Source organism: Kocuria sp. CPCC 205258, from assembly GCF_040981005.1.
Classification (GTDB): Bacteria; Actinomycetota; Actinomycetes; order Actinomycetales; family Micrococcaceae; genus Kocuria; species Kocuria rosea.
Genome location: NZ_JAVKPS010000014.1, coordinates 1 through 55,987, shown reverse-complemented (window position 1 = coordinate 55,987; position 55,987 = coordinate 1). Strand labels below are relative to the sequence as shown.

Below are 55,987 nucleotides of genomic sequence, written 5' to 3'. Positions count from 1 at the left end.
GTCGACCGGCAGCACCTGCTCGACCGGCTCCGTGCCGTCGGGCCCCGGCGCGGTGAGGTGCAGCCCGTCGTCGTCGATCCGCCGGTACACGACCCCGCTCAGGGTGCGGACGCCGCCGGCCCGGAGCGAGGTCCGGTGGATCCAGCCGGTCGTGCGGCCCAGGCCGGCCCCGAGCTTGCCGGGGGAGCGCTGCAGCAGCGTCACCTCGCGCGCCGGGCGCCCGGGCCGGGGCGGGACCAGCCCGCCCCGGGCGGACAGCGTCGTGTCGACGCCCCACGCGCGGTAGAAGTCCGTGCCGGCGGAGTGCAGGAGGAACTCGGCGACGTCGAAGCCGATGCCCCCGGCGCCGAGGACCGCGACCCGGCGGCCCACGGGCGCCCCGTGCTGCAGAACGTCCCGGTAGCCCACGACCGAGGGGTGCTCCACCCCCTCGATCGCGGGCACGCGCGGTTCCACACCGGTGGCGAGCACGAGCCGGTCGAAGCCGCGCAGGTGCCCGGGCCCGGCCTCCGTCCCGAGCCGCACGTCCACCCCCAGTTCGGCGAGCCGCACGCCGTAGTAGCGCAGCGTCTCCGCGTACTCCTCCTTGCCGGGGATGCGCAGCGCCATCAGGAACTGCCCGCCGATCCGGTCCGCCGCCTCGAAGAGGGTGACGGCGTGCCCGGCCTCCGCGGCGCCGACGGCGAAGGCCAGCCCCGCGGGGCCCGCGCCGACCACGCCGATCCGCTCGGCCCGGCGGGTGGGGCCGAGGCGCAGCAGGGTCTCGTGCCCGGCCCGCGGGTTGACCAGGCAGGACGCGGTGCGGCCCGCGAAGGTGTGGTCCAGGCACGCCTGATTGCACGCGATGCACGTGTTGATGGTGTCCGCCCGGCCGCGCGCGGCCTTGACCACGAAGTCCGGGTCCGCGAGCAGGGGCCGGGCCAGGGACACCATGTCGGCGTCCCCGTCCGCCAGGATCCGTTCCGCCGTCTCCGGGGTGTTGATCCGGTTCACGGCGACCAGCGGGATCCCGACCTCGCCCTTGAGCCGGCGCGTCACCCAGGAGAAGCCGCCGCGGGGGACGACCGTGGCGATCGTGGGGATGCGCGCCTCGTGCCAGCCGATGCCGGTGTTGAGCAGGGTGGCGCCGGCGGCCTCGACCGCCCGGGCCAGCGCCACGACCTCCTCGAGCGTGGAGCCGCCCGGGACCAGGTCCAGCATGGAGAGGCGGTAGATGAGGACGAAGTCCGGGCCGGTGCGCTCGCGGACGCGGCGGACGATCTCCACGGGCAGGCGCATCCGGTTCGGGTAGCACCCTCCCCACTCGTCGGTGCGGTGGTTGGTCTCGGCGGCGACGAACTCGTTGATGAGGTAGCCCTCGGAGCCCATGATCTCCACGCCGTCGTAGCCGGCCTCCCGGGCGAGCGCGGCGGTGCGGGCGAAGTCCTCGATGGTCCGCTCGATCTCCTCCGCGGTGAGCTCGTGCGGCACCACGGAGCTGATGGGGGCACGCAGGGGGCTGGGGGCCACGGCGGCCGGGGCCTTGGCGTAGCGCCCGGAGTGCAGGATCTGCAGGGCGATCCTGCCGCCCTCGGCGTGCACGGCGCCGGTCACCACGCGGTGTCGGGCCACCTCCTCGGGCGTGCGCAGGAGGGCGCCCCCGGCCCGGGTGGCGCCCTCGGGGCTCGGCCCCACGCCGCCCGTGACGATGAGCCCCACCCCGCCCCGCACGCGCTCCGCGTAGAACTCCGCGAGCCGCTCGAACCCTCCGGGCAGCTCCTCGAGACCGGTGTGCATCGATCCCATGAGCACCCGGTTGGGCAGGGTGGTGAAGCCCAGGTCCAGGGGTGCGAGCAGGCGCGGATAGGGCACGGTCATGTGATACTCCTCGTCTCAGGTACTTGGTCACCGTAGGCGAGGAGTGAGCCGCCTCACAAGCGCGGCGCGGGCTCAGAGCGCGGCCAGCAGGTCCTTCCAGGCCGCGCGCCACCGCAGGACGTCCTCCGCGGAGGCCAGTCCGGTGTGCGCGAGGGCCACCGTGGCGCGGCCGCCCGCCCTGGCGCCGATGTTCGCGGAGACCCTGGTCCCGTCGGCGAGGCGGACGCGCCAGTAGCGCCACTTCTCGGTGGCGGCGGTGGTGGGCGGCTGCTGGAACGGGACGCCGCCGACCTCCGTGCGGCCGGCCATGAGCGCCGTCCACCGGGCGAGCGCCTCGTCCGGGGTGCCGGCCACCGTGCGGCTCGCGCTCGCCCCGAAGGTGCCGTCCCCGGCCTGCCCGGGCCGGCGGGCTCCCGTGTGCTGCTCGTAGGCCACCGCGACGGACTGCGCCCACCACTCGTGGTTCTCGACGACGCCTTCGAGCCGCTCCGCCACCCGGCGGGCGAGCTCGGCGTGGCCCATCGTCCGGGCGCCGAGCTCGTCGAGCCGGGCCGTCCAGGTCTCCCACGGGACGCCGGTGGCCCGCGCGATCCCGGCGGTGCTGGTGCTGCGGGTGCTCATGGGACCCAGGGCAGCGGCGGCGCGCCGGGTCAGTCCCCGGCCGTGGGGCCGGGACCGTCCGCGTCCGCGCCGAAGTCCGGGTCGGCGGGGTCCGCGGCGTCCCCCGCGCTCGGCACGCGCTGGCCGGCGTTGGTCTGGCCCAGGGGGTCCGGGGCCGTCTCGAGGTCGCGCGCCGGGGTGTCGGGGATGCCGACGTCGTCGGCCAGGTGCGGATCGTCGGGGAGCTGGTCGCCGGAGGCGGGAGTCGTGTCCATGGGACCAGCCAATCAGTGGCTCCCCGTCCTGGCAAGGACCCGATCAGGCGTCCGGCGGCGGGCGCGCACCGCCCGGATATCGCGGACAGCGAAGCGAATGGACAGGGTGCTGACAGTGGGTGGGGGGCGTGCCATAGTGGGGGCAGAGGCCCGTCCCGCGGGCCGCCCGCAGTTGTCGAGCCAGGCCGCCGCCCCGCGGCGGCCGGAAACACGGAGACGAACTCATGGCCACCCCGAACCAGCGCACCGCCCCCTACACCGTGCCCGGCCTGTCCACCGAGAACGGTCACGAGGTCGCCCAGACGCTCCAGCAGCGCCTGCACGCCCTCAACGACCTCCAGCTCACGCTCAAGCACGCCCACTGGAACGTGGTGGGCCCCAACTTCATCTCGGTCCACGAGATGCTGGACCCGCAGATCGAGCTCGTGCGCGGCTTCGTCGACGAGCTCGCCGAGCGCATGGCCACCCTGGGCGTGGGCCCCTCCGGTCTGCCGGGCGATCTCGTCCAGGCCCGCACCTGGGACGACTACTCGGTCCACCGCGCCACCGGCGTGGAGCACCTCGCCGCCCTCGACATCGTCTACAACGGCGTGATCGAGGACCACCGCGACGCGATCCAGAAGGTCGGCGAGCTCGACCCCGTCACCGAGGACATGCTCATCGGCCAGGTCAAGGAGCTCGAGCTCTTCCAGTGGTTCATGCGCGCCCACCTCGAGAACAGCGGCGGCGACCTCCAGCACGGCGGTGCCCGCACGGAGCAGGGCGCGGCGGAGTCCGCCGCCCAGTAGTCCGTCCCGCGACCGTGGCAGCCCACGCCCGCCCCGGCCCCGCCGACCCCCGTGGTCCGCGGGGCCGGGGCGCGTTCACGGCCATGTCCTTCAACGTCCGGCGTCCCCTGCCGAAGTACGGCCGGACGGCGCCGGACGCGTGGTTCACCCGGGCCCCCGCCGTGCAGGCCGTGCTCCGGGCCCACCGGCCGGAGCTGACCGCCCTCCAGGAGGTCCTCCCGGAGCAGCTGCACCACGTCCGGCAGGCCCTGGGCCCGGACCACGTCCTCCTGGGCGGGGGCCGGGACGCCGACGGCGGCGGCGAGCGGTGCCTGCTGGCCGTGGACACCGCCCGCTTCCGGATCGAGGGCTGGCAGCAGCGGTGGCTGTCCGCGCTGCCGGAGGTCCCGGGGTCGAAGGTGCCGGGGGACCTCTTCCCCCGCACCCTGGTGCTGGCCGACCTCACGGACCGGCGCACGGGAGTGTCCTGGCGGGTGGGCGCCACCCACCTCGACCCGTGGCCGGAGCGGGCGCGGCTGCGCCAGCTGGCCGCGCTCCAGGGCCTCCTCCTCGGGTGGGACGGTCCCCTGGTGCTCCTCGGGGACATGAACGCGGCCGCCGGCCGCTCCCGCACCTGGGACGCCGCGCTCGCCGGCGGGCTGCGGGACACTCTGCCCCCGGACGCCGCGGGGACCTTCCCCCGCTACCGGGAGCCCGGGGCCAGGACGCCGCGCCTGGACTGGATCCTGTACGGCGGCCCGGTCCGCGTGCTCGACGCCCGGGTCCTGGCCGAGCGCCCGCGCGGGGTGTGGGCCTCGGACCACTTCCCGGTGCTGGCCGAGCTCGAGCACGACGGCGGCCCCGCCTCCTGAGGCCGGGGCCGCCGTGCGCCCGCCCGGTGGGGCGGGCCGGTCAGTACACGATGCTGAACACCCAGACGCCCAGCGTCATGGTCACGAGGGTGATCAGGACGATCCCGATGAGGTTCAGCCACAGCCCGCCCTTGATCATCTGCCCGATGGTCACGTAGCCGGAGCCGAACGCGATGGCGTTGGGCGGGGTGGCCACCGGCAGCATGAACGCGCACGTGGCCGCGAGGGCCACCGGGATGGCCAGCAGCACGGGGTCCAGTCCCAGGCCGAGGGCCACGCCCCCGGAGACGGGCAGGAACGTGGCCGCCGTGGCGGTGTTGCTCGTCAGCTCCGTGAGGAAGAGGATGCCGGCGGCGAAGATCGCCACGACCAGGACGACCGGCACCGCGCCCAGCGCCGCGGCGGCCTGCCCGATCCAGTCGGTCAGGCCGGAGGAGGTGAACTGCGCGGACAGGGCCAGCCCCCCGCCGAAGAGCAGCAGCACGCCCCACGGCAGCTTCACCGCGGACTCCCAGTCCAGCAGCCGCACTCCCCGCCGGGCCCCGGCGGGGAGCAGGAACAGCAGCAGCCCCACGACCATGGCGATGCCGGCGTCGCTGATGGGCGGGGAGTCGAAGACGATGGGGACGAACACCCAGCTGAGCGCGGCCAGCGCGAAGATCGCGAGCACCAGCTTCTCGCCGGTGGACATGGGGCCGAGCTTCTCCAGCTCCTGGCTGATGAGCTTCCGGCCGCCGGGGATCTCGTCGATCTCCGGTCTGAACAGCACCTTGGTGAGCAGGAACCAGGCGACGACGAGCATGACGGCGGACAGCGGCACGCCCACGAGCATCCACTGGCCGAAGCCGACGTCGATGCCGTGCGCCTCCTGGAGGTAGCCCACCATCAGGGTGTTCGGCGGGGTGCCGATGATCGTGCTGAGGGACCCGATCGAGGCGGCGTAGGCGATGCCCAGCATCAGCGCGGTGCCGAAGTTGGAGGCGATGACCGCCTCCTTCACCTCGTCGCTCTGCGGGTCGGCGCCCTCCAGGTCCGCGTCCTCCAGGGCGCCGCCGTCCGTGCCGCCGGCCGACGCACCGGAGTCCTCGAGCAGCTTGGGCAGCAGGAGCAGCACGGACACCCCTATGGGCAGCATCATCACGGCGGTGGCCGTGTTGGAGACCCACATGCTGAGGAACGCGGTGGCCAGCATGAACCCGGCCACCATCTGGGCCGGCTTGGTGCCCATCACGCGCACGGTCCGCAGGGCGATCCGGCGGTGCAGGTTCCAGCGCTGCATCGCCAGCGCCAGCAGGAACCCGCCCATGAACAGGAAGATGATGTTGCTGCCGTAGGAGGCGCCGACGTCGTCCACGGCGACGTCCTCCCCGAGCACGGGGAAGACGATCAGCGGGAGCAGGGCCGTGGCCGGGATCGGGATCGCCTCCGTCATCCACCACACGCCCATCAGCACCGCGGTGGCGGCGGTGAGCTTGGCAGGGTGGGCCAGGTCGGCGGGCATGACGGCGTAGACCAGCAGGGCCAGGACCAGGCCGGCCACGAGCCCCGCCCACCTGATCCGGTGTGTCTTGGCGTGCACCGCGGGCGCCTCCTCCCCGGGGGAGCGGTGCTCGGCGTCCTCCCCGCCGCTCGGCCGGGGACTGCTGCGCTGCGTCGACGGGGCTTCGGGGACGGACGGTGTGCTGGCCATGTCTGCTCCACGTCCTCTCGTGGTGGCGGGTCGGGATGCCCCCAGTCTAGGGGCGCCGGCGAGCCCGGTGTGATCCGGGACACCGCGCCGGGATGCCCGGCCGGACGGCTCGGCGAGGCCCGGCAGGCCCCGGATCCGGCTGGTAGGGTCGGGATCGACCCTCCGTCCCGAGGAGCACGATGCGCTACGACGCCCGTCGCCGATCCGGGAACGGAGCCGCCCACGGCAGGCCGTCCGTCCGGTCACCGGTCGTCCGCGCCGCCCGTCCGCGAGGCGCCCCGCCATGATCGGGCCGGTCCTCGACGGGGTCGCCGTGGTGCTCGGCGCCAATCTCCTGCTCTGCCTGGTCCGGGTCCTGCGCGGCCCGACCGGCCGCGACCGCCTCCTGGGCGTCCTCCTCTCGGGCACCACGGGGGCCGGGCTCCTCGCCGTGCTGTCCGTGCGCACGGGCGTGCCTGCCCTGCGCGACGCCGCCCTGGTCATGATGGCGCTGGCCGCGGTGGTGGCGGTGTCCCGGCTGCGCGCGGAGGCGGAGGAGCCGTGACCGCGGACCTGGCCCTGGACCTGCTCTCGACCGTCCTCGTCGTGGCCGGCACGGCCTTCTTCACCATCGGCACCCTCGGTCTGCTGCGGCTGCCGGACCTGCGCACCCGGCTGCACGCGCTCACGAAGGCCGACAACCTGGGCCTGGGCCTGGTGATCGCCGGGCTGGCCGTCCAGGCGGGCTCGGTGGGCGCCGCCGCCAAGCTGCTCGTGATCTGGTCACTGGCCATGCTCGCCTCTCCGGTGATCGCCTCGTTGCTGGCCCGGCGCGAGGGGCTGCGCCCGGCGGGGGAGGCCGCGGGCGGACCGGCGGAGGAGGCCGTCGATGAATGACGAGCCGCTCCGGGCCCTGGACGTCCTGCTCGGCCTGGCCGTGCTGGCGGGGGCGGTCGCGGCGGTGACGCCGCGGCGCCGGATGGGCGCCACCGTGTCCTTCCTGGTCCTCGGGGTGCTCCTGGTCGTGCTGTGGACCCGCCTCGGCGCCCCGGACGTCGCCCTGGCGGAGGCCGCGATCGGCACGGGGGTGACCGGAGCGCTGTTCGTGGACACGGTGACCCGCGGGCGCGGCGCCCCGGACGGGGACCGCCCGGTCTCCCGGCGGCCGGCGGCGACGGCCGTGCTCGGGGTGACGGCCGGTGCGCTCCTCGGCGCCGGTCTGGCGGTGGCGCTCGTGCGGGCCGTCAGAAGCGGGCGCACGGGGCTCACCGAGCAGGTGCTCGGGCGGACGGGCGAGTCGGGGGTCGACCACCCCGTGACGGCCGTGCTGCTGAACTTCCGCTCCTACGACACGCTCCTGGAGATCGCCGTGCTGTTCGTCGCGGTCCTGGCCGTCGCCGTGACCCTGGGGGCCGGGTCCGGCCGGCCGGCCGCCGGGGCGCGCCGGACCCGTCCCGTCGCCGCGGCCGGGCGGCCGGAGACCCTCGTCTGGTTCTGCCGGGTGATCTCCCCGGCGCTGCTCCTGATCGCGGCCTGGGTGCTGTTCGCGGGCTCGGACCGGCCCGGCGGGGCCTTCCAGGCGGGCGCGGTGCTGGCCGGCGCCCTGATCCTCATGGACACGGCCGGGCTGGGCCCGTCGCCGCGGCACGGCGGGCTGCTGCGCGCGGCCCTGGTGGCCGGTCTCCTGGTCTTCCTCGCCGTGGCGGCCTGGGGACCGGCGACGGGCGGCGCGTGGCTGGCCCTGGACCCGGCGTGGGCCGGATGGGCGATCGTGGCCGTGGAGACGACGCTGGCCCTGAGCATCGGCACGGCGCTGACCGTGGTCTTCCTGGCGCTGGGCCGGGAGCGGGTGGACCCCCCGTGAGCGTCCTCGAGTGGTACCTGTGCGTCGCCGCGGCCCTGACCGTCCTGGGGTGCGTGCGGCTGCTGCTGGCGCGCGACCCGCTCGTGCGCCTCATCTGCCTCAACGTGGCCGGCAGCGGGGCCCTGCTGTCCCTGGTGGTCCTGGCGGCGCGCTCGGACCCGCCGGACCCGGTGCCGCACGCCCTGGTGCTCACGGGCATCGTGATCACCGTGGCGTTCACCGGGGTGGGTCTGGTCCTGCTGCGGCGCACCGAGGAGGCACCGGCGGACCCTGGTGAGGCTCCGCCGGACCCCTGGGGGCCGGCCGGGGAGGAGGGCGGCCGATGAGCGACCCCTCCGCGCTGCTCGGCCTGGTGGTCCTCGCCCCGCTGGCCCTCGCGGTGCTCACGGCCGTCCTGCCGGGCCGGTGGCTGCCCCCGGTGGGCCTGCTGGGCGCGGCCTCCGTGGCCGCGGCGGCACTGGCGCTCGTGGCGCACGTGGCCGGCTCCGGCGCGGCGGTGCACGACCTCGCCGGGTGGGGCTCGCCCCTGGGCATCGTCCTGCACGCCGACGGGCTCAGCGCGGTCTTCCTCCTGCTGACCGCGCTCGTGGGCGCGGGCGTGACCGTGTACGCGGCCTCCGACCGCGCGGCCACCGGGGACGACGCCCGCTTCTGGCCCCTCTGGTTCGCCACCTGGGCGGGCCTCGACGCGGTCTACGTGGCGGGGGACCTCTTCAACACGTACGTGGCCCTCGAGGTCGTGGGGATCGCCGCCGTGGGGCTCGTGGCCCTGGGCGGGCGGCAGGCGTGGGGCCCGGCCCTGCGCTACCTGCTGGTCGCGGTGCTGGGCTCGACGCTGCTCCTGGTGGTGGTCGCCCTCGTGTACGCGCAGGCCGGGACCCTGGACCTCCTCGTGGCCGGCGACCGGCTGGCGGGCGCCGGGTGGGACAACCGCTGGGCCGCGGTGCTGCTGGTCGCCGGGCTGGGCCTCAAGGCCGCCCTCGTGCCGATGCACGCGTGGCTGCCGCCGGCGCACGGGTCCGCGCCGACCGCCGTGAGCGCGATCCTCTCCGGGCTGGTGGTCAAGGCGGCGTTCTTCGTGCTGGTCCGGATGTGGTTCTGGGTCCTGGGGCCCGAGCCCGCGGTGGCGGTGCTGCTCGGTCTGCTCGGCTCCCTCGCCGTGCTCTGGGGCGGCACGATGGCCCTGGCCCAGCAGCGGCTCAAGCAGGTCGTGGCCTACTCCACCGTGGTGCAGATGGGCTACCTGTTCCTGCTCTTCCCGCTCTCCACGGCCTCGGCGCAGGATCCCGAGGCCCTGCGGGCGCTGTGGGGCGGGACGGCGGCCCTGGCCGTGGGCCACGGCTTCGCGAAGGCCTCGCTGTTCCTCTCGGCCGGGACGCTCAAGAGCGTCTACGGCACCGACTCGTTGCCGGCCCTGGCGCGCGTCGCGCGGCCCCTTCCCTCCTTGGTCATGGCGATGGGGGTCGCCTCGGTGACGCTGTCCGGCCTGCCGCCCAGCCTCGGCTTCGCGGGCAAGTGGCAGCTCGTCCTGACATCCGTGGGCAGCGGGCAGTGGGGGTGGGCCGCGGTGGTGGTCGGCGGCGGGCTGCTCTCGGCCGCGTACCTGCTCAAGCCCCTGACGGTGATGCTGCGGGAGCCGCAGGCCGGGGCGCTGCCGCTGCCGGCGTCCCGCTCGGCGTCCCTGCCGGTCCGCTGGGTTCCGCTCGCGCTGGCGCTCGTCCCACTGCTCGCCGGCCTCGGCGGCCCGGTCCTCACCGAGCTCGTGGGCCCGGCGGTCCCACCGGGGGGTGGCCCATGAGCACCGGCGGCTTCGCCTCCACCGGGCCCAGCGTGGTCCCGCTGGTCATGGTGCTGATCTCCCTGGTCCCCGGGACCGTCATCTTCTTCCTCCGCGAGGACCAGGTCCGGTCGCGCTCGGCGCTCAACCTCGCCGCCGCCGTGGCCAAGCTCGGGCTGGTGGCCGCGCTCGTACCGGTCGTGGTCGCCGGGGCCCGGCCGGAGTGGCGCACGCCCCTGTTCCCCGGGACCGACCTCGTCCTCCGGGCGGAGCCGCTCTCCCTGCTGTTCGCGGGCCTCTCCGCGGTGCTGTGGCTGCTGACCACCGTGTACGCCATCGGCTACCTCGAGCAGTACTCCCACCGGAGCCGGTTCTTCGGCTTCTTCAGCCTGTGCGTGGCCGCCACGGTGGGCATCTCCTTCTCGGGCAACCTCGTGACCTTCCTGGTCTTCTTCGAGCTGCTCACCATCACCACCTATCCGCTCGTGGCCCACTGGGGGACCGCCGGGGCGGTCCGTGCCGCGCGGCTGTACCTGTACTACACGCTGTCCGGCGGGCTCAGCCTGCTGGCCGGGGTGGCGCTGCTGAGCGTCCGCGCCGGGCCGGTGGACTTCACGGCGGGCGGGGCCGCCGCGGTCCGGGTGTTCGCCGCGGAGGACCCGGCCGGCGCCGCGCTCGCCTTCGCGCTCATGGTGGCCGGGCTCGGGGTCAAGGCCGCCCTGTTCCCGCTGCACGGCTGGCTGCCCCGGGCCATGGTGGCGCCGGCCCCGGTCAGCGCCCTGCTGCACGCCGTGGCCGTGGTCAAGGCCGGGGTCTTCGGGATCGTCCGGGTGGTCGACGACGTCTACGGCGTGGAGCTGGCCCACGCGCTCGGGCTCCTCGGCCCGCTGCTGGCCCTGGCCGCCTTCACGGTGGTCTTCGGCTCCGTCCTCGCCCTGCGCCAGCAGGACCTCAAACGACGCCTGGCCTACTCGACCGTCAGCCAGGTGTCCTACGTGACCATGGGCATCGCCGTGTTCAGCGAGGCCGCGACCGCGGGGGGCCTGGTCCACCTGGTCCACCAGGGGCTGATGAAGATCACCCTGTTCTTCTGCGCCGGGATCTTCGCGGAGGTCCTGGGCGTGAAGACCGTGGCCGGGCTGGCCGGGGTGGGGCGCCGGATGCCGCTGACCGCGGCCGCCTTCACGGTGGGCGCGTTCGGGATGATCGGCCTCCCGCCGGTCGCGGGCTTCGTCTCCAAGTGGCAGCTCGGGCGCGGCGCCCTGGACGCGGGGCACCCCGAGATCGTCGGGGTGCTGCTGCTCAGCGCCCTGCTCAACGCCGCCTACTTCCTGCCGGCCGTCTACGCCCTGTGGTTCCGGGAGCCGCCGGACGGGGGGAGCGGCGGGGCCGGGCCCCCGGCGCACGGCCGCGGCGGTCCCCTGCGGGAGGCGCCGGGCGCCCTGCTCGTCCCCGTCCTGACGACGGCGGCCCTGTCGCTCGCCGCCGGCGTGCTCGCGGGCGTCCCGTACTCGCCCCTGTGGCTGTCCCTGCTGATCGCGGAAGGAGCGTACCCGGGTTGACCGTCGCGCTGTGGTCCCTCGCCCTGCTCTATCCGCTCGTGCTCACCGCGGCCCTGGCCGTGAGCGGGCTCGCGGCCCCGGAGCGCGCCGCCCGCACCCGGCGGCGCCTGATCCGCTGCGCCCCGCCGGCGGTGGTCCCGTTCGTGCTCCTGACGCTGCTGCCGCAGGACGGGCCCGCCGGGCGCCCGGTGCTCGAGGTGCCCTGGATGCTGTTCGGGGTGTCCTGGGAGCTGGACCCGGTGGCACGGCCCCTGGTGCTCACGGGCGCGCTGCTCTACGGGGCGGCGCTCGCGGCGACCACGTGGCTGCGGCCCGCACCGGCGGAGGGGATCGGCTCCGCCGGGCTGACGGGCTTCCTGCTCGTCAGTCTGGTCGGGAACATGGGGGTCTACGCGGCCGCGGACGCCGTGTCCTTCTACCTGTGCTTCGTGCTCATGAGCTTCGCGGCCTACGGGCTCGTGGTGCACCACCGCACCCGGGAGGCGCGGCGCGCGGGACGCGTCTACCTCGTGCTGACCGTGCTGAGCGAGTCCGCGATCCTCGGCGCCCTGCTGCTCGTCGTGTCCGCGGGCGGGATGCGCCTCGCGGACGCCCCCGCGGCCGCGGCCGGCTCCGAGCACCTGCACTGGATCGTGGGGCTGCTGCTGGTGGGCTTCGGCGTGAAGGCCGGCGCCCTCCCGCTGCACGTGTGGCTGCCCCTCGCCCACCCGGCCGCCCCGCCGGCGGCCAGCGCGGTGCTCTCGGGCGCCATGGTCAAGGCCGGCCTGGTGGGCTGGCTCCGGTTCCTGCCCCTCGGCGAGGTCGCCCTCGAGCGCTGGGGCACGGCCCTGGTGCTGCTCGCCCTGCTCGGCGCGTTCCTCGCCGTGCCCGCGGGGGACCTGCAGGCGGACCCGAAGGTCGTGCTCGCGTACTCCACGATCAGCCAGATGGGGTTCCTCACCGCCCTGGTCGGGGTGGCCCTGGCCGTCCCGGAGCTGGCCGAGGCGTGCATCGGGGCCGCGGTGGTGTACAGCGTGCACCACGGCCTCGCCAAGGGCGCGCTGTTCCTGGGGGTGCCGGTGTGGAAGCACTTCGGGGCCGCCCGCACCGCCCCGCTGGCCGTGCTGGGGCTGTGCGGGGCCGCGCTCGCCGTGGCCGGGGCGCCGTTCAGCTCCGGGGCGGTGGGCAAGTACGCCGCCAAGAACGCCGTCGAGGGCGTCACCGTCGCGGGCCTGGACCTCACGCAGCTCCTGCCGCTCGTGGCCACGGGCTCCACCCTGCTGCTGCTGCGCTTCGGGCTGCTCCTGGTGCGGAGCGAGCGCGGGCCCCGGCACCGGCCGGACGCCGAGCTGTGGGCGTGGCTGCTCATCGTGCTGACCGGGATCACGCTGCCGTGGACCCTCACGCGGCAGTGGGTGCCGATCGCGGCCTACCCGGGGATCGAGCCCGTCACCCTCTGGGGCGCCTCGTGGCCGATCCTGCTCGGCCTGGCGATCGGTGCCGCGTGGTGGCGGCTGTCGGCACGGGACGCGGTCCCCGCGTGGGCGGCGCACCCCGACGGGCGGACCGTGCCCCCCGGGGACCTGCTGGTGCCGGAGGAGCGCGTGCTGCGGCGGATCGGCCGCTCGGCGGTCCGCGCCGAGCAGGGCGCCGCACGGACCCGGGCCGCGGTGCGGGCTGCCGCCGGCCGGCTCCGGCCGGGGCCCCGGAGGATCGCCGCCGTCGGCTCGGCGGTGCGCGCGGTGCACTCCTGGTCCGGCAGCGGGGTGGCGCTGCTCCTGCTGGTGACCGGCACGGCCCTGGCACTGGCGGTGGTCCCGTGAGGTGGGCCCGGGCGGTGGTGGTCCGCGGGGCGCTGCTCGGCCTGCTGTGGTGGGTGCTCACCGAGGGCGACTCGCCCGGCTGGTACTACGGGATGGTGGCCGGCGCGGCGGCGCTCGCGCTCAGCCTGCGGCTCTCCCCGCCGGCGGCACCGCGAGGACGCTGGGTCTCCCGGGCCTGGCCCACGGTCCGGCTGGTCGTCTGGTTCCTCGTCCACTCCGTGCTGGGCGGCATCGACGTCAGCCGCCGCATCCTGGCCCGGCGCGTGGACGTGCTCCCCGAGGTGCAGCGCCACCCCCTCCTCCTGGAGCCGGGGCACCAGCGGCAGGTCGCCCTCGCCATGGTGAGCCTGATGCCCGGAACGCTCATGGTGGGCATGGAGGAGGACACCGCGCTGATCCACGTCCTGGACGCCCGGATCCGGGTCGCCGAGAACTGGGCCGCGCTGCAGCGCGGGATCGCGGCGGCCGCCGGGACATCCCTCCTGGGCGAGGACCCGCCCCAGGAGGACGGGCCTCCGGCACCGCCCGACCAGCCGGGCGTATGACCCGCCGCGGCCACCCGTCCCGGCCGACCGCCGTGTGCCGCACGGGGGCGGGGCGCCCCGCCCGGACGGCGCCCCGGGCGGGACCCGGCTCAGGAACCGGGACCCGCCCAGGGCGCCCGCCGGGACGAGGACGGCGGTGCCGTGATCCCGGGCCCGGCGGGGGTGGCGGAGTCCCCCGGCCGCGGGGTCCCGCGCGTGGAGGCCTGGACCTCCGGCAGCCGGATGCAGGCGGCGAGGTGTGCCCGGCCGGCACGCCGCGGGCCGGTGGGCGGGATCCCCGGGGCGCCCGGCGGCGGGACGGGGGCGGGCACCGTCCGCGCGCACTCGTCGGCCGCCCACGGGCACCTCGTGCGGAACACGCAGCCGGACGGCGGGTCGAGGGGGGAGGGCACCTCGCCCTCGAGCGGGGCGGTCCTGCGGCGGCGCTCCGCCACCGGATCCGCGGACGGGGCCGAGGCGAGCAGCGCCCTGGTGTACGGGTGGGCGGGAGCGTCGAAGACGTCCCGCACGCCGCCGTCCTCCATGAGCCGGCCGAGGTACATCACCAGGACGTGGTCGCTCATGTGCTCCACGACCGCGAGGTCGTGGGCGATGAACAGGTACGTGAGCCCCAGCTCGCCCTGCAGCCGGTTGAGCAGGTTCATGATCTGCGCCTGGACGGAGACGTCCAGGGACGCGGTCGCCTCGTCGAGGACGATGAGGTCCGGCTCGCCCGCGAGCGCCCGGGCGATGGACACGCGCTGGCGCTGCCCGCCCGAGAGCTCGTGCGGGTACCGGTCGAGGAAGCGGCGGGAGAGGCCCACCTGCTCGAACAGCTCCGCCACCCGGCGGCGGCGCCCGTCCCGGTCCCCGCCGAGGCCGTGCACCTCGAGGGGCTCCGCCACGGCGCGGGAGACGTGCTGGCGGGGGTCCAGGGACGCGAAGGGGTCCTGGAAGACCATGGCGATCCGCCGGCGCAGGGCCTTGAGCTCCCGGCCCCGCACCGAGGTGACGTCCCGGCCGTCGAGCAGCACGGTCCCCGCACTGGGCTCCACCAGGTGCATCAGCGCGTTGGCCACCGTGGACTTCCCGGAGCCGGACTCGCCGACCAGGGACACCGTCTGCCCCCGGTGGATGTCGAAGTCGATCCCGGCCACGGCCTGCACCACGCCCTTGCCGCGGTCGGTGCGGACGGGGAAGCGGACCTGGAGGTCCCGCACGCTCAGCAGCGGCCGGTGGTCGCCGGTCATCGGGAGCCTCCTCGCCGGTCGGGGCCGGCCGCGCCCCCGCCGTAGAAGGTGCGGGCGACGTGGTCAGGTCCCACCGCGGTCTCCGGCGGGCGCTCGGTCTCGCAGCGGGGGTCGCCGCGGACGGGGCAGCGGTCCCAGAACAGGCAGCCCGGGGGCAGGTGCTTCGGGTCCGGCGGGCTGCCGGGGATCACGGCGAGCTCGCCCTTGCCGCGGGCCGTCTGCGGGCGGGCGGCCATGAGCCCCCGGGTGTAGGGGTGGCGGGGGTCGGTGAAGAGCTCCTCGAGGGGCGCGGACTCCACGATCTGCCCGCCGTAGAGCACGGCCACCCGGTCCGCGATCCCCGAGACCACGCCGAGGTCGTGGCTGATCCAGATCACGCTCATGCCCCGGGAGGCCTGCAGCTCCTTGACCCGCTCGAGGATCTGGGCCTGCGTCGTGACGTCGAGCGCGGTGGTGGGCTCGTCCGCTACGAGCAGCTCGGGGTCGCAGGCGAGGGCCACGGCGATCATCACGCGCTGCTTCATCCCGCCCGAGAGCTGGTGGGGGTAGGAGGAGAGGCGGGACGGCGGGTCGGGGATGCCGACCGCCTCGAGCAGCTCGAGCGCCCGGCGCCGGGCGTCGCGGCGGGTGAGGCCGAGGTGGAAGCGCGGTGCCTCCGTGAGCTGCTGCTCGACGGTCAGCACCGGGTTCAGGGACGTGGAGGGGTCCTGGAAGATGAAGCCGACCCGTCTGCCGTGGACGCCGCGCAGCCGCCGGGGGCTCATCGTCACGATGTCCTGACCGTCCAGCAGGGACTGCCCGCTGACCCGGGCGGGCGGGGAGTCGATCAGCCCGGTGGCCGCGAGCACCGTCATGGACTTGCCGGACCCGGACTCGCCCACGATGCCCAGGGTCCCGCCCCGGGGGACGGTGAAGGACACGCCGTTGACGATCTCCGCGGGGCCGATCCGGACGGCGAGGTCCCGCACGTCGAGCAGCACGTCCCGGTCGGCGGGCGCCGGGGCGGCGGATCGGTGGGGCTCGGTCGTGCGCATCAGGCGCTCCTCCGGATCTCGTCGGCGGTCCGCTGCCGCGGGTCGAGGACGTCGCGCATGCCGTCGCCCACGAGGTTGAACGCCAGCACGGTGCAGAAGATGGCCAGGCCCGGGAACACGCTCATCCACCAGGCGTCGTAGATGAAGGCCTGGGCGTCGTAGAGCATCCGTCCCCACGAGGGCTCGGGCGGCTGGACGCCGAGCCCCAGGAAGGACAGCGCCGCCTCGGAGAGGATCGCGAAGGCCAGCGAGAGGGAGGTCTGCACGGTGATGGGCCCCATGATGTTCGGCAGCACGTGGCGGCGCAGGATGAGGCCGTCGGACGCGCCGATGGACCGGGAGGCCGTGACGTAGAGCTCCTCCCGCACGGCCAGGGTGGAGGCCCGCGTGATGCGGGCGAAGATGGGGGTGTAGACCACCCCGATCGCGATCATCGCGGTGGTCAGCCCGGGGCCCAGGACGGCCACGATCGCCATGGCCAGCAGCAGGATGGGGAACGCGAAGAGCACGTCCGCGCTGCGCATGACGACGGTGTCGAGCCAGCCGCCGAAGAAGCCGGCCACGAGCCCCAGGGCCACGCCGACCACCAGGGCGATGCCCACGGCCACGAGCCCCACGGTCAGCGAGATCCGGGCGGAGAGCACCACGCGGGAGAACACGTCCCGGCCCAGCTCGTCGGTGCCGAACAGGTGCGCGCCCGAGGGCGGCTGCAGGGCGTTGACCACGTCGATGTCGTTCGCCCCGTAGGGGGCGATCCAGCGTCCGAGCACGGCGAGCAGGAGGACGACGACGAGGATGAGCAGCCCGGCGGCCGTGACCCGGTTCGAGACCAGCATCCGCAGGGTGCCGGTGCGGGCGGCCTCCTCCGGGGTCTCCGCCGGCTCGGCGGGCCGCGGGACGGGCTCGGTGCGGCCGTCGCCGGCGCCCGGGGCGCGGCGGTCGGGCGAGGGCGTCTCGGGGCTGCTCATGACACACGGATCCTCGGGTCGACGACGGCGTACAGGATGTCCACCAGCAGGTTGATCAGCAGGAAGATCAGGGCGATCAGCAGCACGGTGCCCTGGACCACCGGGTAGTCGCGGGCCGCGACGGCGTCGAAGACCAGCCGGCCCAGGCCCGGCCACGCGAAGACCACCTCGATGACGATGAGGCCGCCCAGCATCGTGGCGGCCTGGACGCCGGCCACCGTGAGGATCGGGACGAGCGCGTTGCGCATCACGTGCCGGCCGATGACCGTGCGGCGGGGCAGGCCCTTGGACCGGGCGGTGCGCACGTAGTCGGAGCCGGCGACGTCGAGCACCGCGGCGCGGACGTAGCGGGTCATGATCGACCCGGAGACCACGCCCACGGCGAGACCCGGCAGGATCACCCGCTGGAGCCAGCCCCACGGGTCCTCCGTGAAGGGCACGTACCCGGACGGCGGCAGCAGCCCGAGCATCGTCGAGAAGACGATGATCAGCATCAGGCCCAGCCAGAAGTCGGGGATCGACACGCCGAACTGGCTCACGGCGCGGATCCCGCCGTCCGCCGCGGAGCCGCGGCGCAGGGCGGCCCAGGTGCCGAGCGGGAACGCGATGAGCAGCGCGATCGTGATGCCGGCGAGGCCGAGGGACACCGTGGCCGGCAGCCGGTCCAGCAGGATGAGGGTGACCGGCTCGCCGCTGCGGAAGCTCACGCCGAGGTTCCCGGTGAGGGCGTTGCCGACGTAGGCGAAGAACTGCACGAGCAGGGGCCGGTCCAGGCCGGAGGCCTCGCGCAGGGCGTCGTAGGACTCCTGGGTGAAGCGCGTGCCGAGGGCCACCCGCACGGGGTCACCGGGGACGAGCTGGAGCAGGGCGAAGACCACGACCAGCACGCCGAAGAGCACCACCACGGTGTGCAGCAGGCGCTTGACGAGGAATCTCAGGAGCGGGCTGCTCATTCGGTGTCCTCCTCGAGCCTGACGTCCTTGAACCGGACGGCGCGGTCCGGGCGGGCCTCGTAGCCCTGCAGATCGGGGGTCCACGCCTGGACCACGTCGGGGTTGTACAGGTAGACGTAGCTGGCGTCGTCCACGATCTGCTCCGCCGCCCGGCCGTAGAGCTCCTTGCGGGCGTCCTGGTCGGTCTCGGTGCGCCCCGCGTCCAGGAGCCGGTCGACCTCGGGGTTGCGGTAGCCCTGGGCGTTGTTCGAGCCCTCGGAGTGGTGCTGGTTGTAGTAGTAGTCGTTGACGTCCACGTTGCCGAGCCAGCCCAGCAGGAGCATGTCGAAGTTCCCCTGGGCCTGCTCGTCGAGCCAGGTGGCGAAGTCGAGGGTCCGGATGTCGGTGGCCACCCCGATGTCGGCGAGGTTCGCGGAGATCACCTGGGCGGCCGTGACCGTCTCGGGGTACTCGTTGGTGACCATGAGCTCGACGGTCTCCCCGGTCAGCCCGGAGCTCTCCGCGAGCTCCCTGGCCCGCTCGGGGTCCTGCTCGAAGGGCGCGTACTCGTGGTGCCACACGGACGTCTCGGGGACCGCGGTCTGGTTCAGGGTCGCGTTGCCGTACCAGGTGACCTGGGCGATCGCCTCCCGGTCGATGGCCCGGGCCACGGCCAGGCGCGCGTCGAGGGAGTCGAAGGGCGGTCGGGCCTGGTTCATGGTCACGTACCAGTAGTCGGTCGAGGGGACCCCGGCGACCTCGAGGTCGGGGTTCCGCCGCAGCGCGTTCACCCGCTGCGGCGGGATGGAGTCGGTCCAGTGCACCTCGCCCGCGGTGAGGTCCGCGAGCGCCGTGGTGCCCTCCGAGATGAACCGGTAGACGACCCCCGGGACGTGGGGGCCGTCGCCCCAGTACTCGTCGTTGGCCCGCAGCGTCACGGCCGTGCTCGCGGAGTTGCCCACCACCTCGAACGGGCCGGTGCCCACCGGGTCGAGCTGGACGTCCCCGCTCTCCACGTTCTGCCGCTCGACGACGGCCATGCCCTTGTACCCGCCGATCGCGGCGAGCAGGGCGGGCGTGGGCTGGGACACGTCGATGCGCACGGTGTGCTCGTCGACCGCCACCACGTCCTCGACGGCGGCCAGGCGGTAGGCGTTGGCGAGCTGCTCGTCGATGATCCGGTCGTAGGAGTACACGACGTCCTCGGCGGTGAACGCGGAGCCGTCGTGGAACGTGACGCCCTCCCGCAGGTGGAACGTCCAGGAGAGCTGGTCCTCGCTGACCTCCCAGGACTCGGCGAGGGCGGGCTGCATCTCGAGGTTCTCGTCGGGCTCCACCAGGGTGTCGTAGACGTTCTCGAGGATCTGGAAGGAGAAGTAGGCGCTCGTGTTGTGGGGGTCGAGCTGGTCGGGCTCCCCGGCGATGGCCACCTCGAGGTAGCCGTCGGTGTCGAGGTCCCCCGCCCCGGCCAGGTCCACGCCCTCGCCCGCCGAGCAGGCGCCCAGGGCGAGGCACACGGCGCTCCCCAGGGCGGCGATCCGTGCTCCGCGTGCCATCCGCCGCCTCCCGGTGGTAGGAATGAGCCGTCCGCCCGGGAGCACCCGGCAGGTGCTCCGTGCGGCCGCCCTGCCGGTGCGCACCCGGTCGTGGGTGTCGTCCCACCCTATGCACCCGGGACGGCCCGCCACCAGCACCGCGGGCCCGGCGTGCCGGGGCGGAGGACGTCCCGCCCCGGTCCGCGCGGGGCATCCATCGACAACGAAGCGGCCGGCACGGACGTGCCGGCCAGGAGGTGCTCGTGACCTACACCGTGATCGCCCGGAGCGCGGACTCCCGCCTGCTCGGCGCCGCCACGGCGAGCTGCTCGCTCGCCGTGGGCAACGCCGTGCCGGCCCTCGTGCCCACCGCCGGGGTGGTCGCCTCCCAGGCGTGGACCAACCGGCGGCTGCGCTTCGAGATGCTCCGCACCCTGCACCACGGGGGCACGGCCGAGGAGGCGATCGCGGCCCTGACCGACGCCGACCCGGACCTGGCGCTGCGCCAGGTGGCCGTCCTGCCCGTGGCGGGGCCCGGCGCCCACCTCACCGGCAGCCTGTGCACGCCCTGGGCGGGGGGCGTGGCCGGGGCCGACTTCGTGGTGATCGGCAACTACCTGGCCGGCCCGGAGGTCGTCGAGTCGATGCGTGCCGCGATGGACGAGGCGCTCACGGGGTCCGGTCCGACCAGCACCGAGATGGCCGGCGCGCTCCTGGCCTGCCTGCGCGCGGGCCGGGACGCGGGCGGGGACAGCCGGGGGCAGCAGAGCGCCGCGGTGCTCGTGGCCGACACGCTCGCGGGCTTCCAGTACCCCGTGCTGCTCGACGTCGACCTGCGGGCCGACAACTCGCCCACCCCGCTGGAGGACCTGGAGGAGATGCTCGCGCTGAAGGGCAGGGCCCACCCGGCGCCGGCCGAGGTGGTGCCCAGCACCGGGGTCCCGCACCGGCCCGAGGACGAGGGGCTCTGGTCGACGGTCCTGTCCTGACCTCCCGCGGGTGGGCGGCCCCCGCCGGGGTGGCCTACCCTCGGTCCATGAGCTCTCGTCGTGTCCTCCCGCCGGTGCGCCGCGTCCCCGCGGCGGGCCTGACCGCGGTCCTCCTGGCGGGGGCGACGGTCCTCGCCGGCTGCTCCCCGGAGCCGGCCGGGCCGCCGGCGGGCGCTCCGGGCGGGACCGGGGCACCGTCGTCGGCCCCCGCGGCGCCGGAGCCGGCCCCGGACCGGCTGGAGGTCGTGGTCACCGGCGACGTCCTGCTCCACCCGGGGCTGTGGGCGCAGGCCGAGGCGGACGGGGACGGGGAGCTGGACTTCGGCCCGCTCGTGGAGGGCCTGCGCCCGTTCACGGAGAACGCCGGCCTCGCCGTCTGCAACATGGAGACCCCGCTCGCCGCGGCCGAGGGCCCCTTCTCCGGGTACCCCTCGTTCGAGGTGCCGCCGCAGATCGTCCCGGCGCTGGCGGACCTCGGCTACGACGCGTGCACCACGGCCTCCAACCATGCGGTGGACGCCGGCCCGGAGGGCCTCGAGCGGACCCTCGACGTCCTGGCGGACGCCGGGATCGCGACCACCGGCACGTACCGCGCCGCCGAGGACGCGCGGGAGCCGCTGGTCCTGGACGCGGACGGCGTGCGGGTGGGCCTGGTGACCGGGACCTACGGGCTCAACGGCAACGTCCCGGACGCCGCGTGGCGCGTGGACCTGCTGGACGTGCCCGAGATGGTCCGCAAGGCGCGCGCGGCCCGGGCGGCGGGGGCGGAGATCGTGCTGGCCGCCGTGCACGCCGGCGAGGAGTACTCCTCGGCGCCCGACCGGCAGCAGCTCGAGGTCACGCACGCGCTCGCCGACAGCGGGGAGTTCGACTTCGTCTACGGCCACCACACGCACTCGGTGCTGCCGATCGAGAAGCGCGGGGACACCTGGATCGTGCACGGCCTGGGCAACAGCGTCTCGGAGCACGCCACCCGGGTGCCGGTCAACAACGAGGGCCTGACGGTCAGCATGTCCTTCGCGCGCGAGGACGGGGAGTGGGTGGCCGGGGACCCGGTGTGGACCCCGCACATCCTCACCCTGGACCCGATCCGGTGGTGCGCGCTGCCGGCCGAGGACGTCTGCCGCTCCCGCGAGGAGGACGCGGCGTCCCTGGCGCGCACCGCGCGGACCGTGGGGTCGATGGGGGCGGAGGCCGACGGCGCCCGCCCGTGGCGTCCTCTCACCCTGGGCCCCGCGGGGGACTAGCGCTCAGTCCTGGTCGAGGGTGACGAGCGCCTGCACCGGGGCGTGGTCGCTGGGGTGGCCCCCCGCGAAGCGGGCGGTGTTGATCGCGGCGCGGCGCACCCGCACGTCGGGGCCGGCCAGCACCCAGTCGATCCGCTCCTCGCCCTCCACGGCCTCGCCGTAGTCCGGGAAGGTGCCCCACGCGGGGGTGAGCCGTTCCTCGGCGGCCGTCCAGGTGTCGGCGAGCAGCCCGGAGCCCACGAGCGTCTCGTACGCCCCGGAGTCCCCCGCCTCCGCGTTGAAGTCCCCGGTGACCAGGGTGGGGGTGTGCGGGTGGAAGCTGTGCACGAGCTCGACCAGGGCCTCCGCGCTGCGGTCCCGGGCGGTCTCGGAGTCGTGGTCGAAGTGGGTGTTGACGAGCACCAGGTCGGTGCCGGTGCCGCGGTCCAGGAAGCGGCCCCAGGTGACGATGCGCGGGATGTCGTTGCCCCAGGTGGTGGAGCCGATGAGCTCCGGGGTGCCGGAGAGCCAGAACTGGTCCCACTCCACCAGCTCCAGGCGCCGGGCGTCGTAGAAGATCGCGGAGTACTCGCCCTTGCTGCCCCCGGCGCGCCCGTAGCCGACCATCCGGTAGCCGGCGGGCAGCGCCTGCTCCACCGCCGGCAGCTGGTGGTGGAGGGCCTCCTGCACCCCGAGCAGCGTGGGCTGCTCGAGCTGCAGCAGCCGCGCCAGCCGGGGCGCGCGGTCGGGCCAGTGGTCCGGGTTCCCGGCGTGCGTGCCGCTGTGGTGGAAGCGGATGTTGTAGCTCATCACGTGCAGGGCGCGGCCCGTGGCGGGACCGATGAGCGGCACCGCGGGATCGGCGACGCCGGGGGTCGTGGAACGGTCGAGAAGGACGGTGTCTGAGGACATCACTGCTCCAGGGTGGGGGAGTGCGGGGGCGTCGTCGTCCCATGGTGGACCGGGCGGCCCGACCACGGTGCCACCGAGGGGGAACCCCCGGTGATCATCCGGTGAACTCGTGGGGTCCTCCACGGGGACCGCGGCCCCGTGGCCGGCGCTGCACGGCTCAGGCATCGGTCACCGCCACGGGGAAGTGCCGGATCTGCCCGGCGGCGAGCTCGTGGACCTCGCCGTCGACGTTCACGCGCACGGGCTCGGCGGGGCCGGGGGCGAGGTAGAGCCGCAACCCGGCGCGGGTGACCTCGACCTGGATGGGCTGGTCCCGGTAGCTGATCGAGAAGGACACCTTGGGCAGCTGCGGGGGGATCGCCGGGTGCAGCCACAGCATGTCGTCCCGGACCTCCAGGCCCGTGTAGCAGCGGGTGAGGATGTCCACGGAGCCGGCCATGGCCCCCAGGTGCACCCCTTCGCGGACCGTGTCCCCCTGGGCGTCCACGAGGTCGCTGTTGAGCGCCCGGGTGAGGAAGGACCAGGAGCTGGGGCGGTCCCGGCGGGCCTCGACCCAGGAGTGCACCACGTTGGAGAGCGTGGACCCGTGCGAGGAGCGGTCGCAGTAGAAGGCGACGGTGGCCCGGACCGCCTCCGCCGGGAAGTCGTAGCCCATCTGCCCCAGCAGCTCCCGCAGCTCCTCCGCGGAGAACAGGTACAGCAGCATCAGGACGTCGGCCTGCTTGGCCAGCCGGTAGTCGTTCGTGGAGCGCCCCTCGGCGTCGAGGATGAGGTCGAGGCGTCCGATGTAGCCGTAGCGGGCCCGGTAGTCCTCCCAGGCGAGCTCCGGCAGCTCCTCGTAGCCCTCGAACTGGGCGAGGACGCCGCCGGCCAGGAACGGCACCCGCAGCCGGGTGCGGACCCGCTCCCAGCGGGCCACCTCGTCCTCCCGCAGGCCCAGGCGCAGCCACAGGGGCCCGCCGTAGTCCTGGCCGAGGCGCTCGACCATCTCGACCGCCCGCGCGAGCAGCCACGCCGTCATGACGTTGGTGTAGGCGTTGTTGCGCAGCCCCGAGCCCGGCGCGCCCGGGGCGCCGTCGTGGAACTCGTCCGGGCCCATCACCCCGGTGATCACGTACCGGTCGTCCTCGGGGTCGTGCACCGCGAGGCTCGAGAAGAACCGGGCGATCTCCACCACGAGCTCGGCGCCCTGCTCGATCAGGAAGCGGGTGTCGTTCGTGGCCTGGTAGTACTGCCACACGCTGTGCGCGACCGCCAGCCCCACGTGGCGCTGCAGCCGCGAGTGGTCCGGGATCCACCGGCCGGTGCGGGGGTTGAACAGCGCCCGCGGGGTCTCCTCGCGGCCGTCGCTGCCGCTCTGCCACGGGAACATGGCCCCCTCGTGGCCGGCCGCGCGGGCCGCCGCCCGCGCCTCGGGCAGGCGCCGGTACCGGTAGGCCAGCAGCGCCCGGGTCCACTCGGGCCGGCGGAGGGTGAGCATGGGGTAGACGAACATCTCGTCCCAGAACACGTGGCCGCGGTAGCCCTCGCCGTGCAGCCCGCGGGGCGGGACGCCGGCGTCCAGGTCCGGGTGCGCGGCCGCCACCGACTGCAGGACGTGGAAGGTGTTGAGGTTCACGGCCAGGCCCTGCTGGCCGCCGGCGTCGGTGGCCACGGCGAAGGCGGACCACAGGGCCTGCCACGCGACCACGTGGGCGGAGAGCAGCTCGTCGAAGCCGCCCGCCCGCTCCAGCAGCGTGGACGCGGCGTGCGCGGGCGTGGCGATCGCCCGGTCCTGCGAGGTCACGAGGGCGACGACCTTCTCGACCCGCACGGCCCGCCCCGGGTCCATCCGCAGCCGCAGCTCGTGGCCCACCACGCCGGGCGCGGGCCGGGACGGGACCCGGGAGAGCAGCCGGTCCTCCGTGCCACTGCGGAGCACCCGGGTGCGGGCGGCCACGGCGATCCGGACGCCGGACCAGGACGTGGCCACCTCGACCCGTGCGGTCCCGTGGCCCAGGTCCTCGAGCCGGGCGTCGGCCAGGTGCCGGCCGGCCAGGGCGGCGTGCTCCGCGACGTTGCGGTTGCGGACGTCGGCGTCCACGAGGCTGCGCACGGTCAGGGTCCCGCTCCAGTCCTCGGCCTCGAAGACCGTCTCCTGCCCCGCCAGGTGGCGCTGGTCCTGGGAGACGAACCGGCGGGTGGTCACGCGGGTGGTGCGCCCGGCCTCGTCCCGGAAGCGCAGGGTGCGGGTCAGCACCCCGGTGCGCAGGTCGAGGTCCTGGTGGTGCTCCAGCACGTTGTCCGGGGTGGGCTCGAACCAGTAGCCGTCCTGGACGCGGTACTGCACCAGCAGCCAGTTGGGGGCGTTCACGAGGTCCTCGTGCTCCAGGACGAGACCGGCGGTCTCGGAGCGCAGCCGGTTGTAGACGCCCGCGAGGTAGGTGCCGGGGTAGTGCGTGCCGTCGGCCCGGGACTCGCTCGCGGCGCCGCGCACGGCCATGTACCCGTTGCCGAGGGTGCACAGCGACTCCCGCATCCCCTCGCGCGGCGGGTCGAGGCTGGCGTAGGTCAGGTTCCACGGGCTGCCCCCGCCGCCGCAGCCGCCGGCCCAGTCGGAGTCCTCCGGGGCGGTGGCGACCGGGATGTCGAGGTCCGTGAGGTCGTCCACCACGAGGTGGGCGCCGGCGGCGAGCAGCCGGCCCCGCCGGCCCGCGCCGTCGAGCCCCACGACGAGCCCGAAGCCGTGGGTCACGGCGGTCCGCACCAGGCGGTCGCTGTCGCTGACCACCACGATGTGCTCGGGCTCCACCGCCAGCCGGCGGGAGGCGAGCAGCAGGGAGGCGGCCGGCGGGTGCCGGTCCGGCCCGTCCCGGCCCGCGGCGCCGTCCCGCGGCGGATCGCCCGCCACCACGATGTCCGCCGGCGGTCCCGCGTCCAGCTCCGGGTGGGTGGTGACCAGGGCCGTGAGCACGCCCTCGGCGCGCAGGCGGGCGAAGAGCTCAGTGGCCCCCGCCTCGTGGCGCGGGTGCAGGACTGCCCCGCCGGGGCGTATCGGGACCGGGGCGGCGTCGTCGCCGGCGCGGGCGGTGTCGGCGGGGCCCGGTGCGGCCCCCGCCGGTGCGAGGGCGAGCACCACCGCTCCGTAGGTGCTCCTGCCGTGGACGGCAGGCTGCTCCAGGACGCCGCTCATGCGGTCATTGTGCCACCTGCCTCCGTCAGGAGCCGGAGGCGGGCGGTGCGTCAGTTGATGGTGCTGAGACGGATGGTCTCGGGCAGCCCCAGGATCTGCTCGATGACCTCCCGGGTCACGCCGTTGCCGGCGTCCGTGACGAGGTAGCCGGTGTCCCCGCGGGTGGACAGCTGCTGGCGGTCGATGTTGATGCCGTGGTCGCCGAGCACGCTGTTGACGGTCGCCAGCACGCCCGGGACGTTGCGGTGCAGGTGCAGGATGCGGGTGCCGTTGACGGCGGTGTCCAGCTGGACCTGCGGCATGTTCACCGACAGGGTCGTGGAGCCCGAGGTCGCGAAGGACGAGAGCTTACCGGCCACGAACCGCCCGATGTCCACCTGCGCCTCCTGCGTGGAGCCGCCGATGTGCGGGGTGAGGATCACGTTGGGCAGGCCCTGCAGCACCGAGGTGAACGGGTCCCCGGCCACCTTGGGCTCGTTGGGGAAGACGTCCACCGAGGCGCCGGCGATGTGCCCGCTGACCAGGGCGTCGCGCAGCGCGTTGTAGTCGACCACCATGCCGCGGCACAGGTTCAGGAACAGGGACCGGGGACGCATCCGCTCGAACTGCTCCCGGCCGAAGAGGTTGTTGTTGCTGGTGCGCCCGTCCACGTGCAGCGAGACGGTCTCGACCCGTTCCAGCAGCTCTTCCAGCGTGTCGCAGCGCTGGGCGTTGCCCAGGGGCAGGCGGTCCACCACGTCGTAGTAGTAGACCCGCATGCCGAGGGTCTCGGCGAGCACGGACAGCTGGGAGCCGATGTTGCCGTAGCCCACGATGCCGATGGTGCGGCCGCGGACCTCGTGGGCGCCCTCGGCGGACTTGTCCCACACGCCCTCGTGCATGCCCTTGTTCTTGTCCGTGAGGTGCCGGGCCATCGAGATGATCTCGGCGATCGCGAGCTCCACCACGGACCGGGTGTTGGAGTAGGGGGCGTTGAAGCACGTCACGGCGTGCTCGGTGGCGGCCGCCAGGTCGATCTGGTTCGTGCCGATGCAGAAGGCCCCCACGGACAGCAGCTGCGGGTGGGCCTCGAACACCTCCCGGGTCACGTGGGTCTTCGACCGGATGCCGAGCAGCTCGACGCCCTCGAGGGCGTCGACGAGCTCTCCGGTGTCGAGGGCGCCCTTGCGGGTCTCGACCTCGATGCCCTTCTCGGACAGGATGCGTTCGGCCTCGGGGTGGACGTTCTCCAGGAGCAGTGCTTTCACAGTCGCCCAGTCTATGGCTACGGCGCAGGGGACCGCGACGCCGGGCGTCACCCCGCGGCCGATGTGGCCCGGATCACCCGGCTCCGCGGGGGGCCGTCCCGCGCGGAGCACGTGGACGTTCCGCCGGCGGACGCAGGTCTACTAAGCAGTACTTCCACTGTTGCGGGCCGGCCGGTGACGGGCGTGTGCCTTCGCGAATAGCATCGCGAGCACCCCCTCAGGCGCGGCCCCCGGGCCGCACCGGCAGCCCTCATCCCCCAGGAGGACCAGCACATGATCCCTCAGCACCGCGACCCCGCGACCGCGCGCTCCTCGGACCGTCCGCGCCGCCGGCGCCGGACCGCGGCGGCGCTCGCGCTCGCCGTCGCCCTTCCCCTCGGTGCCGCCGCACCTGCCGCCGCGGACGCCAACTTCCCCGCCACGGAGGGGAGGACCAGCATCTCGAGCATCCTGACCCCCGACGACGTGGAGCGGGAGCTGCAGAAGCTGGAGCGGACCAGCCGCCACGGTGTCGACGCCTTCACCCTCGCCGAGGCCGGCATGGAGGTGAGCACCTCCGAACAGGGCCGGGACCTGTGGGTCGCGACCGTCGGCTCGGGGCCGGAGCACGTGTGGCTCCAGGGCCGGATCCACGGCAACGAGCCCTACGGCACCGACGCCCTGCTGAGCCTGCTCAAGGAGCTCGGCACCAACGGCTCGGCCGAGTACGAGCTGCTGCGCTCGACGTTCACCTTCCACGTCGTCCCCATGTACAACCCGGACGGCGCCGAGGCCAACATCCGGCACACCGTCCTGTGGGACCAGGTCTCCGGTGCGCCGGAGGACGGAACGCCGCAGCGCATCGACCTCAACCGCGACTGGACGGCCGAGGGCTTCGCGGCCGACGAGTCCCGCGCCTTCTACGAGTACTGGACGACGGTCGACCCGGCCTGGGGCGTGGACATCCACCACCAGGGCCTCAAGACGCAGTACGGGACCGGCGACGACGTCACGCTGTCCCTGGGCATCTCCCTCGCTCCCGGCGGACCGACCCTGCCGGGGCTCGAGGGCGGGGCCTACGACCGGCTCACCCGGCAGATGAACGTGCACGTCTACGACGAGCTCTCGAAGTACGGCTCCATCAACATCGACCGCTACCAGGTGGGCGGCAGCTACGAGATCGACATCAAGGGCGGTGTCGTCTCGGCGATGATGCTCGGCCTGGACCACGGCGGGCTCAACCCCGAGGGGCACTCCCACCCGGTGGTGTTCTTCGAGACCTCGGGCAACTCCTCGGACGGCAGCCTCGGCCAGAAGGCCCGCGGCAAGAGCGTGCGGCAGAACGTGCTCGCCGTGAAGGAGCTGCTGCTCGGCCTGGCCACCGGGGAGGTGCAACAGGAGGACCCGCAGCGCTGGGACGAGATCCCGCACGCCCCGGTCACCGGCTACCAGACCGACTACGCCGGGGTGATCCCGGTCGGCTGAGCCCGGCCGCCGGGCCCGGCGGCGCCGGCCGGTCCGGGGTCATCAAAAAAAGACGAAGCGGGACATCCGTCGGATGTCCCGCTTCGCCTGTGTGGTGCGCGAGGGGGGAGTTGAACCCCCACGCCCTTTCGGGCACACGGACCTGAACCGTGCGCGTCTGCCTATTCCGCCACTCGCGCTGATGGATCACAGCGGCGGACCGCTGTGGGCAACGACGACAATCCTACCCACAGTCGCCCCCGTTGGCCAATCGTGGTCTCCGGCCTGCCGTCAGTAGGCTTGCCGCATCCCGGTCAGGGATCGACGAGGGCACACAGGGGGCACGGATGGAACCCGACAGGGAGAATCTCGAGGAGAAGCGCAAGGAGCTGGGCAGGACGGACGAGCCGCTCGAGGACGAGCTGGTCGAGGAGTTCGAGAACACGGTCACCGAGGGCGCGGAGCGCCTGACCCGCACGTGGCGGGCGATGATCATCACCGGGCTCTTCGGGGGCATCGACGTGGGGGTGGGCATCCTCGCCTACCTGGCGGTCAAGGAGGCCACCGGATCGGACCTGCTGGCCGGCGCGGCGTTCGGCTTCGGGCTGCTCGCGCTCCAGCTCGCCCACTCGGAGCTGTTCACGGAGAACTTCCTGGTGCCCATCTACGCCGTCGTCTCCCGGCACAGCACCTGGTGGCAGCTGGCGCGCTTCTGGACGGTGACCCTGCTGACCAACCTCCTGGGCGGATGGCTGTTCACCTGGTTGATCGTGGCGGGGTTCCCGCAGTTCCACGACGTCCTGGAGGAGTCGGCGACCACGTACCTCGAGGGGGGCCTCACGGTGGAGTCGGCCGCTCTGGCGCTGCTGGCCGGCAGCACCATCACGCTCGGGACGCGGATGAGCCAGGGATCCAGCAACGAGGTGGTGCACACCGCCATCGCGCTCATCGACGGCCTGCTGGTCGTCGGGCTGGGCATGCTGCACGGTGCGCTGAACTCGGCGGTCATCTTCGGGGCGATGCACGCGGGCGCCGACATCTCCTACACGGAGTGGCTGGTGTGGATGCTGTGGGTCATCCCGCTGAACATGGTGGGCGGGCTCGTCATCATCACGATGCCGCGGCTCATCCGCACGCTCGAGCTGATCAAGAAGGAGCGCGGGCAGCAGGAGCGCGAGCACGCCGCCGACGGGCGGGTGGTCTGAGGCTCAGGCGACCACGAGCCCGGTGGTCAGGGCGAAGGCCCCCCACAGGCCCGTCAGGGCGAAGAGGGTGATCGGGGCGAGCAGCGCGATCTCCGCGGCCGAGCCGGCGTTGCCGATCAGCGGCACCGTGAGGAAGGACCGGTTCTTGTACACCGACCGGGGCAGCGGCAGCGGCATCCGCAGTGGGTAGAGCAGGTGGATCCCGCGCGTGGTCACCAGGTCCCCGGCCAGGTGCGCGACCACCCCCGTGGCCACGGCTGCGGCGAACCACCACTCGTGGGCGGGCGGGTGCAGCCCCACCAGGATGCCCAGCCCGATCCCCACGACCCAGTTGAGCTTCGCGACCCGGTCCGGCACGAAGGCGAGCACCTGCACCGCGAAGGCGATGAGGAGCACGGACATCACCGCGGCGAGCGGCCACACCCAGCCGAGGCCCTCGACCGGGATCCCGATCTTCTGCGCCGCGGCGGCCAGGCCGGTGAACACCGCCACGCCCAGCACGGAGTGGGTGCCGCGCCGGTGCCCGCCGGAGAGCCGGCAGATCCCGCGGGCCAGCCAGGTGGACAGCGGACGCAGGGACCGGGCCACGGTCCCGTCCGGGTGGTCGAGGTCCGGCAGCAGCGCCGCCCCGGCGGTGACGAGCGCGCCGGTGAGGACACCGGTGTCGCCGACGTCCAGGACGCCCCAGCCGATCGGGACGGTGAGGTCCTGGAGGTGCAGCTGGTAGTCGGCGGTCAGCGCCACCCACGCGGCCGCCCCGCAGGCCGCATGGCTCGGTCCCATCATGGAAGTGATGTCCTCCTCGGATTTTCGGTGCGGTGGGGTCAGAGCGACCTCACCAGCGGAAACACTAGAGTCCCAGCCGGACAGCACAGTGCCGGGGACTGCCCGGGGGCGCCCGGTGACACCGGATCCCCCGGGTCCGTAGGCTGACGGCCAGGACTCCGCCGACGGAAGGACAGCGCCGTGCTCCGATCCGATCGCTCCGGTGCGGGGGCGCCCACCCTGCTGCTGCTCCCGGGGCTGCTGTGCACCCAGCGGCTGTGGGACCGGGCACGGCCGCTGCTCGAGGCCTTCCACGACGTGCTCACGGTGGACCTGCCGGGCGTCGGCGGCGGCGAGCTCCCGGAGGGAGCCGCCGACCTGGAGGCGTACGCGGACCGGGTGTGCGAGGTGCTCGACGCCGAGGGGATCGAGCGTTGCGTGTGGGTGGGCCACTCGCTGGGCGGCTACGTGCTGGCGGCGGCCCTGGAGCGCCACGCCGACCGGATCAGCCACGCCGTCCTGGCCTACAGCACCACCGAGGCCGACGACGCGTCGGCCCGCGCCGGCCGGGACCGGGGGATCGACGCCGTGCGGGAGCACGGCGTCGCCGCCTACGCGGACCGGCAGATGCCCCGGACGTTCCGGGAGGACGCCCGCGAGGAGGACGTCGAGGCCGCGCTCCGGCAGGCCCGGGACTGGCCGGAGGACGCCGTGGTCCGGGCCCTGGAGGCCATGCGGGACCGGCCGGACCGCACACCCCTGCTGCTCGAGCACACCGAGCTGCCGGTGCTGCTCATCCAGGGGGACGACGACCCTGCCATCGACGCCCTCGACCCGGAGGAGGGCCACGTGACGCGGATCGTCACGGACACCGCGCACATGGGCGTGCTCACCGACCCGCACACCTTCGCGGGCATCGTGCACGGCTGGGTGGCCGACGAGCTCGAGCGCTCTGCCTGACCGGCCCCCGTCGGGGGCAGGGCGTCAGGGGGCTGCCACGGACCGCCACCCCGCGGAGTCCACCTCGACGACGACGGGCGCCCGGCCGCGCACGCTCCGCCGCCGCAGCGCCGCCTCGATGTCACCCGCGGGGGCGGCGACCACGAAGGTCTCGCCGCGGAACAGGTCGGCGGAGTCCTCGACGAGCGAGACCAGCTCCTCGGCGCCGCGGGCCGTGAACCGCTCGGCCACGCGCAGGCGCGCGGTCCACGGCGGGGGAGGGACGGCGTCGTCGAGGAGGACGGCCGTGGCCGGGCACTGCAGGTCGGTCATGACCCCAGTCTTCCCCTCGGGTCGCGGCGGGGGAAGGCGGGAGCCGCAGAGCACGGCCACCGGTCCCGGCCGACCGCTCAGTCCAGGGACTTGGGCCGCCACGGCAGCTGCTGGTCGCAGCCGGGGGTGAGCCAGGCCTTCACGAAGCCGCCGGACTGGTAGACGAACTCCCGCAGGTGACCCCGCGGCACGGCCGGGTAGTCGAAGGAGAGCACGTCCAGCTCCCCGGCGTAGCAGCGTTCCAGCAGCAGGCGGGAGCGGGCGACGTGCTGACGGTAGGTGAGCGCGCTGACGTGCTCCCACCCCCGCTGCTCGCTGAGCGCGCGCAGCTCCATGGCCTCGCCCTGGGTGGTCGAGGGGTCGGGGCGGAAGCAGATCACCTCGTAGTCCTGCTCGCCGCCCCCCGCGCAGGTCTGCGCGGCCCGCGTGTAGTACACCCGGCCCGAGGCGTCGCCGAGGTCGCCGGTGCCGGGATTCGCCACGACCAGCACGGGCGCCACCCCGGCGTCCATGAGCCGCAGCGCCTCGGCCATGCGGGTCCGGTCCGGCGGGCCCAGCACGAGCAGGGCGTCCGAGCGCGCCGGGACGTCGGTCCGGGGGTGCTGGAAGGCCGTCCAGCCGGCGATCAGCCAGACCAGGAGCAGCGCGAGCACCGGGACGAGCACCCAGGTCGCCCGGGCAGGGCGGTGGACGGGGCGGCGGGTGGTGCGGGCACTGCGGGGCATCGGGGCCGCTCCTCGCCGGTCGTGGGGACGGAGTCCGGATCAGCCGACATTGTCGCACCCGCCGCTGGGCGCGGCCGCCGTGTGACGGGCCGAGGCCGCCCGGGCGGGCCGGTGCGGGCCTACGATGTAGCACGCCGGTGCGGTGCGCGCGGGCGTGCCGCGCGGACGTGCCGTGCGCACCGCAGGTCGAGGACCGAGGAGGACGGACCGCATGACGGTGGAGGACGAGACCGGGGTGCTGTGCCGGGTGCCCATGCGCTGGGGCGACATGGACCCGTACGGGCACGTGAACAACGTGGAGGTCGTGCGGCTGCTCGAGGAGTCTCGGATCGCGGCCCTGGGCGTGCCCGTGGGCACCGGCGACCAGGTGGAGCCCCCGCTGATCCCGTTCTTCTCCGCGCTGCCGGAGGGCACCCAGGCGCTGATCACCGAGAACCGGATCAGGTACCTCCGCCCCCTCGAGTACCGCAACACGCCGGTGGAGGTCCGGGTGTGGGTCGTCTCCGCCCGCGGCGGGGCGCTGACGCTGGGCTTCGAGATCACCGACGTGGTCTCGCGCCGGGCGTGCGTGCGGGCCGAGACCCAGCTCGCGTTCTTCGTGCCCGCCACGGGGACGGTGCTGCGCATCTCGGCGGAGCAGCAGGAGCTCCTCGCCCCGCACGCGGGCCCGCGCGTCTTCCGCTGACCCGCGCGCCCCGCGGCGGGGTGCTCAGGCCTCCGTGCGCGCCCGGTGGGCCGCCTGCGAGCGCCGGTACTGCGCCGCGAGCCGGACCGGGGCGTTGGGCGCGCCGAAGCCGGAGTACCCGTTGCGGCGCTCGACCACCTCGAAGAACACCGTGCCCAGGGTCTCCGTGTAGAAGTGCAGGAACTCGCCCTCGGCGTCCCGGTCGTAGAGCAGGTGCAGCTCCTGCAGGGCGGCCACGAACCCGGCGTCGAGGTCGAAGCGGGCGTCGAGGTCCTCGTAGTAGTTCTGCGGCACGGGCAGGAACCGCAGCCCGCGCCGGCGCGCCCGCCGGGCCACGGCGAAGACGTCCGTGCAGGACAGCGCCACGTGCTCGGGGTAGGCCGCGCCCACGAAGGAGCCCTGCTCCGCGGCGGTCGGGGCCACGTTGAGCGGCATCCGCACCGCCCCGTTGGCCGAGCGCATCACCTGGCTGCGCACCAGCCCCGAGGGACCGGGGACGTCCTGGGCGGCCTGCGCCTCCAGCGCCAGCACCGAGGTGTAGAACAGGACGGCCTCGTCGTAGTGCTGCCACGGCTGGGCCATGTTGACGTGGTCCACCCCGGTGACCAGGGCCCCCGTGTCGAGCTCGTCGTCCGCGCCGAACTCGCCCAGCCAGGCGGGGACCCCGTCCGCCGTGCGCTCGCAGAAGAAGATCTCCGTGCCGTCCGGGGCGAACACGCCGCGCAGGACCTGCTCGTCGTCGCGCTGGGAGCGGGGCACGGGCAGGGCCTTGAGCCGGGCGGCCCGGTCGACGGCGGCGTCCGGGTCGGCGACGTCGAAGCCGAGCGCGGCGACCTCGGTGGGGGAGCCGTCCGGGACCGCGTCGTTGACGACGACCCGCACCGGTCCCTGCACCCACACCTGCACGTTCTCCTTGGACTGGTGGTGCCCACCCAGGGCGAAGCCGAGCTGGTGCAGGAGCCGGGTGGTCCCGCCGAGCCGCCCGGTGCGGATCTCCACGAAGTCGTGGCCGGCCGGCTCCTCGACCGCGGGCAGCGGCTGGAGCTCGAGCGTGTCCCGGGTCCGCTCCCCGGCCAGCGCCCGCCGGGTCTGGTCCTCGAGCCAGCGCAGGGAGCGCAGCCCGTCCACCGCCGTGCGGTTGACGTCGGCCTGGCGGAAGGCGTCGTTGAAGATCTCCAGGGACACGGGGCCGTCGTAGCCGGCGCGGACCAGGTGGGACATGAAGCCGACCATGTCGAAGTCGCCCTCCCCGGGGAACACCCGGTGGTGGCGGGACCAGGACAGGACGTCCAGGCTCAGCAGCGGGGCGTCGGCCAGCTGCACGAAGAAGATCTTCTCCGCCGCGATGTCCTCGATCGGGGCCGGGCCCCAGGCGCGGGAGAGGATGTGGAAGCTGTCGAGGCAGGTCCCCACGCTCGGGTGGTCGGCGAGGTCCACGATCCGCTGGGCGCGCTCGAAGTCGTTGACGAACCTCCCCCAGGCCAGCGCCTCGTAGGCCAGGCGCACGCCGTGGCGCGCGGCGAGCTCGCCGAGCCGGCGCAGCTGCCCCGCCATGACCTCGTCGTCGTCGATCTCGGCCGTGGCCACGTTGGAGCACACGAGCAGGGTCTGCGTGCCGAGCCGGTCCATCAGCCGGAACTTGGCCTCGGCGCGCCGCAGGTTCGCGGCCAGCTGCTCGGGGCCCACGGCCTCGAAGTCCCGGAAGGGCTGGTAGAGGTCCAGGCTCAGGCCCAGCTGCCCGGCGAGCTCCCGGATCTGCTCGGGGGAGGAGGGGGAGACGACCAGGTCCTGCTCGAAGACCTCGATCCCGTCGAACCCGGCGGCCGCGGCGGCGTGCATCTTCTCCTCGAGAGTGCCCGAGAGGCAGACCGTGGCGATCGAGGTGCGCATCAGCGTGCCGCCCCGGCGGCGGCCGGCTCCGCGGCGCCCTCCTCCGCGGCGCCCTTCTCCGCGGCGCCCTCGTTCTCGGCGCCCCGGCCCCGGGCCTCGAGGGCGCGCAGCTCGGCGGCCTCGGTGCGCGAGGTGTGCAGCGCGTCGATCTCGTCGAGGGACTTCCGCGCCGTCTCCTTCGCGGTGAGCGCGGCGCCGCCGGAGATCAGGCACGCGACCGTGACGAACACGGCCACGCCCAGCCAGTTGTCGCCGGCGGGACCGGCCACGGCGGAGGCGAGGACGGGCGCGAAGCCGCCCGAGACGGCGAAGCCGATCTGGGTGCCCAGGGCCAGGCCGGTGACCCGGACCCGCAGCGGCAGCATCTCGGCGTAGAACGAGGGCCAGATGCTGTTGGCCATCGAGTAGAAGCACCCGGACATGACGGCGCCGAGCACGAAGATGAGCGGCCAGTTCCCGGCGTGCACCGCCGAGAGGTAGGGGTACATCAGCACGGCGGGGCCGAGGACCCCCGCGAGGAAGACGGGCTTGCGGCCGATGCGGTCGGCGAGCACGGCCACGACCGGGATCACGAACAGGGCGACGGCGTTGGCCAGCACGGAGACCCACAGCATGGTGGAGCGCTCGAGGCCGACCACGGAGGTGGCGAAGGAGAGCGACCACACCGTGAACACCACGTTGACGGTGTTGATCATGGCGGCAGCGGCGATCCGGACCACGGCGGCCCGGTGGTGCCGCAGGAGCACGCGCAGCGGGGACTCCGGCTGCTCGGCGGGGGTCTCGGCGCGGGCCTCCCGGAAGGCCGGGGGCTCCTCCAGGTGGCGGCGGATCAGGTAGGCCACCACCACGACGACGGCGGAGAGCCAGAACGGCACGCGCCAGCCCCAGCTGAACAGCGCCTCCTCCGGCAGGAGGGTGAACGGGATGAACACGGCGGTGGCCAGCAGGGTCCCGAACTGGGTGCCCTGCAGGGTCCAGCTGGTGGTGTACGCGCGGCGGTCCTCGTCGGAGTGCTCGAGCGACATGGAGATGGCGCTGGCCTGCTCGCCCGCGGCGGACAGCCCCTGGACCACGCGGCACAGCACGAGCAGCACCGGGGCCAGCATCCCCACCTGGTCGTAGGTCGGGAGGCAGCCGACGGCGAAGGTCGCCCCGCCGATCATGAACAGGGTCAGCATGAGCACGAACTTGCGACCGAACCGGTCGGCCAGCGGACCCATGACCAGGGCCCCCAGGGGGCGGACGACGTACGCCACGCCCACGGTGCCCATGGCGAAGAGGATGGCCACGCCGGGGGACGTCTCGGCGGGGAAGAAGAGGTGGTTGAGCACCAGGGCGGCGGCGGTGCCGTAGACCGCGAAGTCGTAGTACTCGAGGGCGCTGCCGATCCAGCTGGCCAGCGCGGCCTTGCGGGGCGTCCGGCCGGAGGGCGGCGGGGCCGTGGTCTCGGCGGTCGTCGCTGCTGAGCTCATGGAGGTCCTTCGGGTCGGTCCACAACGCGATCTGGTTCTCATATTGTGGAAGTCACTGCTACTGTGTGATCATGATCTCTGTGAGCTGGTCCACATGTCAACCGCAGGACGGACGGAGCGCTGCTATGCGAACGTCGATCCGGACCGCCCTCCCCGGCGCCGGGGGCCCCCGGTGACGGCCCCGGAGCCGGCGGGGGCCGCCCGCCAGGACATGGTGGGCAAGGCCCTCCGGCTGCTCGAGCTGCTGGGGGAGCACCCGGACGGGCTGACCGCGGCGGAGGCCACCAAGATCTGCGGCTACCCCTTCAGTACCACCTACCGGCTGCTCAACGCGCTCGTCCGGGACGGCTTCGCCGAGCTGCAGGAGGACAGGCGCTACGTCCTGGGGCTGAAGATCTTCCACGCCGCCCACAGCGTGGCCCAGCGCCTCGGGATCACGGGGACGGTCGTGCCCGTGCTCCGGCGGATGGTCGAGCGCACGGGGGAGTCCTGCCTCTTCGCCGTCCTGGACGGCGACCGCTTCCACACCCTCGCCAAGGAGGACGGGCCGGACTTCCGGGTCACCTCCGACCCCGGCTACCGCGGCGCGCTGCACTCCTCGGCCCTCGGGCTGTGCCTGCTCGCGTTCGCCCCGGAGGACGTGCGCGAGCACCTGCTCGGCACCATCGAGCTCGAGGCCCGGACCCCGGCCACGCTCACGGACCGGGACGAGCTGCGCCGGCGGGTCGAGCGGATCCGGCGGGAGGGCTGGGCCACCCAGGACCAGGAGCACGACGTGGGGATGGTCGCCGTCGCGGTGCCCGTCCTGCGGCCGGGCGGGGGCTGCATCGGCTCGCTTGCGCTGTCCGCGCCGGTGTTCCGGCACCGGCTGGAGGACCTCGTGGACATGGTGCCCGCCCTCCGGGAGGCGGCCGGCGAGCTGGGCTCGCGGCTCACGGGCTGAGCGGCCGGCGCGGGCTCAGGGGACGGACTGGCCCCGCGCCGCCGTGAGCAGCGCGTACCAGTCCTCGTGGCCGAGCCGGGACGCGAGCTCCTCCGCCGCGGCGCACGCGGCGATCCGCTCCGGATCGGTGGTCCCCAGCACCGGGCGGATCCCGCCGGGGTGCTTCATGAGCCAGGCGAGGACCACCGCCTCGCCGGGGACGCCGTGCGCCGAGGCGATCCGGTGGACCGTCTCGGCGGTGGCCGCGGCGTGCTGGTCCTCCGGCGGGATCGGCGCACCGGTGTACAGGCCGCGGGCCAGGGCGCCCCACGCCTGCACCTCGATGCCGTCGGCCGCGCAGTACTCCAGGAGCCCCTCCGGGAAGGAGTGCTCCGCGCCCTCGGGGTGGTTGGCCAGGATCTGCTGCTCCACGAAGCTCCGGTGCCGCAGGCTCAGCTCGAGCTGCACCGCGGTGACGGGCGTGCTGAGCACCTGCTGGTAGCGGGACACCTGGCGGGTCGACATGTTGGACAGGCCCACGGAGCGGATCAGCCCCTCCTTGCGCAGCTCGTCCAGGGTCCCCGCGACCTCCCGGGGATCGGCCAGGGGGTCCGGCCGGTGCAGCATGAAGCGCTCCACGGAGTCCACGCGGAGCCGGCGGAGGGACCCCTCGAGGCCGCGGCGGATCGTGTCCCGGTCCAGCCGGTAGTGGGTCGGCGCGCCGGGTGCCGCGGTGTTGCCCGGCAGGCGCACCCCGCACTTGGTCTGGAGGCGCACCCTCCGGCGCAGCTCCGGGTCCTCCGCGAGGAGCTCGCCGAAGACCTCCTCGGACTTGCCGTGGGCGTAGATGTCGGCGTGGTCGAAGTCGGTGATGCCGGCGTCCAGCGCGGAGTGCACCGCGGCCCGGGCGCGGTCCACGGTCCCTGCGCTCGGCGGGGCGTCGTCCCACGACCCCCCGATGGTCATGCAGCCGTAGATCAGGCGCGAGCTCATGAACGGTCCTCTCCGTCGGGCACCCCGGCGTCCCGGGTGGGGCTCTGCTGCTCCAGGCGCTGCTGCTCGGCGGACCAGCGCAGGCGGGCGGCCGCCGCGTAGGCGGCCCCGGACTCCTTCATCCGGCCCGCGCGCTCGTAGAGCCGGCCCAGGGCGGTGAAGCACTCCGCCTGGTCCGTGGCCGTGGCCTCGGTCTCCTGGTAGAAGTCCAGCGCCCGGTTGTAGGCCGTGATGGCCTGGGTGTGGCGCTCGCCCAGCTCGTACACCCGTCCCAGGTTGACGTGGCACTGCGCCTGGTCCTGCGCCTCGTGCGGGGCGTCGAGGTACTGGCCCAGGGCGTCGAGGAGGTGCTCCTCGGCGTCGTGGGCGCGGTCCAGCTCGAGCAGCAGGCTGCCCAGGATCAGGTGCGTGCGGGCCAGGTGCTTGCCGCTGCCGGGGATGCGGCAGAACAGCCCGAGAGCGTTCTCGTAGGCGGTGACGGCCCGGCCGGGGCGGTTCATCCCGAGGTAGAGATGACCCAGGTTGTAGTGGCAGGCGGCCTGCTCCTGGAGGGAGTCTCCCTCCTCCTCGAAGAGCACGATGGCCTGCTGGTAGGCGGTCTCGGCCTCGTCGAGCCGTCCGCGGTCCTCGGCGTCCAGGGCCCGGGTGAAGAACCCGTGCCCGTCCTGGGTGTAGCTCATGCGGAGTCCTTTCTCGGCCGGGTCCTGCGGGGTGTCGGCGGGCTACGCGGGGTGCGGGTCCTGCGGGCGCGGGGCCCGGCGGCCCAGCGCGAACCACAGTCCCGCGCCGGCGACGGGGAACGCGAGGATCACGAGCAGCCACAGCAGGCGCAGCACGGGATCCAGGGCCGGGCTGCGCAGCAGGGAGACCGAGGCGGCCACCATCAGCACGACGACGACCGCTCCGGCCACCGTCGCACCGCTCTCCCACGCCCCCGTCCGCACGGCCTCGGCGCCGCCGGCCGCGAGGGCGGTCCAGGTGCTCATGCATCGATCCTCGCACCGTGGGCCCGGGCGGACAAGGGCGGGCGACCCGGCGCGCCGGGCCCCGGTCCCCCGTAGAGTGGAATGCGCCACAGCTCAGCACGCTGATAAAATGTGGCTGTCGACTGCAACCCCGAGGAGAGTCCACGATGTCCACCTCCGACGACCGTCCGTACGACCAGGAGTCCGCCCACGAGGAGCCCACCGCCGGGCGCGCCGGCGGGCGGGACGCGGACGACACCGGGGTGGAGCGCCATGCGCCCAGCTCGGCGACCGAGCTCTGGGACCACAACGCCTACGGGCGGGAGGACGGCGACATCGGCGGCTCCGCGACCTCGGGCGCCACCGACACGCGCGACCCGCGCGGCGGGGCTCCCGCCTACAACATCGACGCCGGGGACGACGACGCCGTCCGTCACGGCGACGACTCCGGCCGCGACGACGGCTCGCCCGTGCGCGGGACCGGCGAGTCGCTGACCGGGGCGGACGCCACGGCCGGCCACGGCCGCGAGAGCGTGGGCGACGAGCGGCCTGACGTTCGGCGCGACCACGGCCGGCGCGACGAGCCGTCCGGCGCCGGCGGAGGGGCCTTCGACCAGGAGGCGACCGGCCGGGACGCCACCGGCCCGGACACCGCCGGCCCGGACACCGCCGACCTGGACACCGTGGAGCGGGACGCCACCGGCCCGGACACCACGACCTGGGACGCCACGGACCGGGACGCCACGACCCGGGCCGGGGCGGAGCGCGGTCCCGGCCGCCACGCCGCCGGGGACGCGACCGGTGACCTCGGGGGCGGTGGGCGCCCCGGCGAGACCCCCTCCGTGGTCCGGCACGAGGAGCGGCTGCAGGTCGGGACCGAGCGCGTCGAGTCCGGGCGGGCCCGGCTGCGCAAGTACGTGGTGGAGGAGCCGGTGCGCGCGGAGCAGACCCTGGCGTCCGAGGACGTCGAGGAGGTCCGCACCCCCGTCACCGAGGAGGAGCGCGAGGCGTTCCTCGCCGGCCGGGAGCTGCCGGTGGGGGAGGACGAGGTCATCCTCTACCGGGAGGTGCCCGTGGTGCAGACGATGCGCGTGCCCTACGAGCGGGTGCGCCTGGTGGTGCGCCGCACGGAGCGCACGGAGGTGGTCGAGGAGACCGTGCGCCAGGAGCGGGTCGACGTCGAGGAGGACTGAGCCCCTCCGTCCCGGACCCCCTCGGCCACGGCGCCGAGGGGGTCCGTGCCGCTCCGTCCGGGGACTCCGCCCGGGTCGCGGTCGGCTGTTCACCCAGCGCGGAGGCGGGTCCGGTGACTTGTGCCCTGCCTCACGGGAGTGCACTAATGGTAAGTGAGCTGGTCGTTCCCGTCCGTGCGGACCGGGGCCGGCCGGTGTCGACCGCACTTCGACGACCGGGAGGTCCATCATGCGCAAGAGGCTGAACAGGATGAGGCAGAAGGCCGGGGGGCAGGCGCCGACGGCCCCCGGCGTCCCCGGCAGCGAGACCGCCCCGCTCGCGGAGCCCACCACGCCCCGCCCGCCGCTGCCGCCCAAGCCGGACCAGGGCACGCCGGAGCCGGTGAGCCCCACGGGCCAGGACACCGGGATCGACCCGACCCTCAACGCCCAGGGCGGCGAGCACCTGACCACCGCCCACGGTTCCCGGCGCGCCGACACCGACCACTCCCTGAAGGCGGGCCGGCGCGGCCCCGTGCTCCTGCAGGACCACCACTTCCGGGAGAAGATCAGCCACTTCGACCACGAGCGCATCCCGGAGCGCGTGGTGCACGCCCGCGGCGCCGGCGCCCACGGCGTGTTCCGCTCCTACGGCACCGCGAGCAGGATCTCCTCCGCCGCCGTGTTCGGCAAGGACGTCGAGACCCCGGTCTTCGTGCGCTTCTCCACCGTCCTCGGCTCGCGCGGGTCCGCCGACCTCGCCCGGGACACCCGCGGCTTCGCCACGAAGTTCTACACCTCCGAGGGCACCTGGGACCTCGTGGGCAACAACATCCCCGTGTTCTTCATCCAGGACGCCATCAAGTTCCCGGACGTCATCCACGCGGGCAAGCCCCACCCCGACCGGGAGATCCCGCAGGCGCAGTCCGCCCACGACACCTTCTGGGACTTCGTCTCCCTGCACACCGAGGCGCAGCACCACACGATCTGGAACATGTCGGACCGCGGCATCCCCCGGTCCTACCGCACCATGGAGGGCTTCGGCGTCCACACGTTCCGGCTCGTCGACGACGCCGGCCGCAGCGTGCTCGTGAAGTTCCACTGGAAGCCGAAGCTCGGCGTGCACTCGGTGCTGTGGGAGGAGGCGCAGATCGCGATGGGCATGGACCCGGACGTGCACCGCCGGGACCTCGCGGACGCCATCGAGGCCGGCGCCCACCCCGAGTGGGAGCTCGGGGTGCAGGTCTTCGAGGACAACGAGGAGCAGGTCTTCGAGGGCATCGACCTGCTCGACCCCACGAAGATCGTCCCCGAGGAGCTCGCGCCCGTGGAGCCGGTCGGGCTGATGACGCTCAACCGCAATCCGTCCAACTACTTCGCCGAGACCGAGCAGGTCGCCTTCAACCCGAACAACCTGGTCCGCGGCATCGACGTCACCAACGACCCCCTGCTGCAGGGGCGGCTGTTCTCCTACCTGGACACCCAGCTCAGCCGGCTGGGCGGGCCCAACTGGACCCAGCTGCCGATCAACCGCCCGCACGCCCCGGTCAACGACATGCTCCGGGACGGGATGCACCAGACGGCCGTGCACAGCGGGGTGGCGCCCTACCACCCGAACTCGCTGGACGGGAACAACCCCCTCCCCGCCGACGAGCCGGCCCGTCCCTTCATCGACCACCCGGCACCGGTCGCGGAGTCGGTCAAGGAGCGCGGCAACCCCGTGACCTTCGAGGACCACTACACCCAGACCCGCCTGTTCTGGCTGTCGATGAGCGACGTCGAGAAGGAGCACATCGCGCAGGCGTACACCTTCGAGCTCGGCAAGTGCTGGGAGCAGGCGGTCAAGGAGCGCCAGCTGCAGGCCCTGGCCAACATCGACGAGAAGCTGTGCGCCGTGGTCGCCCAGGGCCTGGGCCTTCCGGCGCCGAAGCCGACCGTCAAGCACGGGAGGATCAAGCCCAGCCCCGCCCTGTCCCAGGTCGGCGGGCAGTGGCCCCTCGACGGCCGGCAGGTCGGGATCGTGGTGGGCCCCGACCCCGACGAGAACGACCTCCTGGCGGTGGTCTCCGCGATCGACGACGCCGGGATGGTGCCGCTGGTCATCGCCCCGCACGGCGGGCCGGTCGGGCGCGGCGGGAAGGTCGTGGCCCACCGGACCTACCTCACGGCGCGCTCCGTCGAGTTCGACTCGGTGCTGGTGGCCGGCGCCGTCCCGCCGGCCCCGGACGCCCGGCAGGGCCTCGACGCGAAGGCCGGAGCCGTCGCCCCCGGCGGCGTGGACCCCCGCGTGCACCTGCTGCTCGGCGAGGTGTTCCGCCAGGCCAAGGCCATCGGCACCTGGGGTGCCAAGGGCCAGGCGCTCGCCGCGGCCGGCCTGCCCGAGGGCGCGCCCGGCGTGGTCTCCGGCAAGGACGCCGCCGCCGTGGTCGAGCAGGTGGTCACGCTCATGAAGAGCCACCGCGCCTGGGAGCGGTTCCCGGTCTCCGGCCGCCTCTGACGACCGTCCTGCCGCTGACCCGCCACGTCGGCCCGGGCACCCCGCGGATCCGCGGGGTGCCCGGGCCGACGTGGCGGTGGTGTCGGGCGGTCGGCGGCGCCGGATCGGGTCAGAAGCGGCCCAGCTCCTCCCGCAGCGCCGAGCCGAGGTCGGGGTGGCGGAACCGGTAGCCGCGGTCGATGGCCCGGTCCGCCGAGACCCGCTGGTCCGCGAGCGCCATCAGCTCGGCGCCTTCGGAGCCGAGCACGAGCTTCGGCCCGAACCCCGGGGTGGGGAGCAGGGCCGGCCGGCCGAGGACCTTGCCGAGGGTCCGGGCGTAGTCGCGGCCCGTCACCGGCATCGGGGCCACGGCGTTGACGGGCCCGTGCAGGCCGGGGGAGAGCACCGCGTGGGCGAACAGGCCCACCGTGTCGTCCAGCGAGATCCAGCTCAGCCACTGGTCCCCGGAGCCGAGCCGTCCGCCCAGCCCCGCGAGGAACAGGGGCAGCTGGGCCTTGAGGGCGCCGCCGGCGGGGGACTGCACCACCCCGGTGCGCACCGTGACCACGCGGGTGCCGATGGCCTCGGCCTCCTGGGCGGCCCGCTCCCACGCGGTGCAGACCTCGGCGAGGAAGTCGTCGCCCGGCGGGGACTTCTCCGTGACGCTCTCCCCGTGCGTGTCCGCCCCGTAGTAGCCGATCGCGGAGCCGTTGACCAGCGCGGCGGGGGCCTCGTCGCCGAGCGCGACGAACGCGCGGACGAGCAGCCGGGTGCCGAGCACCCGCGAGTCGTGGATCTGTTCCTTCGCGGCGTCCGTGAGCCGTCCGCCGATGTTGCGCCCGGCCAGGTTGACCACGACGTCCACCCCGCGCAGCGCGGCGGGGTCCAGCTCCCCGGCCGCCGGGTCCCAGGAGATCTCGAGGGGGGTGCGCGCCTCGCGGCGCACGAAGCGCAGGACCGTGTGGCCTCCGGTGCTCAGCAGCGCGGCCAGCTGCACGCCGATGGTGCCCGAGGCCCCCGTGACGGCGACGGTCAGGGGCCGGCCGGGATAGCGGCTGTGGAGCTCGAGGTCGGCGGCCAGCCGCCGGGCGCGGGCCTCGAACTGGCGGCCCAGCGCCGGGCTCATCAGCCGGTCCCCGAACGCCCTGCTGCCCGGCAGCGCCGCGTACTCCACGGTGTCGGTGACCACGGTGCCGCCGTGCCCGTCGTCGTCGAACCGGTGGTGGTGCTCCCAGGAGGCGAGCGGACCCTTCACCATCCGGTCCCGGAACTCCCGCCCGGGGACGAAGCCGTGGTGCTCCGCGGTCCAGGGCACCGAGGCCAGCCCGTAGGAGCCCGGCACGGCCACCCGCAGCCGGGACCGCGTCCCGTCCTGCAGCGGGGGCGAGGACTCCTCCACCACGGAGCCCGTCCACGCGGGCGTGAGCCGGGTGAGCGCCCCCGGGCGGGCGTGCCAGGCGAAGACGTCCTCGACGGGGTGGGGCACGCGGGAGCTGAACGTGAAGGTGGTCATGCGTGCCACTCAACCCGCATTGCCCCGGTTCGTCCAGGACCTCGGGCCGCGGGCCGTCCGTGTCCTGGCCCGGAGGGCCGGCGGCGGCCGGATGCGGTGCGGTGCCCGGTGCCCCGCGGACCGGGGTTCCCGCCGTCCCGCTTGCCCCCCGGCGGGCCGTCGCCCAGAGTGGGGGACGTGAACACCCCCGGACGCATCGTGCTCATCCGCCACGGCCAGACCGACTGGAACCTCGAGGAGAGGCTCCAGGGCGCCACGGACGTCCCGCTCAACGACGCCGGGCGGGAGCAGGCCCGGGTCGTCGCCCGCCACCTGCACGCCCAGGCCCTCGGCTGGGACGTCCTGGTCTCCTCGCCGCTCGGCCGGGCCGTGGAGACCGCCCGGATCATCGGCGAGGCCCTGGGCCTCGAGCTCGCGGCGACCTACGACGATCTCGTGGAGCGCAGCTTCGGCCCGCTCGAGGGCTCGCGCCTGGCGGGTCTGGAGGGCGCCGCGCGGGAGCAGGTCCTCTCCGCCGGGGAGCCGCCGGAGGCGGTCGTCCGCCGCGGTCTGGCGGCGCTGCGCCGGATCCGCGCCGACCACCCCGGGCGCAGCGTGCTGGTGGTGGCGCACGGCTCGCTCATCCGCCTGACGGTCTCCGAGCTCAACGGGGAGGCCCACCCCCGGATCGGCAACTGCGAGGTGGTCCCCGTGCGGACGGAGGCCCTCGGCGCCGCGCGCCTGCGAGATGACGTGTCGGAGTCCACCGCACCCTGACAGTCCCGGCTTCGTTCAATAAGCTGGGACCCACCAGGGACGGTCCCACGAGGTGCCGTCCACCCCCTGGGGCGGCGAGGGCGGCGCACGGACCGTGCCCCCCTGCCGTCCACGGCGACGAAGGCGTGATGCGGCTGTGGCCTCTGACCAGTACACGATCCCCGACGAGGACCGGACCGAGGCGCTGCAGGTGATCCCGCGGGCCCCCGAGTGGTCCGGGGACCGGGCGTGGATCAACGAGTACTACCGCCACGTGCCCCAGGAGGACCTGCTCGCGCGCACCGAGGACCAGCTGCGCGAGCGGGCCGACCACCACCACGAGGTGGGCCGGGTCCGCGCGCCCCGGGAGATCGCCGTGGGCGTGCGCCAGGAGGACTCGACCTCCGTGGTGTTCGTGGTCACCGAGGACGTCCCCTACCTCGTGAGCACCGTGTCCGCGGAGATCGCCGCCAAGTGGGGCGGTGCCCGCCTGCTCATCCACCCCGTGCTCGTCGCCGCCCGGGACGCCGGGACCCACGAGCTGCGCGAACTCCAGCAGGTCCCGGACTTCTCGGCCACCTCCAGCGGCGACACCACCGCGCTGCCCAGCCTGGCCGGGTTCCGCTCGGACGGGGGCACCACGCACGTGGTGGAGTCCTGGATCTCCGTGGAGCTCTCCCGGCAGATCTCGGACGAGACCGCCCAGGAGCTCGTGCACCGGCTCACGAGCCTGCTCGAGGACGTCCAGCGGGTCGACGACGACCAGGTGGAGCTCAAGGAGCGCGTCGGACGGCTCGCGGAGGAGCTCGACCGGCTGCGGCAGCTGGACCTGCCCGAGGGCGGGCATCCGCCGCTGGTCGGACCGTCCCAGGAGTTCCTGCGCTGGCTGGTCCGGGGCAACTTCATCCTCATGGGCTTCAAGGAGTACGACCTCGAGGACTCCGGCGGCGGCCTCTCCCTGGTCAGCCGTCCCGGGACCGGGCTGGGCCTGCTCGTGGAGCACGACCGCAAGCCGCACCGGCAGGTCCTGACCGGGCTGGGCCGGGAGCACGCGCGCGAGGCCGGCACGCTGTTCATCACGAAGGCCAACCGCCGCTCCTCGATCCACCGCCGGGAGTACCTCGACTACATCGGCGTCGCGAAGTACGACGACGAGGGCCGGATCGTGGGCGAGTACCTCGTGCTGGGGCTGTTCACCCGCCGCGCCTACAACACGCCGGCCCGCGAGACGCCGTTGATTAAGGACAAGATGGCCGAGGTCGCCGAGCGGTTCGGCTTCCTCGAGGACTCGCACTCGGCCCGGGACCTCATGGGCAACATCGAGGACTACCCGCGCGACGAGCTGTTCCACATGACCGCGGACGAGCTCTACGACATCATGCGCGGCGTCATGGGCCTGGACGAGCGGCGGCAGACCCGGCTGTTCCTGCGCCAGGACCACTTCGGGCGGTTCATGTCCGCGGTCGTCTTCCTGCCCCGCGACCGGTACAACACGTCGGTGCGCGGGCGGATCGAGGCCGAGCTCAAGCGCACCTTCGACGCCGAGTCCATCGACTTCGACGCCCGGCTCTCCTCCTCGACCCTCGCCCGGCTGTTCTTCCGCATCCGGCTGCCCTACACCGGTCAGGTGCAGTCCTTCGACCGCTCGGGCCTGGAGGCGCGGCTGCGGGCCGCGGTGCGGTCCTGGTCCGAGGCGCTGGTGCGCGCGATCCACCGGGACTTCGCGGAGGAGCTCGCGCGGAAGCACGCCGAGAACTGGGCGGAGGCGTTCCCGGACGCCTATCGGGCCGACTACGAGATCGAGGAGGCGGTCGAGGACCTCCAGCGCTGCGAGGAGCTGTGGGGACGGGACCCGGACCTGCCCGCGGAGGTGCGCGTCGTCGACGACCCCGGGGGCGTACGGCTGAACATCTACCTCACCCGCTCCCTGTCCCTGACCGAGCTGCTGCCGATGCTGCAGAACCTCGGCCTGACGGTCCTGGACCAGAAGCCGTACGAGGTCACCCCCGCCGACGGCCGCCACTTCCAGCTCTACGACTTCGGAGTGCGGCTGCCGGAGGGCGTGCACGCGACCGGCCCGGAGGACGCCAAGACCGAGGACCTCATCGAGGACACCCTGTGCGCGGTGCTGTCCGGGCGGTCCGAGTCGGACTCCCTGAACCGGCTGGTCCTGACGGAGCGCATGACGTGGCGGACCGTGGCCGTGCTGCGCTCCTACGTCCGGTACCTCCTGCAGCTGGGGCACCCGAACTCCTTCGACTACATCGCGGACACGCTCCTGGGCTTCCCGCGGGTCACCCGGGCGCTGGTCGAGTTCTTCGACGCGAGCTTCAACCCGGCGCTCGACGACGCCGTGCGCGGCTCCCAGCGCGACGCCGCGCAGGGGCGGCTCACCGAGGCCCTGGACGAGGTGCCCACCCTGGACGCCGACAAGCTGCTGCGGGCGCTGGCCGAGTGCATGGCCGCCACGCTGCGCACCAACGTGTACCGGCACCGCCCCACCATGGCGTTCAAGCTGGACCCCCGGCGGATCAGCACGGCCCCGCTGCCGCACCCCATGTTCGAGGTCTGGGTGTGGTCCCCGCGGGTGGAGGGCACGCACCTGCGCTTCGGGCCCGTGGCCCGCGGCGGCCTGCGCTGGTCGGACCGCCGGGAGGACTTCCGCACCGAGGTCCTGGGCCTCGTGAAGGCGCAGATGGTGAAGAACTCGGTGATCGTCCCGAACGGGGCGAAGGGCGGGTTCTACCCCAAGCAGCTGCCCGAGCCGGCCGCGGACCGGGACGCCTGGGTGGCGGAGGGCCGGGAGGCGTACAAGCTGTTCATCGCCTCCCTGCTGGACATCACCGACAACCTCGTCCGGGACGGGTCCGGCCAGGACGTCGTCGTGCACCCCGAGAACGTGGTGCGCCGCGACGGCCAGGACTCCTACCTGGTGGTGGCCGCGGACAAGGGGACGGCGTCCTTCTCGGACACCGCCAACGCGATCTCCGCGGAGTACGGGTTCTGGCTCGGGGACGCCTTCGCCTCGGGCGGCTCGGTGGGCTACGACCACAAGGCCATGGGCATCACGGCCCGGGGGGCGTGGGAGTCGGTGAAGCGGCACTTCTTCGCGCTGGGCGTCGACACCCAGGCGGAGGACTTCACCGTGGTGGGCGTGGGGGACATGTCCGGCGACGTGTTCGGCAACGGCATGCTGCTGTCCGAGCACATCCGGCTGCTGGCCGCGTTCGACCACCGCGACATCTTCCTCGACCCCGACCCGGACCCGGCCGTCTCCTACGCCGAGCGCGAGCGGCTGTTCGGCCGCCCGCGGTCCTCGTGGCAGGACTACGACCCGGAGAAGATCTCGGCCGGCGGCGGCGTGTACTCGCGCACCGCGAAGTCCGTGCCGATCTCCCCGCAGGTCCGCGAGGCCCTCGACCTCGACGACGGCGTCGAGGAGCTCTCCCCGATCGAGCTGATGCGGGCGATCCTGACGGCGCCGGCCGACCTCCTGTACAACGGCGGGATCGGCACGTACGTGAAGTCGGCGCAGGAGACCTCCACGGACGTGGGGGACAAGGCCAACGACCCGATCCGCGTCGACGGCCGGGACCTCCGGGCCAAGGTCGTCGGCGAGGGCGGCAACCTGGGCTGCACCCAGCTCGGCCGCGTGGAGGCCGCGCTGAACGGGGTGCTGATCAACACGGACGCGATCGACAACTCCGGCGGCGTGGAGTCCTCCGACCGCGAGGTCAACATCAAGATCCTCGTGGACCGCATGGTCGTGGCGGGGGAGCTCTCCGCGGCGGAGCGCGCCGGCTTCATCGAGGCCATGACCGACGAGGTCGCCGGGCTGGTGCTCGAGACGAACGTGGCGCAGAACGTGCTGCTCACCACGGAGCGCTCGCGCGTGCGGGCCCTCAACGAGGCCTACATCCGGTTCCTGCACTGGCTCGAGGACGAGGCCGACCTCGACCGGGGCATCGAGTTCCTGCCCTCCGACGAGCAGCTGCGCGAGCGGGTCCGCACCGGCCACGGGCTCACGTCCCCGGAGCTGTCCGTGCTGGCGGCCTACACCAAGATCCAGCTCTCGGAGGCGCTGGTCGAGGGCGGTCTCGCCGAGGACCCGTGGTTCGAGGAGGTCCTGGAGGCCTACTTCCCGGAGCAGATCACCCAGCGCTTCGGCGAGCTCGTCGGCACCCACCCCCTGCGCGCCGAGATCATCTGCACCGTGGTGGCCAACCAGATGGTCAACTACGGCGGCATCCCGTTCGTCTACCGCGTGATGGAGGAGACCGGGTGCGGGCCCGTGGAGGTGGCCCGGGCCTTCGTGGCGGCCGTGCAGATCTACGAGATCGACCGCTACGCCCACCAGCACCGGGAGCTGCCCGCGGAGGTGCCCACCGAGGTGTGGGACCGGATGTTCCTGGACATGCGGCGCCTGCTGGACCGCGTGGTGCGCTGGCTCATCAACCGGGAGGAGACCGCCAACCCGGTGGCCGAGGTCATCGACCGCTACAAGCCCACCGTGGACATCCGGTTCCTCGAGGACCGGCTGCTCGGGGAGGACTCCCGGCAGCGGGTCGACTCGCGGGCGGAGGCCGCCGCGCGGCAGGGCGTCCCCGGGGCGCTGGCCACGGAGTGGTCGCAGCTGCTGGACGCGTTCGCGCTGCTCGACGTCGCCCGGCTGGCCCACGCCTCCGGCGAGGCGATCGCCGAGGACGGCGGCCTCGACGAGGAGCAGATCAAGACCATCGCCAAGGTCTACTTCCGGCTCTACGACCGCTACCGCATCGAGAGCCTGCTCAACCGCATCACCGGCCTGCCGCAGACCACCCGCTGGGAGAACCTCGCGCGGATGTCCATGCGGGAGGACGTCTACGCGACCCTGGTGGCCCTCGCCGACCAGGCGCTCGAGGCCCCCGGCCGGGACGCGCGGGAGAAGGTGGAGTCCTGGGAGTCCAGCAACGAGTCCCGCCTGGGCCGGCTGCGCGAGGTGCTGGGGGAGATCGAGGCGGAGGACACGGGCGAGGCCTCCGCGGAGCTCGCGTCCCTGTCCGTGGCGCTGCGGACCATGCGCAGCGCCCTGGTCGGGTAGGACGGCCCGTGCAGGGGACGGCCGCGGTCGTCGGCTCGGGGCCCAACGGGCTCGCCGCGGCCGTGGTGCTGGCCCGCGCGGGCCTCGACGTCACGGTCCACGAGGCGGCGGGCTCGGCCGGCGGCGCGGCCCGCTCCGCGGCCGTGCTCGGCCCCGGCACGGTGGTGGACCTCGGCTCCGCCGTCCACCCCTTCGGCGTGGCCAGTCCGCTGTTCGCGCGGCTGGGCCTGCACCGGCACGGCCTGGAGTGGCTGCACCCGCCGGTCGTGGCCGCGCACCCGCTCGACGACGGCCCGCCGGGCCTGCTGCACCGCTCGCTCGAGCGCACGGCGGCGGGGCTGGGCGCGGACGGCCGGGCGTGGTCCCTGCTGCACCGCGGCGTGGTGGAGCGCTGGGAGGAGACGGTCGAGTCGGTGCTGGGCCCGCTCGTGCGCGTGCCCGAGCACCCGCGGGCCCTGGCGTCCTTCGGTCTGCGCGCGCCGTGGCCCGCCGCGGCCACGGCGCGGGCGCTGTTCCGCACCGAGCAGGCCCGGGGGCTCTTCGCCGGGTCCGCCGCCCACGCGGTGCTGCCCCCGCGGCATGCGCTGACCTCCGCCTTCGGGACGCTGTTCGGCGCCGCCGCCCACGCCACGGGGTGGCCGGTGGCCCGCGGCGGCACCCAGGCCGTCGTCGACGCCCTGGTGGCCGATCTCGAGGAGCACGGCGGGCGGGTGCTCGTCCACTCCCCGGTGACGGACCTCGCCCAGGTGCGGCCGGCCGACGTCGTCCTGCTGGACCTCACGCCCCGGCAGGTGCTGGGCCTGCGCGGGCTCGAGCTGCCGGACCGGTACCGGCGGGCGCTCGCCCGGTGGCGCTACGGCACGGCCTCCTACAAGGTGGACCTGCTGCTGGACGGCCCCGTGCCGTGGCGGGACCCGCGCGTGGCGGAGGCCGGGACCGTGCACGTGGGCGGGACGCTCGCCGAGATCGGCGCCGCGGAGGAGCAGGCCCGGGCGGGCCGGCTGCCGGAGCGCCCGTTCGTGCTCGTGGCCCAGCAGGGGGCCGCCGACCCGTCCCGGGCGCCCGCGGGCCGGCAGGTGCTGTGGGCCTACGCCCACGTCCCCCACGGGTGCGACGACCCCCGGGCGGGGGAGCGGGTGCTCCGGCAGCTCGAGCGCTTCGCCCCCGGGGTGCGCGACCGGATCCGCGAGCGGGTGGACACCTCCCCGGCCGGGCTGGAGGCGTGGAACGCGAACCTCGTGGGCGGGGACATCGGCGGCGGCTCCCTGGACGGGTTGCAGCAGGTGTTCCGGCCGGCCGTGCAGGCCGACCCCTACGCCACCGGCGTGCCGGGGGTCTGGCTGTGCTCGTCCTCGACGCCCCCGGGTGGCGGGGTGCACGGCATGGCCGGGTACCACGCGGCCCGCAGGGCGCTGCGGGGCCTCGCGAGGAGCCGGCGGCCCGCCGGCTGACGAGCGCTCAGGCGCCGACCCCGGCGTACGTCGTGGCCGCGAGCTCGCGGATCTGCGCCACGTAGCCGCGGGTCTCCGCGAACGGGGGGATCCCGCCGTGCCGCAGGACCGCCGTGGGCCCGGCGTTGTAGGCGGCGAGCACCAGGTCGATCTCCTCCCGGGCCGAGGCGGGCGCCAGTCCCCGCACCATGCGCCGCAGGTCCTTGAGGTAGAGGCCCTGGGCCCGGATGGCGGCCCGCGGGTCGAACGGGTCGCCCCGGCCGTAGCGCTTCCACGTGTCCGGCATGAACTGGGAGAGGCCCTGCGCCCCGGCGGGGCTGACGGCCCGGGGGTCCCAGCGGCTCTCGACGTCCAGCTGGGCGGCGACGATCTCGGGCGGGAGCCCCGAGAGCTCGGCGGCGGCCAGGACGTCATCGCCCCACGGCTCCGGGACGGGCGCGGTGCGGATCGGCTCCTCGCCGGGGGGCGCCCCGCAGCATCCGGGGGCGTTGGCGTGGAAGAGCCCGCCGGCGCCGATCAGGAGCAGGACCACGGAGGCCAGCAGGAACCACCGGGAACCGCGCGGGGCGAGTTCCTCGGTGCCGGGGCGCGCGGGGTCCAGGACGGTGGTGGCCATTTGTCCCAGGCTAGGGCGGCCCGCCCGCCCCGGTCTGCGGCCTCTTGGGGGGACAGCCCGCCCCAGCGCCTACGATGAGGGCGTGACTGCCGAGATCATCGCGACCCTCATCACCGCCGCCCTGCTCGTCGTCGGGTGCCTCGGCATCATCGTGCCGGTGCTGCCGGGCTCGATCCTGATCGTGGTCGGGCTCCTCGTCTGGGCCCTCACGGTCCAGGCGGTCGAGGGCTGGACCGTGCTGGGGATCGGCTCCGCGCTGGCGATCGCCGGGATGGCCGCGAGCGCCGTGCTCACCGGGACCCGGCTCAAGCGCCGGCAGATCCCCAACCGCTCCCTCCTCTACGCCGCGGCCGGCGCCGTGGTGGGGCTGTTCGTGATCCCCGTGGTCGGGATCTTCGTGGGGTTCTTCGTGGGCCTGCTGCTGAGCGAGACCGCTCGCCAGCGGGACCTCCGGGCGGCGCTGGACTCCAGCTGGGCCGGTCTCAAGGCGGCGGGCCTGGGGATCGTCGTGGAGTTCGCGTGCGCGCTCGCCGCCTCCACGGTCTTCGTGCTGGGCGCGCTGGTCCTCTTCACGACCGCCTGAGCCGGGGACGCCGAGGGCCCGGCCACCAGCGGTGTCCGGGCCCTCGGCGTCCCACGGCGCGTCAGCGCCAGGGCAGGGGGACCACCTCGACGTCCTGCCCGGCGGCCACGCCGCCCGGCGGGACCACGGCGATGACGTCCGCGTGGGCGAGCCCGCGGAGCATGTTCGCGCCGACCCGGTCCCGGGGGGCGACCGTCCCGTCCCGGAGGTAGGCGGGCACCAGGGCGGTGACCTTCTGGCCCGGCAGGTCCTCGGCCGCGGGCAGGGTGCGCGTGGCCGGGGGCCGGTCGCTGTGCAGCTTGGCGAGCAGCGGCTGGGCCACCGTGAAGATGCTGGTCATCGCCGCCAGCGGATTGCCGGGCAGGCCCACCACGAAGGGGCCGTCCTCGGGCAGCCGCGCCAGGAACGTGGGGTGGCCCGGGCGCTGGGCGAGGCCGTCGAGCAGGAAGACTGCCCCGAGCTCCTGGAGCGCCGACCGGACGTGGTCGGCGTCGGAGTGGCCGGTCCCGCCGGTGGTGATGACCACCTCGGTGCGGGCGTCGAGCACCGACGCCATGCCGGAGGGCGCCTCGGTCAGGGCGGAGAGCATCGCCTTCGCGGTGTCCTCGACGCGCCGGAGCTGGTCCACGGACCCGCCCAGCATCTCCACGAACGTGGGCAGCTGGGGGCCGAAGGCGTCCCGGACCTGGCCGGGCTCGGGGATCCCGTCCTCGACCACCTCGCTGCCGGTGAGCAGGATCGTCACGCGCGGACGGCGGCGGACGGGAAGCATGTCGTGGCCGCTGACGGCGGCGAAGGCGATGTGCGCCGGGTTGAGCAGGCAGTCGGCGTGCAGGATGACATCCCCGGCCGCGACCTCCTCGCCGGTGCGGCGGATGTTCTGCCCGTAGGGGATGTCCTCGGCCGAGGGGGCGTGGGCCGCGATGGTGAGCACGGTGCCCTCCTCGGACAGGTGCGCGTACTCGTCGCGCAGCACGGCCCGGGCCCCGGCGGGGACGAGTCCGCCGGTGACGATGCGGGTGGCCTCGCCCGGCTCCAGGTTGAGCACCGGGCGGTAGAGCTCCCGCGGCGGGATGGTCAGCATCTTGCGGGGGTCGGTCTCCACGGGCTCGGGGAAGACCACCGTCCACGGCTGGGGGCCGGCCACGGCGTAGCCGTCCATGGCGGAGGAGGCGTAGTGCGGGACCGGGATCGGGGCGGTGACGTCCTCGGCGAGGACCTCGCCCAGCGCCTCCTGCAGGGGCAGCCAGTGGCTGGGCAGCGCGGTGGCGATGTCGTAGGAGAACTGCCGGGCCCGGTGCCAGTCGGCGTCGTGGACGGTCTCGACCTCTTCGGGGGCGCTCTCGGGCGTGCCGCTGTCGTCCTCGATGACGGGCAGCGCGTGCGTGTAGGGGCTGTTGGTGTCGTGGGGCAGGGGCAGTCCGGACATCAGTTCTCCTCGGGGGTTCGGCCGGCGGCGGGGACGAGACCGTCGACGGTCTGCAGCGCGCGGTCCAGGACACGGTGCTCGTCCTCGCCCGCGGCCGCGGCGCGGCCCACGTGGTAGCCGAGCAGGTAGGCGGTGGGCGGGACGGCGGGGCGCACGGTGCCGTGGGCGATCCTGCCGGTGAGTCCCAGCACGGCGTCCAGGGGGAGGTCGGCGTCGGGCACGTCCAGGGCCGCGCGCACGGCCTCGACCCACCGCTCCAGGATCTCGTGCTCGGACGGGCTCAGGTCCTTGGGCATGCGCCGCTCCTCCCGGGCGGTGGGGCCGCCCGCTCGTGGTCAGGTCAGGTGGTGCCTGTGCACATCGTCCCACGTATCGACGTCCGCGGTGGCGTCCTCGGGCACGGTGACGTCCCGGAGCGGGAGCTCGCGCACGAACGAGAACACGGACCGGTCCGCGGCGTCCTGCCCCGCGAAGGCCCGGCGCAGCACGTCGCTGCGGTAGAGGGCGGCGAGGGGCTGGCGGTGGCCGTCGGGCGGGACCGACACGTAGCCGGCGGCGCCGTCACCGGTCCGGGCCGCTTCCAGCAGGAGGGGCACGGCCCGCGACACCCCGGGCATGTCGCACGCCAGGGTCAGGGTCCACTGCGCGGCGGGCAGGGCGTCGAGGGCGCGCAGCCCGGCGGCGATGCCCGCGGCCGGGCCGGAGAACGGCGGGTCCTCCCGGGTGCGCAGCACGTGCCCGGGGACGGTCGGGTCCGCCGGGCCGACGACGACGACGCCCGCCGCCTCCCGGACCGCGTCCAGCGTGAGCTCCAGCAGGGTGCGCCCGGCCCGCCGCAGACCGGCCTTGGGGCGGCCGCCCAGGCGGGCGGAGCGGCCGCCCGCCAGGACCACGGCGTGGAAGACCGGGGCCCGTCTCGGCTCGCTCACGCGCTCACCCGCCGGAGAAGGGCGGCAGGACGTCGAGCACCGCCCCGGACGGGACCGGGGTGTCGGGGTCGGGGCAGGCCACGCCGTCGAGCAGGAAGCTGGACCGGGCCAGCACCTGCGCCAGCGGAGGCTGCCCCGGCGGCGGCTCGGGGTGGGCCCGGGCCAGCAGGTCCTCCACGTCCCGGCGCATGCAGGGCCGGTCGTCGGAGACCTCCAGGGTCTCGGCGTCGGTGCCGGCCGCGGCGCGGGCGGCCGCGAAGTAGCGGATCAGCATCCCGGCTCAGCCCCCGATCGCGCTCATCGAGCGTTCCGGCTGGACGTAGTCGGGGGAGTCCAGGCCTACGTGGTCCATGCCGTGGGCGGCCGGTTTCGCCCACATCGCGGCCCGCCAGCGCTCGGCCAGCTGTCCGTCGGTGGCACCGGTGCGCAGCAGCGGCAGCAGCTCGACCTCCTCGTGGGAGAACAGGCAGGACCGGATCCTGCCCTCGGCGGTGATCCGGGTGCGCTTGCAGTCGCCGCAGAAGGGCTCGGTGACCGAGGCGATGACCCCCACCGTGCCCAGCGGCGCGTCCGCAGCGGCCGGGGCGTCCGGAGTGGTGAGGGGGTGCACGTCCCAGAGCTCGGCCGGGGCGCCCTCGCGCGGGCCCGGGTGCGGGGCCAGCCGGAACCGGCCGGCGAGCCGGTGGCGGATCTCGGCGGCGGTGACCATCTCCGCCCGGGTCCAGCCGTGGTCGGCGTCCAGGGGCATCTGCTCGATGAAGCGCAGGGCGAAGCCGCGCGCCAGCGCCCACGCGAGCAGCTCCGGGGCCTCGTGGTCGTTGACCCCGCGCAT

The 55,987-nt window shown here is 74.4% G+C and carries 49 protein-coding genes, 1 tRNA gene and 1 pseudogene (1 of these 51 cut by a window edge); 23 read left to right on the top strand and 28 right to left on the bottom strand.

Going from position 1 to position 55,987, the window contains the following annotated elements; all coding sequences use genetic code 11:
- The 3 genes from RF644_RS17185 to RF644_RS17175 all read right to left on the bottom strand — a co-directional run.
- Window positions 1-1,857, bottom strand: the 5' portion of a protein-coding gene (locus tag RF644_RS17185) for an FAD-dependent oxidoreductase (protein ID WP_368797410.1). It extends 180 nt beyond the left edge of the window; only the first 1,857 of its 2,037 coding nucleotides appear in the window; the start codon lies at window positions 1,855-1,857; its stop codon lies beyond the left edge, outside the window.
- Window positions 1,858-1,929: 72 nt separating this feature from the next.
- Window positions 1,930-2,478, bottom strand: a complete 549-nt coding sequence (locus tag RF644_RS17180; protein WP_368797409.1) for a hypothetical protein — start codon at window positions 2,476-2,478, stop codon at window positions 1,930-1,932.
- A 29-nt stretch (window positions 2,479-2,507) separates the two neighbouring features.
- Window positions 2,508-2,732 carry a hypothetical protein gene (locus RF644_RS17175; protein ID WP_368797408.1) on the bottom strand — a complete coding sequence of 75 codons (225 nt, stop codon included), beginning with the start codon at window positions 2,730-2,732 and terminating at the stop codon, window positions 2,508-2,510.
- Between the two features lie 224 nt (window positions 2,733-2,956).
- Between RF644_RS17175 and RF644_RS17170 the strand changes: the two genes are divergently transcribed.
- Together RF644_RS17170 and RF644_RS17165 are read left to right on the top strand one after the other, a co-directional pair.
- Window positions 2,957-3,520, top strand: a complete 564-nt coding sequence (locus RF644_RS17170) for a Dps family protein (protein ID WP_109243685.1) — start codon at window positions 2,957-2,959, stop codon at window positions 3,518-3,520.
- A 14-nt stretch (window positions 3,521-3,534) separates the two neighbouring features.
- Complete coding sequence (locus RF644_RS17165) at window positions 3,535-4,371, top strand: endonuclease/exonuclease/phosphatase family protein (protein WP_368797407.1); 837 nt, start codon at window positions 3,535-3,537, stop codon at window positions 4,369-4,371.
- Window positions 4,372-4,411: 40 nt separating this feature from the next.
- On the opposite strand, the gene RF644_RS17160 is transcribed toward RF644_RS17165, so the two are convergent.
- The gene (locus RF644_RS17160; protein WP_368797406.1) at window positions 4,412-6,061 is read right to left on the bottom strand and encodes a DASS family sodium-coupled anion symporter; all 1,650 of its coding nucleotides are present in this window, start codon (window positions 6,059-6,061) and stop codon (window positions 4,412-4,414) included.
- A 283-nt stretch (window positions 6,062-6,344) separates the two neighbouring features.
- Here RF644_RS17160 and RF644_RS17155 point away from each other — a divergent pair, with 283 nt between their 5' ends.
- From RF644_RS17155 to RF644_RS17120, 8 genes are read left to right on the top strand one after another with little or no spacing between them, the layout of a single operon-like run.
- Entirely contained in the window at window positions 6,345-6,605 is a 261-nt protein-coding gene (locus RF644_RS17155; RefSeq protein ID WP_368797405.1) for a monovalent cation/H+ antiporter complex subunit F, read from the top strand.
- Complete coding sequence (locus RF644_RS17150) at window positions 6,602-6,937, top strand: cation:proton antiporter (protein WP_368797404.1); 336 nt, start codon at window positions 6,602-6,604, stop codon at window positions 6,935-6,937. Before RF644_RS17155 ends, RF644_RS17150 begins: the two co-directional genes overlap by 4 nt.
- Entirely contained in the window at window positions 6,930-7,904 is a 975-nt protein-coding gene (locus RF644_RS17145) for a hydrogenase subunit MbhD domain-containing protein (RefSeq protein ID WP_368797403.1), read from the top strand. The genes RF644_RS17150 and RF644_RS17145 overlap by 8 nt, the downstream gene beginning before the upstream one ends.
- Window positions 7,901-8,230: an NADH-quinone oxidoreductase subunit K gene (locus tag RF644_RS17140; protein ID WP_368797402.1), complete on the top strand. Its 330-nt coding sequence runs from the start codon at window positions 7,901-7,903 to the stop codon at window positions 8,228-8,230. The genes RF644_RS17145 and RF644_RS17140 overlap by 4 nt, the downstream gene beginning before the upstream one ends.
- Window positions 8,227-9,702, top strand: a complete 1,476-nt coding sequence (locus RF644_RS17135; protein WP_368797401.1) for a complex I subunit 5 family protein — start codon at window positions 8,227-8,229, stop codon at window positions 9,700-9,702. The genes RF644_RS17140 and RF644_RS17135 overlap by 4 nt, the downstream gene beginning before the upstream one ends.
- Entirely contained in the window at window positions 9,699-11,243 is a 1,545-nt protein-coding gene (locus RF644_RS17130) for a complex I subunit 5 family protein (protein WP_368797400.1), read from the top strand. Before RF644_RS17135 ends, RF644_RS17130 begins: the two co-directional genes overlap by 4 nt.
- Complete coding sequence (locus RF644_RS17125; RefSeq protein ID WP_368797399.1) at window positions 11,240-13,045, top strand: proton-conducting transporter membrane subunit; 1,806 nt, start codon at window positions 11,240-11,242, stop codon at window positions 13,043-13,045. Before RF644_RS17130 ends, RF644_RS17125 begins: the two co-directional genes overlap by 4 nt.
- Entirely contained in the window at window positions 13,042-13,590 is a 549-nt protein-coding gene (locus RF644_RS17120) for a Na+/H+ antiporter subunit E (RefSeq protein WP_368797398.1), read from the top strand. Before RF644_RS17125 ends, RF644_RS17120 begins: the two co-directional genes overlap by 4 nt.
- Before the next feature lie 89 nt (window positions 13,591-13,679).
- Here RF644_RS17120 and RF644_RS17115 read toward each other — a convergent pair whose 3' ends face one another.
- The 5 genes from RF644_RS17115 to RF644_RS17095 are packed head-to-tail and all read right to left on the bottom strand — an operon-like array spanning window position 13,680 to window position 19,309.
- Entirely contained in the window at window positions 13,680-14,819 is a 1,140-nt protein-coding gene (locus RF644_RS17115) for an ABC transporter ATP-binding protein (RefSeq protein WP_368797397.1), read from the bottom strand.
- Window positions 14,816-15,853, bottom strand: a complete 1,038-nt coding sequence (locus RF644_RS17110; RefSeq protein WP_368797396.1) for an ABC transporter ATP-binding protein — start codon at window positions 15,851-15,853, stop codon at window positions 14,816-14,818. Before RF644_RS17110 ends, RF644_RS17115 begins: the two co-directional genes overlap by 4 nt.
- The gene (locus RF644_RS17105) at window positions 15,853-16,821 is read right to left on the bottom strand and encodes an ABC transporter permease (RefSeq protein WP_368797395.1); all 969 of its coding nucleotides are present in this window, start codon (window positions 16,819-16,821) and stop codon (window positions 15,853-15,855) included. Before RF644_RS17105 ends, RF644_RS17110 begins: the two co-directional genes overlap by 1 nt.
- Window positions 16,818-17,774 (bottom strand): ABC transporter permease, encoded by a 957-nt coding sequence (locus tag RF644_RS17100; protein WP_368797394.1) that lies wholly within the window; start codon window positions 17,772-17,774, stop codon window positions 16,818-16,820. The genes RF644_RS17105 and RF644_RS17100 overlap by 4 nt, the downstream gene beginning before the upstream one ends.
- Window positions 17,771-19,309 (bottom strand): ABC transporter substrate-binding protein, encoded by a 1,539-nt coding sequence (locus RF644_RS17095; RefSeq protein WP_368797393.1) that lies wholly within the window; start codon window positions 19,307-19,309, stop codon window positions 17,771-17,773. Before RF644_RS17095 ends, RF644_RS17100 begins: the two co-directional genes overlap by 4 nt.
- A 242-nt stretch (window positions 19,310-19,551) precedes the next feature.
- Between RF644_RS17095 and RF644_RS17090 the strand changes: the two genes are divergently transcribed.
- Together RF644_RS17090 and RF644_RS17085 are read left to right on the top strand one after the other, a co-directional pair.
- The gene (locus RF644_RS17090; protein ID WP_368797392.1) at window positions 19,552-20,277 is read left to right on the top strand and encodes a DUF1028 domain-containing protein; all 726 of its coding nucleotides are present in this window, start codon (window positions 19,552-19,554) and stop codon (window positions 20,275-20,277) included.
- A gap of 47 nt (window positions 20,278-20,324) precedes the next feature.
- Complete coding sequence (locus RF644_RS17085) at window positions 20,325-21,524, top strand: CapA family protein (protein ID WP_368797391.1); 1,200 nt, start codon at window positions 20,325-20,327, stop codon at window positions 21,522-21,524.
- Between the two features lie 3 nt (window positions 21,525-21,527).
- On the opposite strand, the gene RF644_RS17080 is transcribed toward RF644_RS17085, so the two are convergent.
- From RF644_RS17080 to serA, 3 genes are all read right to left on the bottom strand, one after another.
- On the bottom strand, window positions 21,528-22,415 hold the full coding sequence (locus tag RF644_RS17080; RefSeq protein ID WP_368797390.1) for an endonuclease/exonuclease/phosphatase family protein: 888 nt from the start codon (window positions 22,413-22,415) through the stop codon (window positions 21,528-21,530).
- 157 nt (window positions 22,416-22,572) lie between these two features.
- Window positions 22,573-25,587 carry a glycosyl hydrolase family 65 protein gene (locus RF644_RS17075; RefSeq protein ID WP_368797389.1) on the bottom strand — a complete coding sequence of 1,005 codons (3,015 nt, stop codon included), beginning with the start codon at window positions 25,585-25,587 and terminating at the stop codon, window positions 22,573-22,575.
- Window positions 25,588-25,637: 50 nt separating this feature from the next.
- On the bottom strand, window positions 25,638-26,834 hold the full coding sequence (gene serA / locus RF644_RS17070) for a phosphoglycerate dehydrogenase (protein ID WP_133411412.1): 1,197 nt from the start codon (window positions 26,832-26,834) through the stop codon (window positions 25,638-25,640).
- 273 nt (window positions 26,835-27,107) lie between these two features.
- Between serA and RF644_RS17065 the strand changes: the two genes are divergently transcribed.
- Window positions 27,108-28,298, top strand: a complete 1,191-nt coding sequence (locus RF644_RS17065) for a M14 family zinc carboxypeptidase (protein ID WP_368797388.1) — start codon at window positions 27,108-27,110, stop codon at window positions 28,296-28,298.
- Between the two features lie 92 nt (window positions 28,299-28,390).
- Here the strand turns inward: RF644_RS17065 and RF644_RS17060 are convergent.
- Window positions 28,391-28,477: transfer RNA gene (locus tag RF644_RS17060), tRNA-Leu, on the bottom strand.
- Window positions 28,478-28,624: 147 nt separating this feature from the next.
- Between RF644_RS17060 and RF644_RS17055 the strand changes: the two genes are divergently transcribed.
- Entirely contained in the window at window positions 28,625-29,482 is an 858-nt protein-coding gene (locus RF644_RS17055) for a formate/nitrite transporter family protein (RefSeq protein WP_368797387.1), read from the top strand.
- A gap of 3 nt (window positions 29,483-29,485) precedes the next feature.
- Here RF644_RS17055 and RF644_RS17050 read toward each other — a convergent pair whose 3' ends face one another.
- A complete protein-coding gene (locus RF644_RS17050) occupies window positions 29,486-30,268 on the bottom strand; it encodes a metal-dependent hydrolase (RefSeq protein WP_368797386.1) in 783 nt (260 codons plus the stop codon).
- Between the two features lie 180 nt (window positions 30,269-30,448).
- Between RF644_RS17050 and RF644_RS17045 the strand changes: the two genes are divergently transcribed.
- Complete coding sequence (locus RF644_RS17045) at window positions 30,449-31,207, top strand: alpha/beta fold hydrolase (RefSeq protein WP_368797385.1); 759 nt, start codon at window positions 30,449-30,451, stop codon at window positions 31,205-31,207.
- 24 nt (window positions 31,208-31,231) lie between these two features.
- Here RF644_RS17045 and RF644_RS17040 read toward each other — a convergent pair whose 3' ends face one another.
- Window positions 31,232-31,519, bottom strand: coding sequence for a hypothetical protein (locus tag RF644_RS17040; protein ID WP_035925795.1), 288 nt, complete (start codon window positions 31,517-31,519; stop codon window positions 31,232-31,234).
- Window positions 31,520-31,596: 77 nt separating this feature from the next.
- Window positions 31,597-32,244, bottom strand: a complete 648-nt coding sequence (locus RF644_RS17035; protein WP_368797384.1) for a YdcF family protein — start codon at window positions 32,242-32,244, stop codon at window positions 31,597-31,599.
- A gap of 211 nt (window positions 32,245-32,455) precedes the next feature.
- Here RF644_RS17035 and RF644_RS17030 point away from each other — a divergent pair, with 211 nt between their 5' ends.
- Window positions 32,456-32,929, top strand: a complete 474-nt coding sequence (locus RF644_RS17030) for a thioesterase family protein (RefSeq protein WP_017834068.1) — start codon at window positions 32,456-32,458, stop codon at window positions 32,927-32,929.
- Between the two features lie 24 nt (window positions 32,930-32,953).
- Here RF644_RS17030 and RF644_RS17025 read toward each other — a convergent pair whose 3' ends face one another.
- Together RF644_RS17025 and RF644_RS17020 are read right to left on the bottom strand one after the other, a co-directional pair.
- Window positions 32,954-34,819, bottom strand: a complete 1,866-nt coding sequence (locus tag RF644_RS17025; RefSeq protein WP_368797383.1) for a bifunctional sugar phosphate isomerase/epimerase/4-hydroxyphenylpyruvate dioxygenase family protein — start codon at window positions 34,817-34,819, stop codon at window positions 32,954-32,956.
- On the bottom strand, window positions 34,819-36,291 hold the full coding sequence (locus RF644_RS17020) for an MFS transporter (protein WP_368797382.1): 1,473 nt from the start codon (window positions 36,289-36,291) through the stop codon (window positions 34,819-34,821). Before RF644_RS17020 ends, RF644_RS17025 begins: the two co-directional genes overlap by 1 nt.
- Before the next feature lie 94 nt (window positions 36,292-36,385).
- Between RF644_RS17020 and RF644_RS17015 the strand changes: the two genes are divergently transcribed.
- Window positions 36,386-37,234 (top strand): IclR family transcriptional regulator, encoded by an 849-nt coding sequence (locus RF644_RS17015; RefSeq protein ID WP_368797381.1) that lies wholly within the window; start codon window positions 36,386-36,388, stop codon window positions 37,232-37,234.
- 15 nt (window positions 37,235-37,249) lie between these two features.
- Here RF644_RS17015 and RF644_RS17010 read toward each other — a convergent pair whose 3' ends face one another.
- From RF644_RS17010 to RF644_RS17000, 3 genes are read right to left on the bottom strand one after another with little or no spacing between them, the layout of a single operon-like run.
- Window positions 37,250-38,206: an aldo/keto reductase family oxidoreductase gene (locus RF644_RS17010; protein ID WP_368797380.1), complete on the bottom strand. Its 957-nt coding sequence runs from the start codon at window positions 38,204-38,206 to the stop codon at window positions 37,250-37,252.
- The gene (locus tag RF644_RS17005; RefSeq protein ID WP_109268595.1) at window positions 38,203-38,886 is read right to left on the bottom strand and encodes a tetratricopeptide repeat protein; all 684 of its coding nucleotides are present in this window, start codon (window positions 38,884-38,886) and stop codon (window positions 38,203-38,205) included. Before RF644_RS17005 ends, RF644_RS17010 begins: the two co-directional genes overlap by 4 nt.
- Window positions 38,887-38,928: 42 nt before the next feature.
- A complete protein-coding gene (locus tag RF644_RS17000) occupies window positions 38,929-39,192 on the bottom strand; it encodes a PLDc N-terminal domain-containing protein (RefSeq protein WP_133411402.1) in 264 nt (87 codons plus the stop codon).
- Window positions 39,193-39,338: 146 nt separating this feature from the next.
- Between RF644_RS17000 and RF644_RS16995 the strand changes: the two genes are divergently transcribed.
- Both RF644_RS16995 and RF644_RS16990 read left to right on the top strand, forming a co-directional pair.
- Window positions 39,339-40,364: a YsnF/AvaK domain-containing protein gene (locus tag RF644_RS16995; RefSeq protein ID WP_368797379.1), complete on the top strand. Its 1,026-nt coding sequence runs from the start codon at window positions 39,339-39,341 to the stop codon at window positions 40,362-40,364.
- A gap of 250 nt (window positions 40,365-40,614) precedes the next feature.
- Window positions 40,615-42,840, top strand: a complete 2,226-nt coding sequence (locus RF644_RS16990) for a catalase (protein ID WP_368797378.1) — start codon at window positions 40,615-40,617, stop codon at window positions 42,838-42,840.
- 109 nt (window positions 42,841-42,949) lie between these two features.
- On the opposite strand, the gene RF644_RS16985 is transcribed toward RF644_RS16990, so the two are convergent.
- Window positions 42,950-44,332 carry a TIGR01777 family oxidoreductase gene (locus RF644_RS16985; protein WP_368797377.1) on the bottom strand — a complete coding sequence of 461 codons (1,383 nt, stop codon included), beginning with the start codon at window positions 44,330-44,332 and terminating at the stop codon, window positions 42,950-42,952.
- Between the two features lie 177 nt (window positions 44,333-44,509).
- Between RF644_RS16985 and RF644_RS16980 the strand changes: the two genes are divergently transcribed.
- The 3 genes from RF644_RS16980 (at window position 44,510) to RF644_RS16970 (ending at window position 51,598) form a co-directional block, all read left to right on the top strand.
- Window positions 44,510-45,088: a histidine phosphatase family protein gene (locus tag RF644_RS16980; protein WP_368797376.1), complete on the top strand. Its 579-nt coding sequence runs from the start codon at window positions 44,510-44,512 to the stop codon at window positions 45,086-45,088.
- A gap of 136 nt (window positions 45,089-45,224) precedes the next feature.
- Complete coding sequence (locus RF644_RS16975; protein WP_368797375.1) at window positions 45,225-50,147, top strand: NAD-glutamate dehydrogenase; 4,923 nt, start codon at window positions 45,225-45,227, stop codon at window positions 50,145-50,147.
- Window positions 50,148-50,155: 8 nt separating this feature from the next.
- Entirely contained in the window at window positions 50,156-51,598 is a 1,443-nt protein-coding gene (locus RF644_RS16970) for a phytoene desaturase family protein (protein WP_368797374.1), read from the top strand.
- A 7-nt stretch (window positions 51,599-51,605) separates the two neighbouring features.
- Here RF644_RS16970 and RF644_RS16965 read toward each other — a convergent pair whose 3' ends face one another.
- Complete coding sequence (locus RF644_RS16965) at window positions 51,606-52,214, bottom strand: lytic transglycosylase domain-containing protein (protein WP_368797373.1); 609 nt, start codon at window positions 52,212-52,214, stop codon at window positions 51,606-51,608.
- Window positions 52,215-52,296: 82 nt separating this feature from the next.
- On the opposite strand from RF644_RS16965, the gene RF644_RS16960 reads away from it, so the two are divergent.
- Window positions 52,297-52,797, top strand: a complete 501-nt coding sequence (locus RF644_RS16960) for a DUF456 domain-containing protein (RefSeq protein WP_035925832.1) — start codon at window positions 52,297-52,299, stop codon at window positions 52,795-52,797.
- A gap of 61 nt (window positions 52,798-52,858) precedes the next feature.
- On the opposite strand, the gene RF644_RS16955 is transcribed toward RF644_RS16960, so the two are convergent.
- From RF644_RS16955 to RF644_RS16935, 5 genes and pseudogenes are all read right to left on the bottom strand, one after another.
- Window positions 52,859-54,226, bottom strand: a complete 1,368-nt coding sequence (locus RF644_RS16955) for a molybdopterin molybdotransferase MoeA (protein WP_368797372.1) — start codon at window positions 54,224-54,226, stop codon at window positions 52,859-52,861.
- On the bottom strand, window positions 54,226-54,522 hold the full coding sequence (locus RF644_RS16950; RefSeq protein ID WP_368797371.1) for a DUF6457 domain-containing protein: 297 nt from the start codon (window positions 54,520-54,522) through the stop codon (window positions 54,226-54,228). The genes RF644_RS16955 and RF644_RS16950 overlap by 1 nt, the downstream gene beginning before the upstream one ends.
- A 39-nt stretch (window positions 54,523-54,561) precedes the next feature.
- Window positions 54,562-55,155 (bottom strand): molybdenum cofactor guanylyltransferase, encoded by a 594-nt coding sequence (locus RF644_RS16945; protein ID WP_368797370.1) that lies wholly within the window; start codon window positions 55,153-55,155, stop codon window positions 54,562-54,564.
- Window positions 55,156-55,159: 4 nt separating this feature from the next.
- On the bottom strand, window positions 55,160-55,429 hold the full coding sequence (locus tag RF644_RS16940) for a MoaD/ThiS family protein (protein ID WP_368797369.1): 270 nt from the start codon (window positions 55,427-55,429) through the stop codon (window positions 55,160-55,162).
- A gap of 6 nt (window positions 55,430-55,435) precedes the next feature.
- A pseudogene (locus RF644_RS16935) lies at window positions 55,436-55,987 on the bottom strand (GTP 3',8-cyclase MoaA); the annotation flags it as partial.

Bases quoted from the DNA above. Each gene is read 5' to 3' on its own strand.
- RF644_RS17180 (WP_368797409.1), bottom strand. From the start codon at position 2,478: ATGAGCACCCGCAGCACCAGCACCGCCGGGATCGCGCGGGCCACCGGC.
- RF644_RS17175 (WP_368797408.1), bottom strand. From the start codon at position 2,732: ATGGACACGACTCCCGCCTCCGGCGACCAGCTCCCCGACGATCCGCAC.
- RF644_RS17170 (WP_109243685.1), top strand. From the start codon at position 2,957: ATGGCCACCCCGAACCAGCGCACCGCCCCCTACACCGTGCCCGGCCTG.
- RF644_RS17160 (WP_368797406.1), bottom strand. From the start codon at position 6,061: ATGGCCAGCACACCGTCCGTCCCCGAAGCCCCGTCGACGCAGCGCAGC.
- RF644_RS17155 (WP_368797405.1), top strand. From the start codon at position 6,345: ATGATCGGGCCGGTCCTCGACGGGGTCGCCGTGGTGCTCGGCGCCAAT.
- RF644_RS17145 (WP_368797403.1), top strand. From the start codon at position 6,930: ATGAATGACGAGCCGCTCCGGGCCCTGGACGTCCTGCTCGGCCTGGCC.
- RF644_RS17135 (WP_368797401.1), top strand. From the start codon at position 8,227: ATGAGCGACCCCTCCGCGCTGCTCGGCCTGGTGGTCCTCGCCCCGCTG.
- RF644_RS17130 (WP_368797400.1), top strand. From the start codon at position 9,699: ATGAGCACCGGCGGCTTCGCCTCCACCGGGCCCAGCGTGGTCCCGCTG.
- RF644_RS17115 (WP_368797397.1), bottom strand. From the start codon at position 14,819: ATGACCGGCGACCACCGGCCGCTGCTGAGCGTGCGGGACCTCCAGGTC.
- RF644_RS17110 (WP_368797396.1), bottom strand. From the start codon at position 15,853: ATGCGCACGACCGAGCCCCACCGATCCGCCGCCCCGGCGCCCGCCGAC.
- RF644_RS17105 (WP_368797395.1), bottom strand. From the start codon at position 16,821: ATGAGCAGCCCCGAGACGCCCTCGCCCGACCGCCGCGCCCCGGGCGCC.
- RF644_RS17100 (WP_368797394.1), bottom strand. From the start codon at position 17,774: ATGAGCAGCCCGCTCCTGAGATTCCTCGTCAAGCGCCTGCTGCACACC.
- RF644_RS17095 (WP_368797393.1), bottom strand. From the start codon at position 19,309: ATGGCACGCGGAGCACGGATCGCCGCCCTGGGGAGCGCCGTGTGCCTC.
- RF644_RS17085 (WP_368797391.1), top strand. From the start codon at position 20,325: ATGAGCTCTCGTCGTGTCCTCCCGCCGGTGCGCCGCGTCCCCGCGGCG.
- RF644_RS17080 (WP_368797390.1), bottom strand. From the start codon at position 22,415: ATGTCCTCAGACACCGTCCTTCTCGACCGTTCCACGACCCCCGGCGTC.
- RF644_RS17075 (WP_368797389.1), bottom strand. From the start codon at position 25,587: ATGAGCGGCGTCCTGGAGCAGCCTGCCGTCCACGGCAGGAGCACCTAC.
- RF644_RS17065 (WP_368797388.1), top strand. From the start codon at position 27,108: ATGATCCCTCAGCACCGCGACCCCGCGACCGCGCGCTCCTCGGACCGT.
- RF644_RS17055 (WP_368797387.1), top strand. From the start codon at position 28,625: ATGGAACCCGACAGGGAGAATCTCGAGGAGAAGCGCAAGGAGCTGGGC.
- RF644_RS17050 (WP_368797386.1), bottom strand. From the start codon at position 30,268: ATGATGGGACCGAGCCATGCGGCCTGCGGGGCGGCCGCGTGGGTGGCG.
- RF644_RS17040 (WP_035925795.1), bottom strand. From the start codon at position 31,519: ATGACCGACCTGCAGTGCCCGGCCACGGCCGTCCTCCTCGACGACGCC.
- RF644_RS17035 (WP_368797384.1), bottom strand. From the start codon at position 32,244: ATGCCCCGCAGTGCCCGCACCACCCGCCGCCCCGTCCACCGCCCTGCC.
- RF644_RS17030 (WP_017834068.1), top strand. From the start codon at position 32,456: ATGACGGTGGAGGACGAGACCGGGGTGCTGTGCCGGGTGCCCATGCGC.
- RF644_RS17025 (WP_368797383.1), bottom strand. From the start codon at position 34,819: ATGCGCACCTCGATCGCCACGGTCTGCCTCTCGGGCACTCTCGAGGAG.
- RF644_RS17020 (WP_368797382.1), bottom strand. From the start codon at position 36,291: ATGAGCTCAGCAGCGACGACCGCCGAGACCACGGCCCCGCCGCCCTCC.
- RF644_RS17015 (WP_368797381.1), top strand. From the start codon at position 36,386: ATGTCAACCGCAGGACGGACGGAGCGCTGCTATGCGAACGTCGATCCG.
- RF644_RS17010 (WP_368797380.1), bottom strand. From the start codon at position 38,206: ATGAGCTCGCGCCTGATCTACGGCTGCATGACCATCGGGGGGTCGTGG.
- RF644_RS17005 (WP_109268595.1), bottom strand. From the start codon at position 38,886: ATGAGCTACACCCAGGACGGGCACGGGTTCTTCACCCGGGCCCTGGAC.
- RF644_RS17000 (WP_133411402.1), bottom strand. From the start codon at position 39,192: ATGAGCACCTGGACCGCCCTCGCGGCCGGCGGCGCCGAGGCCGTGCGG.
- RF644_RS16995 (WP_368797379.1), top strand. From the start codon at position 39,339: ATGTCCACCTCCGACGACCGTCCGTACGACCAGGAGTCCGCCCACGAG.
- RF644_RS16990 (WP_368797378.1), top strand. From the start codon at position 40,615: ATGAGGCAGAAGGCCGGGGGGCAGGCGCCGACGGCCCCCGGCGTCCCC.
- RF644_RS16985 (WP_368797377.1), bottom strand. From the start codon at position 44,332: ATGACCACCTTCACGTTCAGCTCCCGCGTGCCCCACCCCGTCGAGGAC.
- RF644_RS16965 (WP_368797373.1), bottom strand. From the start codon at position 52,214: ATGGCCACCACCGTCCTGGACCCCGCGCGCCCCGGCACCGAGGAACTC.
- RF644_RS16955 (WP_368797372.1), bottom strand. From the start codon at position 54,226: ATGTCCGGACTGCCCCTGCCCCACGACACCAACAGCCCCTACACGCAC.
- RF644_RS16950 (WP_368797371.1), bottom strand. From the start codon at position 54,522: ATGCCCAAGGACCTGAGCCCGTCCGAGCACGAGATCCTGGAGCGGTGG.
- RF644_RS16940 (WP_368797369.1), bottom strand. From the start codon at position 55,429: ATGCTGATCCGCTACTTCGCGGCCGCCCGCGCCGCGGCCGGCACCGAC.